Raw genomic sequence first — 53,776 nt, forward strand, 5'->3', positions numbered from 1 at the left:
CCCGTCCAATGCGACCAGTCCGGCGAAGCGGACGGTCACCGTTCGAAGTTCCAGAGTCGCGGAGGAGCCGGACATGTCGCCTCACCTCGCCGATACGCCGACGTCGAGGCCGCCGGCGGGCGCGCGCTGCCGATCAGCGTGGACGTGGCCGACCCCGGCGCGGTGGACGAGGCGGCCGAGCGCGCCGAGAGGGAGCTCGGGCCGATCGCCGTGTGGGTCAACGTGGCGTTCTCCTCGGTGTTCGCGCCGTTCTGGGAGATCGAGCCGGAGGAGTTCAGGCGCACCACCGAGGTCACCTACCTCGGCTACGCCAACGGGACCCGGGCCGCGCTGCGGCGGATGATGCCGCGCGACCGCGGTGTGATCGTCCAGTGCGGGTCGGCGCTGGCCTACCGGGGCATCCCCCTCCAGAGCGCGTACTGCGGCTCCAAGCACGCCGTCCAGGGGCTGCACGACTCGCTGCGGGCGGAGCTGATGCACGAGCGCAGCGGCGTGAAGCTCACGATGGTGCAGATGCCCGCGGTCAACACGCCCCAGTTCGACTGGGTGCTGAACCGGATGCCGCGCCGCCCGCAGCCCGTCCCGCCCATCTACCAGCCGGAGATCGCGGCGGACGCGCTCGTCTACGCCGCCGAACATCCCCGGCGCCGGGAGTACTGGGTCGGAGGCAGCACGGTCGGCACGATCCTCGCCGACAAGTTCGCCACGGGGCTGCTGGACCGCTACCTGGCCCGGACGGGCTTCAAGTCCCAGCAGACCGAGAAGCGCACGCGTCCGGACCAGCCGGCGAACCTGTGGGAGCCGGCGGACGGGACCCCGGGCCGCGACCACGGCAGCCACGGGCGGTTCGACGAGCAGGCGCACGCGCGGAGCCCGCAGATGTGGGCGGGGCGCCACAAGTACCTGGTGGGCGCCGCGACGGCCGGCGCCGCCGCGGGCGCGGCGCGGCTCCTGCGGCGATGACGCACGACCGACGACGAAGGAGAGAGCGATGGCGCAGCAAGTGGCCGACTACGTCCTCCAGCGGCTGACCGAGTGGGGCGTGAAGCGCGTCTACGGGTACCCGGGCGACGGCATCAACGGGCTGCTCGGCGCGTTCGACCGCGCGGAGGGCGAGCCGGAGTTCATCCAGACGCGGCACGAGGAGATGGCCGCGTTCATGGCCTGCGGGCACGCGAAGTTCACCGGCGAGGTCGGCGTCTGCGCGGCGACGTCCGGGCCGGGCGCGATCCACCTGCTGAACGGCCTGTACGACGCGAAGCTCGACCACCAGCCGGTCGTGGCGATCGTCGGGCAGCAGAAGCGCCTGGCGCAGGGCGCGCACTACCAGCAGGAGGTCAACCTGGAGAACCTGTTCTCCGACGTCTCGGAGTTCTGCCAGATCGTCATGCATCCCGGCCAGATGCGGCACGTCATCGACCGGGCGTTCAAGACGGCCCTGACCACCCGCGGCGTCTCGACGATCATCATCCCCGAGGACGTCCAGGAGGCCGGCGCGGTGCCGTCGCCGCCCAAGGAGCACGGCTCGGTGTACTCCAGCGTGGGCTGGAGCAGGCCCCGCGTCCTGCCCGACCCCGAGGAGCTGCGCAAGGCCGCCGGCGTCCTCAACGAGGGCGCGAAGGTCGCGATGCTGATCGGCCAGGGCGCCGCCGGCGCCGAGGCCGAGGTGATCGAGACGGCCGAGCTGCTCGGCGCGGGCATCGCCAAGGCGCTGCTCGGCCGCGAGGTGGTCCCGGACGACCTGCCGTTCGTCACCGGCCCCATCGGCCTGCTCGGCTCCAAGGCCAGCGACGAGATGATGATGAACTGCGACGTGCTGTTCATGATCGGCACGAGCTTCCCGTACGCCGAGTGGCTGCCGGACGAGGGCAGTTGCAGGGGCGTCGAGATCGACATCGACGGGAGCATGATCGGCATCCGCTACCCGATGGACGCGCACGTCGTCGGGGACGCCAGGGAGACGCTGCGGGAGCTGATCCCGCTGCTGCGCCGCAAGGAGGACCGCTCCTGGCGCGAGGAGATCGAGGAGAACGTCCGCGCCTGGAACACGGTCATGGAGAAGCGGGCGGGGCAGAGCTTCGAGGGGAAGGTCAACCCGCAGGCCGTCGCGCACGAGCTGTCGCCGCTGCTGCCGGACGGCGCGATCCTCACCGCCGACTCCGGCTCGGCCACCAACTGGTGGGCCCGCCACATCAAGCTCCGCGACGGGATGAGGGCCTCCCTGTCGGGCACCCTCGCCACGATGGGCCCCGGCGTCCCGTACGCCATCGCGGCCCGGTTCGCCTACCCCGACCGCCCGGTGATCTGCTTCGTGGGCGACGGCGCGTTCCAGATGAACGGCATGAACGAGATGCTGACCGTGAAGCGGTACGCCGACCGGATGGCCGGCCCGGCGCCGCTGATCTTCGCCGTGTTCAACAACCAGGACCTCAACCAGGTCACCTGGGAGCAGCGCGCGATGGGCGGCGACCCGAAGTACGAGGGCTCGCAGAGCATCCCCGACTTCCCGTACTCCGAGTACGCCGAGCTCTGCGGGCTCAAGGGCGTCTACTGCGACGACCCCGGGAAGGTCGCCGACGCCTGGCGCGAGGCCCTGGCGAGCGACCGTCCCGTCGTCCTGGAGTTCGTCGTCGACAACGAGATCGCCCCGATCCCGCCGCACATCATGAAGGACCAGGCCAAGAAGGCCGTCAAGGCGGGCCTCAGGGACCCGCAGAAGCTCGGCATCGCGGCCCGCGGCTTCCGGCAGAAGCTCACCGACATGTACGAGAACATGCCGGGCCGGAAGCATGACTGACCGGCGTCCGGAGCGGAGCGCCAGGCGGAGGACGACGGTCAGTCCCCTCCGGGGGTGTGGGGGTCGCCCCCCACAATGACTAGCAGGCGGGAAGGGGGACGGTCAGAGTTCGGCTTCGGCGTAGTCCTCGGGGGAGAACTCGATCCGGGGCTGGGACCGCTCCAGGAGGTCGAACGCCTCGGGGACCGAGCTCGTCCAGCCGACGGCGTCCCAGATCTTGGGGCGGGCGAAGCCCTGCTCGGTGAGGCCCGTCATCAGCTCGCGCAGCGGCTCGTAGACGCCGGTCGGGTCGAGGATGACGATGGGCTTGTCGTGCATGGACAGGACGCGGGCCGTCCACACCTCGAACAGCTCCTCCAGCGTGCCGATGCCGCCGGGCAGGACGAGGAACGCGTCGCTGCGCCGGTCCATCTCGCCCTTGCGGGCCCGCATGTCCGGGGTGACGATCAGCTCGTCGTTGTCCTCGTCGGAGATCTCGACGCTGACCAGCCCCTCGGGGATCACGCCGACCGTGCGGGCGCCGCCGGCCCGCGCGGCGCGGGCGACGGCGCCCATGCACGAGACCTGGGCGCCGCCGCTGACGAGGCTGTGGCCGCGCCGGGCCAGCTCGGCGCCGGCCTCCGCGGCGAGGTCGACGTAACGACGGTCGATCTTGCCGCTGGACGAGCAGAACACGCAGACGGCGAGGGGTTTCCGGGAAGTCACCCGGCCAATCTAACGGCTCGGGTCCGGGGAGGCTCGCCGATTATCCGGCGCCGGGGTCATGCCGTGGAGAGGTCGCGGCGGCGGAAGCCGAGGAGGCCGAGGGCGGACAGGACGGCCGCGATCGCCAGCAGCCAGAGCAGCGGCGCGGCGGTGACGTCGTGCCCCGGCAGTTTCGGGACGTGGGTGAACGGCGAGACGTCCAGGGCCCACTGGCTCAGGTCGAGCCCGGCTCCGAACAGCGTCACGACCGCGAAGGCCCCGACCGCGGCCCAGGCGCCGCCGGTGAACCTCGGCGCGAGGCCGAACAGCGCGAGCGCGAGCGCCCCGACCAGCCACACGGCGGGTAGCTGCGCGAGCGCGGCGAGCAGGACGCGCGGGACCTCGCGGCCGGGGTCGCCGGTGTCGACGCCGTGCGCCAGCCCGGCGGCCAGGCCCGCGACGCCGAGCCCCGCGACCGGGCCGAGCAGCGCGAAGGCCAGGTGGCCGGACGCCCACCGCAGCCGCCCGACGGGGGTGGCGAGCACCGGCTCGGCGCGCTGGCCCGTCTCCTCGGTGCGCAGCCGCAGCGTGGCCGAGACCGCGTAGGCGGCGGCGATCAGGCCGAGCATGCTCATGATCGAGGCGAAGTAGGCGTCGGTGATCCCGCCCTGCCCGCCGAGCCGGGTGAAGATCTTCTCCAGCTCGGGGTTGTCCTTGACCATGTCGCCGACGCCGCCCGCCACCGCGCCGTACACGACGCCGAGCGCGGCGAACCCGGCGAGCCAGCCGTAGAGGGCGCGGCTCTGGAGCCGCCAGCCGAGGCCGAGGGGCCCCGAGAGCGGGCGCGACGCGTCCGCAGGGCCGAGCCTGGGCGGCAGCACGCCCGCGCCCACGTCCCGGCGCGCCGACAGCAGGCCCGCGGCGGCGACCAGGGCGGCCGTGAGCGCGGCGATCGGCAGGAGCGTCCACCAGCGCTCCCCGCCGTAGGCGCGCAGGCGGTTCTCCCATCCGAGCGGGGACAGCCAGCCCAGCCACGACAGCCCGTTGCCGGCGCCGCCGACGTCGGCGGCCATCCGGACCACGAACGCGGCGCCGACGGCGGCGATCGCCATGCCCCTGGCGGCGCCCGCGCCCTCGCTGAGCTGGGCGGTGACGCCCGCGAGGGCGGCGAAGACGCATCCCGCGGCGGCCAGTTGCAGGCCGAACGCCAGCGAGCCCGCGAACGGCAGGCCCTGCGCCGTCATGCCCGCGGTCAGCAGGGCGGCGAGGACGAGGTTCGCCGCCATGGTCACGGCCAGCGCCGCGGCCAGGCCGGCGCCGCGCCCGGTGACGGTGGCGCCGAGCAGCTCGCGGCGGCCCGCCTCCTCCTCGGTCCGGGTGTGCCGGACGACGGTGAGCACGCTGATCAGCGCCACGATCACCGGGATGAACCCGGAGCGCTGGGCGATGATCGCGCCGAGGCTCGTGTCGTACAGCGGCCCGTACAGGGCGAGGAACGTCGGGTTGTTCCCCGTGGTCTGCGCGTACTTGAGGCGCTCGGCGGCCGTCGGGTAGAGGCTGTCGGTGGCCGCCACGAAGTTGATCGGGATCAGCGCCAGCACGATCACCCAGGACGGCAGCAGGAACCGGTCGCGGCGCAGGATCAGCCTGATCAGCCCGCCGGTCCCGGTGAGCGACCGCAGGGGCGTGGCGCGGGACGGCGCGGCCGCCCGCGCTTCGCGGACCGCCGCGCTCATCGCGCGGCCTCCGATGCGAGCTCGTCCTTGTAGTGGCGCAGGAACAGCTCCTCCAGGGTCGGCGGGCGGCTGCTCAGGCTCCGCACGCCGACCTCGGTGAGCTGCCGCAGCGCCGCGTCCAGTTCGGGGGTGTCCACCTCGAAGCGGATCTTGTTGCCGTCGATGCGGACGTCGTGCGCGCCGGGCAGCGGCAGGCCGTCCGGCGGCGAGGCCAGCTCCGCGTCGATGGACGTCCGGGTCAGGTGCCGCAGCTCGTCCAGCGTCCCCGACTCCACCGCGACGCCCTTGCGGATGATCGTCACCCGGTCGCAGAGCGCCTCGACCTCGGACAGGATGTGGCTGGACAGCAGCACGGTGCGGCCGTCGCGGCGCTCCTCCCGGACGCACTCCTGGAACACCTCCTCCATGAGGGGGTCCAGCCCGGAGGTGGGCTCGTCGAGCAGCAGCAGCTCGGCGTCGGAGGCGAGCGCGGCGATGAGACCGACCTTCTGCCGGTTGCCCTTGGAGTAGGCGCGGCCCTTCTTGCGCGGGTCGAGCTCGAACCGGTCGAGCAGCTCGGCCTTGCGGCGCGCGTTCACGCCGCCGCGCATCCGGCCGAGCAGGTCGATCACCTCGCCGCCGGACAGGTTCGGCCACAGCGTCACGTCGCCGGGGACGTAGGCGAGCCGGCGGTGCAGTTCGGTCGCGTCCCGCCACGGGTCGCCGCCGAGCAGGCGGGCGGTGCCGCCGTCGGCGCGCAGCAGGCCGAGCAGGATGCGGATGGTGGTGGACTTCCCGGCGCCGTTCGGGCCGAGGAAGCCGTGCACCTCTCCGGGCCGGACGGTCAGGTCCAGGCCGTCCAGCGCGCGGGTCCGGCCGAACTTCTTGACCAGGCCGGAGAGGGCTATGGGGGGCGTGTTCGTGGTCACCGGTCCTCCTCGTCGAGGGGTCGCCCGCCGGGGGCGGGCAGGTTCTTCAGGGCGGCGCGCGTCTGCGCCACCAGCTCGGGCGACAGGAGCCGGTCGTCGAGGACGTCCAGCATCGCCAGCGCCATGCGGGGGTAGCCGTCGCCCAGGAGGACGTCGCCGCCGAGGGCCCTGGACATGTGCTGGTGCAGGACGATCACGCCGAAGCTCATGCCGGTCAGGACGGTCGCGTAGCCGTGCAGGTCGTCGGTGTTCGGCGCGGCCATGCCGGGCGCGCCGCGTTCGAGCATCTCCTCGCTGAACGCGATCGCCTCGGCGAAGAGCACGGACGCGGCGGCCGACCCGTCGGTCAGGGCGCGGGCCAGGTAGCGCTGGACCGGCAGGGCCGTCCGCATGGCGATCGCGAGGAAGCTCGGGCTCGCCATCCCGCCGTTCAGGGCCTCCTGCTTGGTCTCGCGGATCACCTCGATCACGTGCTCGTCGCACGCGGCGCGCAGCGCCTCCTTGGTGCCGTAGTGGTGCTGGACGAGGGCGGGCGACACGCCGGCGGCCTTCGCGATGCCCCGGATCGTGGCGCCCTTCACGCCGTGCTCGGCGAACTCCAGCAGGGCCGCGTCCCTGATCCGGGCGCGCCCGGTCAGGTCGTCGGCCCGCTCCCGCGTCGCCATCCCCACCCCCCTGTACGCATGTTCAGTAGCCTGTACACTTGTACACTGTACTCACGTACAGGCCACCGTCAACCCGTGGGGGACGGGTGGTGCCGGCGGTCCGGGCCGAAGGGGCTCAACCGCCTCCGGGCAGCTGGCCGAGCGTCACCTGGACCTGCTTCTTCGAGCCGTCCGGCTTCTGGATCTCGACCTTCACCGTCTGGCCGGGCCTGAGGTTCGCGAGGACGGTGGTCAGCGCCGTCTGGTCGGGCGTCGCGGTGCCGTTCACCCCGAGGATCAGGTCGCCCGGCCGGATCCCCGCCTTGGCGGCCCCGCCGCCCTTCTGCACCTCCACGACGGCGACCGCCGTCCGCCGTCCGGTCTGCGGGTCGACGATCGTGCGCACCGCCACGCCGAGCGCGGCCCGGCCGGAGTTCGACACCTTCCCCGACTCGATGAGCTGCGGGACGATCCGCTTGACCGTGTCGCTCGGCGTCGCGAACCCGATGCCGGGCGCCGCGGCGCCGATCTGCGGGTCGGAGGCCGCCGCGGTCGGGATGCCGATCACCTGGCCGTCCAGCGTGACCAGGGCGCCGCCGCTGTTGCCCGGGTTGATGTCCGCGCTCGTCTGGATGGCGTCGGCGATGGTCGAGCCCTGGAAGGCCCCCTCGCCCTTGGTCGACACCGTCCGGTGCAGCGCGGAGACGATCCCGTTCGTCACGCTTCCGGAGAGGCCGAGCGGGTTGCCCATCGCCAGCACGATCTGCCCGACCTGCGCCGTGCTCGACTCGCCCCACGACGCCGGTTTCAGCGACGCGCCGGCGACCTTGACGACGGCCAGGTCGTCGGCGGCGAACTCGCCGACCAGGGAGGCGTTCATCGGGGAGCCGCCGCCGGACGAGGTGACCTGGATCTTCTTCGCCCCCGCGACCACGTGCGCGTTGGTGACGATGTCGCCCTGGGCGTCGAACACGACGCCCGACCCCTCCCCCTGGTCGGTCTGGATCTTCACCACCGACGGCAGGACGGCGTCCACGACCTTCACGTACTGCTGCTGCAGGTCCGACCCGGACTCCGGCACCGGCGCCGACGTCCGGACCGACGCCGGTCCCGGGTTCCCGGCCCGCCCGGCGTTCTCGGACCCCCCGCTGCACCCGGCGAGCGCCATTCCCCCCGCCATCGCCCCCGCCAGCGCCGCCGCGCACGCCTTCGCTCTCGCGCTCCTGTCCACGCTCCACCTCCAGAGGGCACCGTTCCCGCCCTCCGCGCGGCGGGCGCCGCGCCGCGCGCGATTTTGCGACGTCATGCCGCAGGCCGGGGCCGCAGATGATCTTTCGGGGGCGTCGGGCGCTCCCGGCCGCCCGCCGCAGGGGCCCGGCCGGTTTCCCGTGACCGGAGCCGGGTAGCCGTCCGGCCATGGCGGGCGCGAGCGGGCACCGGGGCGTCCCCCACCCCGCCGACCTGCGGATCGAGGCGTGGGGGCCGACGCGGGAGCGCTGCGTCGCCGAGGCGGTGGCCGGGCTCGTGGAGTCGTTCGCCGACGTCTCCGGGGTCCGCCCGTCCGGCGGCGTCCGGGTGGACGTGCCGCCGGGCCCGGACGCGGACCTGCTCGTCGCCGTCCTGGACGAGGTGATCTACCGCCTGGAGGTCGACGGCGCCGTGGTCCTGGACGCCGCGCTCGCGGGGGCGCCGGACGGCGGGCTCACCGCCCGGCTGGCGACCGGGGACGCGGCGGAGGCGGTGGGGACGGGCGCCGTGCCGAAGGCGGTGTCGCTGCACGACCTGCGGTTCGGCCGCGACGCCCGCGGCTGGTCCTGCGCCGTGACGATCGACGTGTGACGGGCGCCGCGCCGGGCGCCCGCCGCGCGCCGCGCCCGGCCGGTCAGCCCTTCACGACGCCCAGCGGCACGAGGCGGGCGACCTTGCGGCAGAGCCCCGCCCCCTCGCCGGCCTCGACCACGGCGGACACGTCCTTGTAGGCGTCCGGCGCCTCCTCGACCAGACCGCGCCACGACGACGGACGCACCGCGATGCCCCGCTCCTCCAGCGCCGCCCGCAATCGCCTCCCGTCGACGCCGCGCGCGGCCTGGTGGCGGCTCTGCACCCGTCCCGCGCCGTGGCACGTGGACGCGAACGCGGGCCCGCCCGGCACGCCCGTGAGGACGTAGGAGGACGTTCCCATGGTCCCGGGGATCAGCACCGGCTGGCCGGCCGCGCGCAGGTCGGGAGGCAGCTCGGGGTGGCCGGGCGGCAGCGCGCGGGTGGCCCCCTTGCGGTGCACGCACAGCCGCCGCCGCTCGCCGTCCACCACGTGCTCCTCGATCTTGGCCAGGTTGTGCGAGACGTCGTAGACGAGGTCGAGCCGGGCGCCCGCGACCCGCCGGAACACCCGGCGCGCCGCCTGGGCGAGCAGCTGCCGGTTGGCGCGGCCGTAGTTGGCCGCCGCCGCCATCGCGCCCAGGTAGGCGCGGCCCTCGGCGGAGTCGACCGGGGCGCAGGCGAGCTGCCGGTCCGGGACCTCGATCCCGTGCCGCGGCATCGCCGCCTCCATCGCCCGGACGTGGTCGGTGCAGATCTGGTGGCCGAGCCCGCGCGACCCGCAGTGGATCATGACGCAGACCTGTCCCGGCCGCAGCCCGAACGCCCCGGCCACGTCCGCGTCGTAGATCTCCGCGACCCGCTGCACCTCCAGGAAGTGGTTGCCCGAGCCGAGGCTGCCGACCTGCCGGGCGCCGCGCTCCACCGCGCGCTCGCCCACCTGGCCGGGGTCGGCGTCGGCGACCGCTCCCGCGTCCTCGCAGCGGCGCAGGTCGCGCTCGTCCCCGTGGCCCCGCTCGACCGCGTACCGCGCTCCCCCGGTGAGGATGCCGGTCAGCTCCCGCCGTCCCGGCAGGCTCCACACCGCGCCCTTGCCCATGCCGCGCGGGATGACGGGGTCGAGGCCGTCCATCAGGTCCCGCAGGACGGGGGAGAGGCCGGAGGCGTCGACGTCCGCCGCCAGCAGCCGGACGCCGCACGAGATGTCGAACCCGACGCCGCCGGGCGAGACCACGCCGCCCTCCGCCGGGTCGGTCGCCGCCACGCCGCCGATCGGGAAGCCGTATCCCAGGTGGATGTCCGGCATCGCGTAGGAGGCCTCCACCACCCCCGGGAGCGCGGCGACGTGGGCGACCTGCCCGATCGCGTTCTCGGCGGGCGCGAGCAGTTCCCGCGACGCGAACACCACGCCGGGCACGCGCATGGCGCCGGTCGGCTCGATCCGGAACCGGTAGGGGCCGTCCTCGACCAGGTCGGCGTTCACAAGGCGGGGCTACCCGCGGCTCCGCCCCTCATGCGCAGTTCACAGGCCCCCGGCACGCCGGCGGTCGAGGAGTTCACGCGTGTCATGCGGGTAGCGTGCGAATCATGCTCGCCGAACCCGCGCCCGCGCTGAGCGACCTCGCGCTCGGGCTGGTCGTGGTGGCGCTCGCGGTCCGGCTGGGACGGTTCCCCGCGCCGCATCGGCACTGGCGCACGGCCTTCTGGTGGGCCGGGAGCGCGGCGCTCGCGGGGTCCGTCCACCACGGGCTGATCAAGTACTCGGCGCGGTGGTCGGGGCCGAGCTGGGCCATGATCAGCGCCATGGTCGTCGTCGCGGTGTCCTACCTGCTGGCGGCCACCGTCGCGGAGGTGCTCGGCCCGCACCACGGCAGGACGTTCTGGCTGCTGCGCTCGGTCGGGATCGGCGCCTACGCCGTCCTCGCGGTGACCGGGCACGCCGGGGTCGGCGCCCTGCTCGCCTGCGAGGGCCTGACGATGGCGTGCATCCTCGCGCTCTGGGGCCGGGCGGCCCGGCGCCGCCACCCGATGGCCGGCCCGGTGCTCGTCGCGCTGGTCGCCAGCGGGGCGGCCGCCGCGACCAAGGCGATCGACCCGAGCGTCACCCGCGGCGTCGCACTGGACCCGACCTCGGTCTACCACCTCGCCCAGATCGTCGGCATGGTCCTGCTCTACCTGGCGGTCAGCAACCCGCGCCGCCCGGATCCCGAGCCCCGCGCCCTCCTCGGATAGCCGCGGGCCCGTCCGCTACCACGGAGCCCGCCGGGCGCGCGGCGCCGGGCGGGCAGGAGTGTCCGCGGTGGAACATTCCCCTAACGGAGGTGTCTTCCTTCTGTGCTGAAGAGCGCCCTTTCGGACACGGACGGTCACCGTTAGCTTTCAACCCGTGATCCCGAGCCACCGTCCCCGTGGAGGAAAGCGTTCATGACGGCCATCGCCAGCGTCTACCAGCACGACGTCGCCACCTACTGGAACACCGAGCGCAACCCGGTCAACCTGCGGCTCGGCGACGTGTCGGGGATCTACCACCACCACTACGGCATCGGCGAGGTGGACTGGTCGGTCCTGGAGACCCCGGAAGACGCCCGCGAGGAGGCGGTCATCGCCGAGCTGCACCGGCTGGAGAACGCCCAGGCCCGGTTCCTGCTCGAACACCTCGGCGACATCCGGCCCGACCACCGCCTGATGGACGCGGGCTCCGGCCGCGGCGGCTCCAGCATCATGGCCAACGCCGCTTTCGGCTGCCAGGTCGACGGGGTGTCGATCTCCCAGGCCCAGGTGGACTTCGCCAACGGGCAGGCCGCCGAGCGCGGCGTGTCCGACAAGGTCCGGTTCCACTTCAAGAACATGCTCGACACGGGTTTCGAGGCGGGCGCCTTCCAGGCGATCTGGAACAACGAGTCGACCATGTACACCGTGCTGGACGACCTGTTCGCGGCGCACTCCCGGCTGCTGGCCCGCGGCGGCCGGTACGTCACCATCACCGGCTGCTACAACGACGTCTACGGGCTGCCGTCCCGGGCGGTGTCGACCATCAACGCCCACTACGTGTGCGACATCCACCCGCGCAGCGCCTACTTCCGCGCCATGGCGGCCAACCGGCTCGTCCCCGTCACCGTGGTCGACCTGACCGCCGACACCATCCCGTACTGGGAGCTGCGCGAGAAGTCGTCGGTGGCGACCGGCATCGAGAGCGCCTTCCTGGAGGCTTACCGCGACGGCAGCTTCCAGTACCTGCTCATCGCCGCCGACCGCATCTGAACCCGTTGACCCGGACCGGTCGCCTTCGGGCGGAGGCAGGTGAGCAGACCATGGAAACGAGGCACCACGGGTGCAGCGGCCGGCGCGCGCCGTACGGCTCGGCCGCGGAACCCCGGCCGGCGCGGCCGTCCGGGCCGGGCACCGAGGCGGCGGCCCTGCCGTCGCTGATCGCCGCGGCGCGTCCCAGCCGGGAGGTCCCCTACGGCGACCTCCTGGCCGGGAGGCATCCGCGTCCGGTCGGCGGCGGCGGGCCCGGCTACGTCGAGCGCGACTGGGGCGACGGCTCGCACTCTCCGCTCTACTGCCCTCTGCCCGAGCGCGCCGACGACGCCCTCGCCGCCGAGGTCGACGCCCGGCTGGCCGCCTGGGCGAGCGACCGCGGTTTCGACGAGCACGAGCTCGACGCGCTGGGCAAGGCGGCCTTCGGGCGCCTCGTCACCCTCGCCCACCCCGACACCGACGACCCGGACGCCCTGCTCGTCGCCGCGCAGCTGAACGCCGGATGGTGGGCGGCCGACGACTACTACGCCGACGACACCGCCCTCGGCGCCGTGCCCGCGCGGCTGCCGCAGCGCCTCACGCTGGTGATGTCGGCGATGGACCCGGTGCCGTCCGCCGGCGAGTTCACCCCGCCGCTGGACGAGGCCGTGGAGGGCGACGTCGTCCTGCGGATGCTCGGCTCGGCGGTCGGCCACCTGAAGCGCCACGCGTCCGCCGTGCAGGTCCAGCGGATCTGCTACTCCACCTTCGCCATGTTCGTGAGCTGGACGGCCTACGCGGCCTGGCGCGAGACCGGCGAGCACCCGCCCGCCTGGGAGTACCTGGCGGCGCGCCAGCACGACAGCTTCTACACCTCGATGACGCTCATCGACGTCGTCGGCGGCTACGAGGTCCCGGCCCACCTGTACTACGACCCGCGCGTCCGCCGCGCCGCCTTCCGGGCGGGGACGGCGAGCGTGATCGTCAACGACCTGCACTCGGTGGCCAAGGACGCCGCCGACGAGAACCCCGTCTGCAACCTGGTGCTGCTGATCGCCGCGGACCGGGGCTGCTCGGTGGAGGAGGCGACCGAGACCGCCGTGCGCCTGCACAACGACCTCGTCCGCGACTTCGAGGCCGGGCACCGGGAGCTCGCGGGCGTCCCGTCCCCCGAGCTGCAGCGGTTCCTGCGCGGGCTGCGGGCCTGGATGGGCGGCGGCTTCGAATGGCACGCCACCAACCCGCGCTACCGCGAAGGCGGCTGAATCCGCTGTTCCGGAGGTGTCCGGCGCCCGGCTTTACCGAACACCAGTGATCACCAGATCATGTTCGGTCGCACGGCCGGCGTTGACGGCATTACCACATCGAGTCAAGACGGAAGCCAAGAATCGTCCGATGTGGGAGCGTGATCCGGCACGGCCGTGCCGGCGCGCACCGGAAAAGGCCGCCTGCATTACTCTCTCTGCGTCGCTGTATCCGGGGATGAAGCGAGGCGCACGGTGGAATTCCGTATTCTGCGCAAGAGGCTGGGCATCCGGGCGGAGAGCGGAGAATCCATCGCCGTGCCCCACTCCGGCGCCCGCGGGCTGCTGGTGACGCTGCTGATCGAGGAGGGCCGCCCCGTCCCGGCCGACGTGCTCGTCGAGCGGCTCGCCTCCCCCTCCGGCGTGCCGGATCCGGCCGCGGCGCTCACCCGGGCCGTCGGCGCCGCGCGGCTCTCGCTCCCGCCCGGCCGGCTCGTCACCGAGAACGGCGGGTACCGGCTCGTCCTGGACGAGGACGACGAACTCGACCTGACCCGGTTCCGGTCGCTCGCCGCCCGCGCACGGCGGCTGCGCGCCTCCGACGCCGCCGCGGCGATCGCCGGCTACGAGCGCGCGCTGGGGCTGTGGGGCGGGGAGCCGCTGGGCGACCTGCCCGCCGCCGGCGCCATGGACGCGACCCGGCGGGCCCTCGTCGGCGAGCGCGGCCAGGTGCGCGAGGAGTTAGCCGAGGTGCGGCTCTCCCAGGGCCGGCACCGCGAACTCATCGGGCCCGCGCGCGGCTGGGTCGCGCAGGAGCCGGCGAACGAGCACCTGCGGAGCCTGCTGATGCTCGCGCTGCACCGGGCCGGGCGCAAGCACGAGGCGCTCCGCCTGTACGAGGAGGCGGAGGACCTGCCGACGCCGGGCGGGCCTGGGCCCGCCCTCCGGCGGACGGCCGGCCAGATCGGCCGCGACGACCCGGGGCTGGACTACCGGCCCCGCCCCGCGCTGGTGCCGCTGCCCGCGGACCTGGCCGCCGACCTGGCCATCGACACCCTCCAGGCCTCCCCCGCCCGCATCTACGACTACTTCCTCGGCGGCAAGGACAACTACGCCGTCGACCGCGCGGCCGCCGAGGAGATCATGAAGACGGTGCCCGACGCCCCCGCCGCGGCCCGCGCCAACCGCGACTTCCTGACCCGCGCCGTCCGCCACCTGGCGGCGCAGGCCGGCATCCGGCAGTTCATCGACGTCGGGACCGGCCTGCCCACGCAGGGCAACGTCCACGAGATCGCCCGCGACGCCGCTCCGGACGCCCGCGTGGTCTACGTCGACCACGACCCCGTGGTGCTCGCGCACGGCCGCGCCCTGCTGGAGGGCAGCCCCAGCGTCGCGGTCGTCGAGGGCGACCTGCGCCGCCCCGAGGAGCTGCTGGCCGACCCCCGGCTGAACGAGCTGATCGACTTCGGCGAGCCCGTCGGCCTGCTGCTGGTGGCCGTCCTGCACTTCGTGCACGACGATGACGACCCCGCCGGGCTCGTCGGGCGCCTCGCCCGCCGGCTGCCCTCCGGCAGCCACGTGGTGATCTCCCACGGCTACGACGGCGGCATGGACCCCGGCGACACCGAGCACTCCCGGGCCGTGTACCGCAGGTCGAAACTGCCGATCTACTCGCGCGGCCCCGAGGAGGTGGCCCGCTGCTTCGCCGGGCTGGAGATCCTCGACCCCGGCGTCGTGTGGGTCCCGCAGTGGGGCCGCCCGCGCCCCGCGGGGCCGGCGCCGGACCCGCGGTGGTGCCACTTCATCGGGGCCGTCGCCCGCAAGCCCTGACCGGTTCCCCCTCACCCCGCCCCGCAGGCGATCACGGTCGGCAGCTCGGCGAACCCGCGCACGTACGGCGAGTTGACCCGCCGGGCCCGGGGCTCGTCGATGTCGTAGTCGCCGGTGCGGGCCGCGAGCTCCTCCAGGGCGACCCGGGCCTGCAGCCGGGCCAGGTGCGCGCCGATGCAGTAGTGCCGCCCCGACCCGAAACTGATCTTGGCGTTGGTGTCGCGGTCCAGGTCGAAGCGGTCGGGATCGGCGAAGGCGCGCGGGTCGCGGTTCGCGGCACCGATCACCAGCAGCATGCGGGCCCCGGCCGGGACGGTCACGCCGTGCAGCGTGAACTCCGCGGTCACCGTCCGCCCGTCGGCCTGCGCCGGGGCCTCCAGCCGCAGCGTCTCCTCGATCCAGTCGCCGATCCGCCCGAACGCCCCGGACGGCCGGTCCAGATGCCGCCAGGCGCAGTGCCAGGCGTTCGAGATCAGGTGGGTGGCCGTCTCGTTCCCGGCCGCGATCAGGATGAACAGCACCCCCATGATCTCGGCCTCGGTCAGGTGGTCGTCGCCGTCGGCGGCGTCCAGCAGCGCCGACGCCAGGTCGTCGCGGCGCCGCGCCCGGCGCTCGGCGAGCAGACCGTGGAAGTAGCCCACCAGGGCCGAGAGCGCCCCGCGGCCCGCCTCGGTCACGTCCCGGACGCCCTGCTGGTGGTGGACGATCGCGTCGGCCAGCCGCCGCAGCTCGCCGCGGTCGGACTCCGGGACGCCGACCAGCTCGGAGATGACGTCCATCGGCAGCAGCGCCGCGTAGTCGGCCACGAGGTCCAGTTCCGCGCCGCCCGGGCCCGCGCCGTCCAGCGCCCGGTCCAGGTGGCCGCGCGCGATGCCGCGGACCCGTCGCTCGAGCGCGGCGACGCGGCGCGGGGTGAACGCCTTCGCCACGAGCCCGCGCATCCGGGTGTGCTCGGGCGGGTCCATCGCGAGGAACGACGCGTGCGTCCGCGCCTCCGGCCCCCACACCGACGGCTCCAGCAGGATCCCGTTCGCGCTGGAGAAGCGCCGGAAGTCCCGGAATGCCGCGGTCACGTCCGCGTGCCGCGACAGGACGAAGAAATCCTCCTCGTCATTTCTGTAGACCGGCGCGTCCTCCCTCAACTGCGCGTAGACCGGATACGGGTCCTGTTGAATTCCGAAGTCGTACAGGCTGTACCGCACACCCATCGCAGCCTCCTACCGCCATCGAAAGCCGCACGCCGGTCAGCATTCGCTTACGGCGTCCTTCCCCCCAACCCCAGCACATCGCGAAGGGCGCCATGTGACCGATTACGGCCATCCGGCGGTGGACCGTGCCACAATTCCCACGCTCGAATGGCCGCGTCACGACCGAAGGCGGCGGGACGCGGGCCGGGGCGGGCGGGGGCGCGGCGAGCGGTCAGCCGGCGGGCTTGTCGCGGAGGCGCCCGACCGGGTGGGGCCCGTCGGTCTCCAGGCGGTACTCGTCGCCGAACTTGGCGCGGTGCTCGTCGATGACGCGCTCCTGCGGCGGCCGCTCGGCGTTGATCTTGTCCTGGTACTCCTCGAAGCGGCGGTGCGCCTCCTGGACGTAGCCGGTGCCGAGGGTCGTGTAGTCGATCTGCGTGGCGAGCAGTTCGCGCACGTACTGCTTGTTCGGCTCGAAGGTGACCGGCTCGGGAAGCATGGGGGCGAGGATGCTCTCGGGGTCGCGGCCGTCGTGGCGGCGCATCAGGTCGCAGGCGATCCGCAGGTGCTCCAGCTCCATGTTCAGGTGCAGCTCCCAGATGTCCTTGACGCGCGGGTCGGACTCGGTCCGCATGAACGAGTAGTACAGGTAGCACTCGTTGTACTCGTGGTTGACGAGGCGCTCCCACCAGGTCTCCCCGGGGTCGACCAGCGACTCGTAGTGGGTGACGTGCTCCTCTTCGATGAGGCCGATGTCCTGGTAGAGCTGCCGCGCGATGGGCTCCATGTACATGGGGCCGACGTTCATGTAGAAGTTCATCGTCTGCTGCTCGGCCGCCATGATCGTCAGCGCGTGCAGCTTGGAGATCGGCGCGGCCGCCTCGCGGTCGTAGGGCTCGCGGACGTTGTCGAACGGGTGGCGGTGCTGGAGGTGGCCGGGCCGTCCCGGCATCACCTCGGTGAGCTGGTCGACGATCTTCTCGGCCCGGCGGTGCTCGATCATCTCGTACAGGTTGGCGTACCGGTACAGGTGGTCGAAGTCCTCCAGCAGCCCGAACTCGTAGGCCTGCTTCAGGTAGGGGTCGGGCTCCTGGCGGGCGACCCAGCCGGTCAGGTCGACCGCGACCTGCTCGTAGCTGATGGTGGTCTCCAGCACCGACGCCTGGCCGGGCAGCAGCCAGTTGACCACCTTCTGCTGCTGCTGCTCGATGTTGCGGACCTGGGCCAGCTGCTGCTTGACCTCCAGGTCGGGGCAGATGCGGTTGAAGTGGTGGCTGAACATAATCGCCTCCACCTCGATGCCGTTCATCGCGATGATGCGGCACTTGGTGTAGGGATCGGACTTGTCGGGGTCGACGGGCGCCACGTCCAGCTGCGCCCAGTTGCGCAGCTGGTCGTCCAGCGGGATGCCGCGGTGTTCGAGCGGGTTGAAGGCCACCAGGCTCGTCCCTTCCTGTGCGGGGCGGTTCGGGCTGACGCCCGGGGCGCGTACCCGAAGCGATCCGTCCCGCACCTCGCGGCACCGTCCGATTCCAAGATTGGTCCGGCGTTGACCGAAGCCCGGCGGGAAGAAGCCAGAGCCACCGGTATGGGGCCTCCCTCCCTGGGTACGGCCCGCCGCATCGCCCACCCACCGCGCCGTTCGGCGCTCCGCGCCAGGCCGCGGCCGAGCGAGAAAGCGAGAGAGGCCATGCGGACCACACCCGCCGACACCGGGACCACCGAGGACGTCGTCGACCTGCTGCGCGCGCAGCACGGCCGGATCAGGGACCTGTTCGACGAGGTCATGAACTCCGAGGGCGCCGAGCGCAGGGACGCCTTCCGGCAGCTGGTCAAGCTGCTGGCGATCCATGAGACCGCCGAGGAGGAGATCGTCCACCCCGTGGCCCGGCGCCTGCCCGGCGGCGACGGCATCGTGGACGACCGGCTGGCCGAGGAGCGCGAGGCCAAGGAGCTGCTCGCCGAGCTGGACGGTATGGACCCCGGCGATCCGCGCTTCCTCAAGTCGCTCGACAAGCTCCGCGTGGACGTGCTGACCCATGCCCGCGCCGAGGAGCGCTACGAGTTCGACCGGCTCAAGGACGAGCTGAGCCCCGCCCAGCTCAGGGGCTTCGCCGCCGCCGTCCGCGCGGCGGAGGCCACCGCGCCCACGCGCCCGCATCCCGGAGTGGAGTCCGCGACCAAGAACATGCTCGCCGGGCCGCTCGCCGCGGTGACCGACCGCGTCCGCGACATGATCCGCGCTGCCCGCGACAAGAGCTGACCCGGCCGTTCAGCGCGGCGGCCGGAGGTCCGTGCAGCCGTGCCGCTCGACGGCGCGCCCGGCGAAGGCGCGCAGTGCGGCCCGCAGGAACGACTTCGTCGGGGCGGCGTACTCGGTCGCGTCGACCAGGAACAGCGCCCGCGCGGTGTGCCCCGGGCAGCGTGCCGTGGCCCAGGCGCTGTGGGTGTCGAGGCCGGAATCGGCCTTCAGGCCGTAGCGGCCGCCATGCCCGCCGTCGTACCGGGTGGTCCGCAGCCTCTGCGCGTACGGGCCGTAGTTCGCCTGGAAGTGGTACGCCGCCGCGGAGAAGGCCACGGTCTTGCCGAGCACGCACTCCTCGACCGGCGCGCTCCCCCCGCCGTCCGTCCACTTGATCCAGTTGACCTCGCCCCGGTCCACGGCGGTGGCGACCGGGATGCCCGCGCAGGTGCCGCCGGCGTTCTCGGGGGCCGTCTCCCCGGTCGGCCTCGGCACGGGCGGCACCGGGCCGCCGGGTCTGGCGGCGCAGCCGTAGTGGCGGGCGGCCCGCACCGCGGTGGCGGTGACGAGCCGGGCCACCTGATGCGCCTTCGCGGGATCCGCGAGCGTCTCCTGTGAGGCCGCGGACACCAGGACGGACGCGGGCCGGTTGGCACAGGGCAACACCACGGCGGTGTTGCGCAGATCGGTGTAGCCCTCCCAGCCGCCGCCCAGCGCCACCGGCAGTTCGCCGGAGCCGCGGTGCAGCCGGGTGAAGAACGCTCCGGGAGCGCCGGTGTTGTCCAGCGTGTCGGCGACGTCGCCGATGGTGAGGCTGAGGTCGGCGACCGTGCACCGCTCCCATCGCAGGGCGTCGTCCGCGATGTGCTCGTCGCGTCCGAGACCGCTCGCCTCGTGGCCGGTGAGGACGGCGGACTCGGCCTCGGGGACGAGCCCCTGGCAGAAGCCGGCGAGCGCGTCCCGGTAGCGCCAGTCCCTGCCGGTGTCGCTGAGCCGGTACCAGGCGAACACGGCGACGGCGATCGCCACCAGCGGCACCACTCCGAACAGCCCCGCTCGCCGCAACCCCGGCATCCCGCTCCGCGCCCCGCTTCCGGTCGGCCGCAACACCCTCCGGCGCACGACACAAAGCCCTCTTCCTATCGGCACCGGCACCCGCCGTCAACAGTCCGCTGGGCGCGACGACCCCCGCTGAGTACCGCACCGGACGGACCTGAGTAGCCGCACGGATCGATCAAGCGTCCGGGGGGCTGTTCACTGAAGTCGTGACCACAGAGAACACCGCTGCCGTCTCCCGGAAGCGCTCGGGCTGGCGCGTGGCCGCGGCGATCGCGCTCGCCCTGCTGCTCCCCGCCACCGCGCTCGCCTGGATCTGCGTGCTCGCGACCCCCGAGTACGGCCGGTGCCTCACCTACGGGGAGCAGTGCGATCCGGCCTCCGGCATCCTCATGCCCATCGCGTGGTGGTCCTTCTGGGCCAGCGCCGCGGCCGGCGTCACCGCCCTGATCCTCCGCTCCTCCTGGACGGCGACCCGGCGAATCCACCCGATCCTGGTCACGGGACAGGTCGTGCTCGCGATCGTGACCCCGGCAGCCGTGATCGCCAGTGGATGAAGCCCGGACCGGCCGTGTCGTGTGACGCAGGTCACGGGAACCTGAATGTTCCGGCGAACAGTCCCCGCATGTGGAGATGAGTTTGCGTACCCGGGTTCACGCCGGGGATCCGGATGCGTTCAGAGAACTGTTCGACGAACAGGTGCGCTCGGTCTACAACCACGCCTTCCGCCTGACGGGGAACTGGGCGACGGCGGAGGACGTGGTGTCCCTGACCTTCCTGGAGTCATGGCGCCTTCGCGAGAGGGTCGACGTCGAGGCGGAGGGGTCGCTGCGTCCCTGGCTGCTGGGCATCGCCACCAACGTCGCCCGCAACGTGCGCCGCGCGGCCAGGCGGCACGACGGCGCGCTGGCGCGGCTTCCGAGGAGCGACACGGTCCCGGACTTCACCGACGAGGCCGCGGGCCGCATCGACGATCGCGAGCGGCTCGCCCTGATGCGCGCGGCGCTGGCGGCGCTGCGCGAGCCCGAGCGCGAGGTGCTGGCGCTGTGCGTCTGGTCGGGGCTCGGCTACGCCGAGGCCGCCGAAGCGCTCGGCGTGCCGGTCGGCACGGTGCGCTCCCGGCTGTCGCGCGCCCGCAGGAAGCTCGACGGCCTCACCACCGGAGGCGCCCGGCCGCCCGCAGAAGACCGGGAACCGCCTTCCGGCCACGGACAGCAAGAGGGTGACCGCGAGATCGCGGTCCGGTCCGCTCAGGAGAAGACCCGATGAATTCCACACCGATCCAGCCGAACCCGGACGAGCGTGAGGAGCTGGCCCGGCTGCTGCCGGTGCCGGCGGAGCGGGATCTGCCGGGCGACCGCCGCCAACGACTCCAGGAGTTCGTGATGAGCGAGATCCAGCAGGACCTTCGATCGGCCGAGCAGGCTCCGCGCCGCCCCTCCAGGCGGCGTCCCCTCCTCCTCGCCGCGGCGAGCACCGCGATCGCCGCGGCGGCCGCCGCGGTGGCGATCGGCGCCGTCGGCGCCGGAGGGGCCCGGAAGCCGGACGAGGGCCCGGGGGCGTCGGCCCCGTCCGGCCGGGAGGTCCTGCTCGTGGCCGCCACCACCGCGGCGAAGACGCCGGCGGGAGGCGGCGCGTACTGGTACGTCAGGACGGTGTCCACCGCTCGCGAGGGCGGCGCCCGTACCTCGCTGGAGAGCTGGACCGGGCGCGACGGCCGGGTCTGGTGGAAGGGAGAGAAGACGGGCGGCAAGGTGGTCCCGCTGACCCGTCCCGCCCCGTTCCGGCTCGGCGGCCCCGGCGTCACCCTCGCCCAGCTCCAGAGCCTTCCGAGCTCTCCCGGCGCGCTGAAGGCGCGGATCGCCGCCGACGTGGAGCGCGGCGGCATCGAGACCAGTGCCGGCCGCCCCGACGCCGCCGCGCGGGAGCGCTCCGTCTTCGACGGGCTGCTCTCCCTCGTCTCCCAGCTCCCGGCCCCGCCGAAGGTCCGCGCCGCCGCCTTCCGCGCGATCGCCGCCTATCCGAACGTCCAGGACCTCGGTGCGGTCAAGGGCGGGCAGGGCCTGTCGATCTCCTTCGGCGGAGGAGGGGACGCGCACCTGGTCGTCGATCCGAAGACGTCCCGCATCACCGACACCGACTTCTTCGTCTCGGCGGACGGCGCGCGGGTCACCGTCCCCGGCGGCGCCGCGATCACGGCCGAGTGGACGGACCGGGCGCCCAGGTAGCGCCCCCCGCACGCGGAGACCGTCTGGACCTGCATGATCGGGGGATCATGCAGGTCCACGGGACGGGGGCTACTCCCCGGCGGTCTCCGCGGCCTCGGCGGCGGCGCGGGACTCGATGATCTCCTGCTCGGCCCGGGTGTGGCCCTCGATGATGATCCGGACGACCTCCTCGGGGTCGTCGGTGAGGTGGATCAGGTCGATGTCCTGCGGCGAGATCTTGCCGGAGGTCAGCATCGACTCCTTGACCCAGTCGAGCAGGCCGCCCCAGAACCTCGTGCCGACCAGCACGATCGGGAACCGGGTGATCTTCTTGGTCTGGACGAGCGTGATCGCCTCGAACAGCTCGTCCAGCGTCCCGAAGCCGCCCGGCAGGACGACGAAGGCCTGCGAGTACTTCACGAACATCGTCTTGCGGACGAAGAAGTACCGGAACTCCAGGCCGATGTCGAGGTGGTCGTTCAGCTTCTGCTCGAACGGCAGCTCGATGCCGAGGCCGACCGACAGGCCCCCGTTCTCGTCGCAGCCCTTGTTGGCCGCCTCCATGATCCCCGGCCCGCCGCCGGTGATCACGGCGTAGCCGGCCTCGTGCAGGCGGGCGCCGATGTCGACCGCGAGCTCGTACTCGGGCGAGTCCGGCTTGGTGCGGGCGCTGCCGAAGACGCTGACGGCCTTCGGCAGCTCGGCGAGGAGGCCGAAGCCCTCGACGAACTCCGCCTGGATCCGCAGCACCCGCCACGGGTCGGCGTGCACCCAGTCGACCGGGCCGCGGCCGTCCAGGAGCCGCTGGTCGGTCGTGGTCGGGGGGACGGCCTTCCCCCGCAGCATGGCCGGCCCCTGCCGGCGCGAGCGGGAATTCACTTCCGATGTCATGAGGCCACGGTAATGGGACCCTCCAGCCACGTGCGCATTCGTTGCTCGCACTCGGCGATGAGAGGGATCTCGACGTACTCGTCCCGCGTGTGCGCGAGGGTCGGCTCGCCAGGGCCGTAGTTGACGGCCGGGACGCCGAGCTCGGCGAAGCGGGCGACGTCCGTCCAGCCGAGCTTCGCGCGGACCTCCGCGCCGCTCGCCGCGGCGAACGCGGCGGCGGCCGGGTGGTGCAACCCCGGGCGGGCGGCCGACGCGCCGTCGGTGACCGTCACCTGGAAGCCGGCGAAGGTTTCCCGCAGGTACGCCTCCGCGTCGGCGAGGGACTTGTCAGGCGCGAACCGATAATTCACGGTGACGACGCACTCGTCCGGGATGACGTTCCCGGCGACGCCTCCCGAGATGAACACAGCGTTCAGGCCCTCGTGGTACTCCAGCCCGTCCACGACCGGGCGGGACGGCTCGTAGGCGCGCAGGACGTCCAGGATCGCCCCCGCCGAGTGGATCGCGTTCGACCCCATCCAGGCGCGCGCGCTGTGCGCCCGCTCCCCCGTCGCGGTGACCTCGACGCGCATCGTGCCCTGGCAGCCGCCCTCGATCAGCCCGCCGGTCGGCTCCATCAGCACCGCGAAGTCGCCCGCGAGCAGCTCCGGCCGTGCCTGCGCGAGGTGCCGGAGCCCGTTGCGCGCGGCCTCGACCTCCTCGCAGTCGTAGAAGACGTAGGTGACGTCGCGGCTGGGCCGGGCGACGGTCGCGGCGAGCCGCAGCGCGACCGCGACGCCGCTCTTCATGTCGGTGGTGCCGCAGCCGTAGAGCCGGTCGCCCTCCACGCGGGACGGGAGGTTGCCGTTCAGCGGGACGGTGTCGAGGTGCCCGGCCAGCACGACCCGTTCGGCCCGTCCGAGATCGGTGCGCGCGACGACGTTGTTGCCGACGCGCTCCACCGCCAGGTGCGGCAGCGCGCGCAGCGCCTCCTCGACGGCCCCGGCCAGGGGTTCCTCCCCGCCGCTCACCGACTCGATGTCGACGACCGCCGCCGTCAGGTCCGCGACGTCCGAGTACAGATCAAGCCCCATGGTCGAAGGTTATCTATCATCGCGTCCGTGGAGATGCCCGTACTGGAGTGCGCCGTCCATTGGGCGCGTCCCGCCGACGAACCCCGGATGCGCGACCTCCTCGACGACGGGGAGCGCGCCCGCTACGACCGGTTCATGCGCGCCGAGGACAAGGCCCGGTTCGTCACCGGGCGGTTCCTCGCGCGCACGGTCCTCGCCGAGGCCACCGGCCGGGCCCCGCGCGACCTGCGCTTCACCACCGACTGCCGCCTGTGCGGCGACGCGCACGGCAAGCCGCGCCTGCCCGGCAGCGGCCTGGACTTCTCGCTCTCCCACTCGGGGGACCGCGTCCTGCTCGTCGTCGTCGAGGGCGCCGAGGTCGGGGCGGACGTGGAGCAGGAGAGCGACCGCGACATCGACGGCCTCTCCCGGATGGTCCTCACCGCCGCCGAATCGGAGGCGCTGAAGGCCATGACCGACCGGAAGCGCGGTTTTCACGTCTACTGGAGCCGGAAGGAGGCCCTTCTGAAGGCCACCGGCCACGGCCTGGCCGCGCCGATGACCGCCATCCACGTGTCCGGCCCGGACGAGCCCCCCGAGGTGCTGGGCTGGGAGGGCGAGGCGGCCGTCTCGCCCGTCCGCCTCGCCGACCTGGACGCGGGCCCCGGCTACGCCGCCTCGGCCGCCGTCCTCACCGACCGCCCCCTCGACGTCGCCGAGTTCCCGCTCAGGTGTTGATGCCGTGGTCGCGGAGGATGTCGTTGAGGGACGCCTTGTCGTGGCGCTGCCCCTCCTCCAGCCGCTTGAGGATCAGCACCGCCGGGAGCCCGAACGTGCCTCCCTTGAACTCCTTGTAGCGGGTGCCGCCGACCGCGACGCACCAGTCGGGGATGCGCCCGCGGCTGATCTCCTCGCCCGTCTCCACGTCGATGACCGGCATGGACGCCGACAGGTTCGTCCCCGACCCGACGACGGCGCCGCGCCCCACCCGCGCGCCCTCGACGATCATGGACCGGCTGCCGATCATCGCCTCGTCCTCGATGACCACCGGCTTGGCGTTCGGGGGCTCCAGCACGCCGCCGATGCCGACGCCGCCCGACAGGTGGACGTTCTTGCCGACCTGCGCGCACGACCCCACGGTGGCCCACGTGTCGACCATCGTCCCGGAGTCGACGTAGGCGCCGATGTTGGTGAACGACGGCATCAGCACCACGCCCGGCGCCAGGTGGGCCCCCCACCGCGCGATGGCGCCCGGCACGACGCGCACGCCGTCCAGCCGCGTCTTCAGCGGGATGCGGTCGTGGTACCGGAAGTCGCCCACCTGCGAGCGCGCCATGCCGAGGACCTTGAAGCTCAGCAGGATCGCCCGCTTGGCCCGCTCGTCGACGACGACCTCGTCGGTCGCGGGATCGATCCGGGCGACGCGGGCCTCCCCCGCGTCGAGCTGGTCGACGGCGGCCACGATGGCCGCTCGGGCCTCGGCGTCGTCCGGCGTCAGCTCGGCGCGCCGCTCCCACAACTCGTCGATGCCGCCGGAGATCGGGCTGGTGAACGTTTCGGTCATGCCTCCTGAGCTTACTGGTGGCCATCTCCCAGTACTGTCTTCGCGTGGCTGTTTGGGCGAGGTTGAAGGCGCGCCCCGATGAGGGGGCGAGCGGCGGGCGCCGCCGGCGCGGCGTCCGCTGGGCCGCGGTCCTGTGCGTCGTCGTGCTGCTGGCGGGCGTGGGCGTCTACGTGGCGTTCCAGCGGATGCGCCCGTACCTGCACGGGTCCGGCTGCGAGGTGCGCACGAGCCTCGGCAAGATGCCGCTCGACCTGGAGCAGGGCGCGAACGCCGCCACCATCGCCGCCGTCGCGTTCCGCAAGCAGCTCCCCGAACGCGCCGTGGTGATCGCCTACGCGACCGCGATCCAGGAGTCGCACATCCACAACCTGCCGAACGGCGACCGCGACTCGGTGGGCATGTTCCAGCAGCGCCCGTCCCAGGGCTGGGGCACGCCGGACAAGCTCCGCGACCCCGTCCAGGCCACCAGCAAGTTCTTCGACGCCCTCGTCAAGGTCAAGGACTACCTCGACCGCGACCTGCACGACGCGGCGCAGAAGGTGCAGCGCAGCGCCGACGGCCGCGCCTACGCCCAGCACGAGCCCGACGGCAAGCTCCTCGCGACCGCCTTCACCGGCCGCGAGCCCGCCACGGCCCGCTGCTGGTACCCGCCCGACAAGAAGACGACGTCCCGCCGCCCCGAGGCGCTCCTGGAGATGCGCCGCGCCTTCGGCAGCCGCCTGAAGGTCGGCGGCCCCGGCCCCCTCAAGGCGGGCTCCCCGTCCGACCCGAAGTCGTGGAACTCGATCCAGGTCACGAACCCCCGCTCGGGCTGGGCCGTCGCGAGCTGGGCCGTCACCCACGCCCAGGCCTACGGCCTGACCGAGGTCCGCTACGCGGGCAAGCACTGGCAGTCCAAGGCCGGCCACGACGGCTGGACGGACGACAAGCAGGCCGCCCAGACCACCGTCATCGTCCAGTAGCTCGGGGGCCGCTATTCCAGCCAGGCCCCGTCGCGCATGATGACTCGGCCGCGCAGCTCCGGCTCGCCGCGCCAGGCGCGCACGACCTTCGGCACTACGCGCACATACAGATAGGGGTCCTTCTCCGCGCGCGGGTCCCATCCGAATTTGGCGGCGAAGGCCTCCGCCGCGTCTTCGGGCACGTTCCGGTCCGGGAAGCACTCTGCCTCGCCCTGGAGAAGCACCACGTCGAAGGTGTCCGGCAGCCCTAGCCGCACGCGGGGCTCCTCGCGGACGTTCCGAGCAGTCGCGGAACCGGCACCGGTGCACAACCACACCGCTTCGCCGTCCCATATGAACCACAGCGGCACCTGGTGCGGGCCGTGATCAGGGTGTGCCGTCGACACCCACACATCCCGCTCGCTGACGAGCCGCTCCAGGGTGTCGCGCCTACGTTCCGCCACCTGGCGGCCGACTATGCCCGTGGTCCGCATGAGCGCCGACCTTAGCCAGCAGACTCAAGGCGCGCATGAGGCGAGAGACCTACTCCCAGCGACCGAGAAACCCTCAGCCTCAGTCTTGTCGGCCTATCGCGGGCGTATCGAAAAGCGCATACGCCGCCGCAACAGTCCTTCGTCTTCGGTGGGGGCACGGACCACAGCGGTTCGTGCCGGGGGCCGTTTCCCCGGCTTCGGAAGGCGAACACGAAAAGGAAACGCGTGGTGTCGCACAAGAACGTCCGCCCGCTGCTGAAGGCCGGTCTCGCCGCCGGTCTCGCCATGACGATGGCGGCACAGGCCGCGCCCGCCACCGCCGCCCCGGCGCAGGCCGGGAACGTGCAGAAGGCGATGGAGGAACTGGCCGGGACTCCCGGGGTCGTGGGGGCCGTCGGCGGGGCCTACCTCGACGGGAAGGCCGTCGGGCAGGGCAGCGGGGGCTCGCGCCTGCTGGACGGAGAGGGCGGACAGATTCCGGCGAACGCCCGCTTCCGGATCTGGTCGCAGACCAAGCAGATGGTGGCCACCGTGGTGCTGCAACTGGTCGAGGAGGGCCGGCTGGGCGTGGACGACAAGCTCGGCGACCTGCTGCCGGAGGTGGCGGAGAAGGATCTGGTGGAGCGGGCCGACGAGATCACGGTCCGGCAGATGATCCGGCACACCTCCGGCATCCCCGACTGGTACGCCGGAAAGCCGAAGCCGGACGGGAGCGAGGGAGACGACCCCGCGTTCGACGTGTTCGACTTCACGACCCCCTACCAGCCGCTCGATCTGGTGAGGTGGAGCCGCGCCCGGCCCCGGACCGGGGAACCGGGCGAGAAGTGGACCTACTCCAACACCAACTACACCCTCCTCGGCATGATCATCGAAAGGGCGACCGGCCACGACCTGGGCACCGAGCTGCACGATCACCTGTTCGGCCCGCTTGGGATGACCAAGTCCTACCTCATGGTCGCGCCGCCGGACGGCGTCGTGGGGCCGCACGGCCACGGCTACTATCCCGACGCCGAGGGGAGGCTGCGCGACGTGGACCGGTTCAACGCCGGCTACACCGGCGGGGCCGGCGGGGTGGTCTCCACCGCGCGCGACGTCAGCGTCTTCCAACGGGCGTTCAACCAGGGCAGGCTGCTGCCGCCGGAACTCCAGCGAGTCCTGACCGACCGGCTGCCCGGCGACTCGCGCCTCCAGGGCAAGCGCCGGAGCAGTTGCGTCGACGATTTCTACATCGTGGGCGGGCTGGCCCCCGGCTCCATCGCCTTGACCTTCTACTCAGAAGACGGCCGCCGCCAGTTCGCGATGTCGCTCACCCTGAGCGCCAAGCCCAGCGCCGTGGAGTTCGACGCGGGCAAGGCCGTGGAGGCCGCCTTCTGCCCGTCGAAGCCGTCATGATGACCGCGTGGCCCCCTTCCCAGTTCGGAACGCCAAGCCTGAACAGGCCGTGCCCGCCGGTCGGATGGGCTACGACCTCGACGCGGGGCGGCTGCTGCTTCACACCGTCCAACCGGTCGAGGCGTTGGAGACCCTGCTCACGACGGGCACACTGAGGCCGGACCCGAAGCTGGCTGAGGAAGCGTTCGCGGACGCCTACGCCTGGATCTACCGCATGATGGCGGCCCGCCTACCGACCAGCGGAGACGGTGCACTGTGGTTCTGGGCACGCACCCATCGCAAGCATCTGGTCGAAGCCTGTCGCCACTCGCGCGGCCAGGTGCTGCTCACCTGCCGGGTCCCGCGCGACCGGGTGCTCCTCTCCCACTTCGACGAGTGGCATCTGGTCCTGAACAGGGGCCTGGGGATGCCGAGGCGCCCTGGCGAGTCCGAGGACGACGCGTTCGCCCGCTGGGAGGAGACGTACGACGAGTTCGACGCCCGCCTCCGCGCGACAGGTATGCGCGACACCCCGATCCGGGAGTGGCCCACCGACCTGCGGAACGAGATCGAGAAGTCCTGGGAATGCATCCTCGACCGAGGCAACTACGGCCCGTTCGAATGCTGGCAGGGCACCGCCCACGCCCTGAACGCCGACGAAGTGCTGGAAGCCGTCCGGATCACCTGACCGCCCGAATCCGCCGAGCGGCAGCGAGACGACCCACGGGGCACACAAGGTCTCGGGGGTTGAAGGCGCTTCGAGAGGCGCAGGCTAGTCTTCGGCGCCATGACCGAGCAGCAGGAACAGCGCACCGTCGAGGCCAAGTTCGAGATCACCGACTTCGACGAGAGCGTGTACGAGGAGCCTTCCGAGGGGCCCAAGATGACCCGGGTCACGATCCGCAAGCGGTACCAGGGCGTGATCGACGGTACGGGCGTCGCGGAGGTGTTGACCGCCCAGGGAGAGGCGGGCGGCGGTTACGTGGCGTCCGAGCGGATCGAGGGGACGCTCGACGGGCGACAGGGCACGTTCGTCATCCAGCATTTCGGGCTCGCCGACGGGGACGAGCAAAGCAGCCACGGCAGCATCGTCCCCAACTCCGGAACCGGAGGCCTGGCCGGCATCTCCGGCCAGGCCATGGAACGTGAGTTCCAGGTGCTCACCCTCGCTTACACCCTGTAATTTCGCGGCGCACTCCAACTGGCGTACTAGGTTCGCCGGGCGTGGTCGGGGCAGAGCGTCTTGATCCACGCCTGGCCGGTCTCACTGCCCGGCTCGCCGCACACCTCGCAGGTGCGACGCGACTCTTCCCGGGCGGCCCCGAGAATCGCACTGACCCGGCTGCCGAGTTCCCGGTCGATGCCCAACTCCCCAGTGACGGGGTCGACGTACCCGCCCAGGTTGACGTCCAGCATCCCGTACTTCTCCTTGACCTGGGCCACCTGGTAGTTCGGCAGCACAGCGAGGAGTTCGGCGTGGGTCCGCATCAGGATGTCGCGCCACCCGGGCCCGACAAAGTCGAGGTACTCGGGAATCTGCCGGTCGGCCACGTTCGTCATGGATCCGATTCTGCCCCTAGTGCACCGCCGAGGCCCTCCCATTTTCAGCTCATTAGGGGCGTAGCGCCAAGCGCACCGCCCGGCATCTGCGGTCCCCGTTACCGGATGTCGTGGCCGGGGTTGGTCTCGTCGTACCGGTGCCGCGCCTCAGCGATGACGTCGCGATGAGTGAGGGACCAGTCGGCGAGTGCTTTGACCAGGTGGGTCAGGCTGGTCCCCGTCTCCGTCAGGCGGTAGTCGACCTGGGCCGGGACGGTCGGGTACACGGTGCGGAGAACGAGTCCGTCACGCTCCAGCCTGCGCACCGTGAGGGTGAGCATTCGCTGGGAGATGCCGTCGATCGCGCGCTGGAGCTCCCGGAAGCGCCGCGGCCCGCCCGCGAGTTCAACGACCACCAGTACCGACCACTTGTCCCCGATGCGGTCCAGGACATCGCGGATCCCGCAGTCCGGGTGGTCCGCCCGCCCGCAGGGATCGAGGGCCGCCGATGCGGCGGTTACCCCGGTGTGCGTGGGTGACATGAGACTGCCTCCTTGTGGCCGACGCGCGGGCAAATCAAGATCAAGCGTAGTTACCGAAGAGAACCACTACGGAAGTCGGGGACTGACATGATCTTGGTGACCGGAGCGAGCGGGAACCTCGGCTCGGCGACGCTCGCGGCGCTCAACGCCCGCGGCGCGAGCGCGACAGGCGGCAGCCGCACGCCCAAAGACGGGATGCGGCGCCTCGATTTCGACGACCCCACCGGCATGGACCTGGCCGGCATATCGACCCTGGTGCTGATCTCCGCCGGCTATGCCGAGGACGACCAGGTCATCGGGCGCCACAAGGCCGTCCTCGACGCCGCCGTCCGTGACGGCGTCCGGCACGTCATCTACACGAGCCTGACCGGCGCCGGCGACCACCTCGCTTTCGCACTGGCGCACCGCGCGACCGAAAGGCTCGTGCGCGCCTGCGGCCTGCCGTGGACGATCCTGCGCAACGGCCTGTACGCCGAACTCTTCGGCGGTCTGCTGATGTGGGCCGACGACGGGGTGGAGTCCGTGTTCGGCGACGGTGCTCTGGCCGCGGTCTCCCGCGCGGACCTCGCCGAGGCCGCGGCGATCGTCGCTGAGGATCCGGCACGGCACAGCGGGCGCACCTACGACCTGACCGGCACGCCGATCACGACAGCGCAGGTGGCCGAACGACTCGGAGTCCCCTACCGCGCCATCGGCCTGGACGATTACCGGCGCCTACTCCTGAACGAGATGCTGGGCTTGCTGCCGTTCCAGCCGCCCATGCTCGTCTCGATCGCGACAAGCATCCGGCACGGCTTCCTCGACGGCACCAGCCCCGACCTCGCCCACGTCCTCGGCCGCCCCATCCGAGACCCACTCGCTACAGCCGTCGCAGCCGCCTCCACCACAAAACCGGCAGCACCCCAATAACACCGACCAGCACGGCAACGAGATGAGTCCTCCCAGCAATCACCCTGGGAGGACTCACACGCGTCCCCACCCAGACCCCCACCAGAAGGCCACCTCACCAGCGGCGCACACCAACCCGGCGACAGGAACCCGCCACCTGAAAGCGCTATTCAATCCTGGCGAAAACGGCACCGAGCTTGTCCCAGCCAGCCTCTTCGACTCGCTCCAGCCTCCAGGTCTGGTTCCCGATGAGAAAGGTGTCTCCAGGACGGAGGATCAAGTCGCGCTCGCTATCGTCCTTGACGAACAGAGCAATCTCTGGAGGGCGCTCCTCAGTCCCCTTGCGCGCACCGACCAGACCGATTTTCATCTCGTTCTCGATGTAGGTCTGCGTACCCTGCTTCAGGCCGATTTCCTCGATCGCCATCGTCACTCCAGCACAGTAGTACACCGGATTCGACTCCTCACCCAGCCGCGGACACCAACCCGGCGACAGAAACCCAGCGTCTGGAGGCGCTATTCAATCCTGGCGAAAACGGCGCCGAGCCTTTCCCCCCCGGCCTCTTCGACTCGCTCAAGCCTCCAAGTCTGATCTCCGATCAGAAATGCATCTCCAGGATGAAGGGTCAACTCACGCTCACCGTCGTCCGTGACGGAGACGAGAACCTCCGGCGGCCTGTCGCCCTCCCCCTTGTACGCACTCATCAATCCAATTTCCAGCTCCTCATCGACATAGGTTTGCGTGCCCTGCTTCAGGCTAATTTTCTCGACCGCCATTCTCACTCCATCGTGGTGTAGCGCTGCCGCATGTTGGCTTTGAGTTCTTTGATCGTCATCGGATGGGGATGCGTTTTGTTCCAGGGGTTGTGCAGGTGGAACTTCCCCTGACTGTCGACCTTGGTGACCTCGTAGACGTGTTTCGCAATAAGCCTTTTCGGAAGGTGAGTCTCACCCTTGCTCAACTCACGGGTTCCAACGATTACAGGCCTGCCTTGGGAGAGATGGCCGGAGATCTCGTCCTGGAGGCGACGTTCCGCACTTCGCCCTTGATTGTCATAGCCGGTAGGAAATGCCGCCGCCTTGGCCGGGCGGCCTGTAATTATAGTGAGCAGTTCGGCGCGTTCCGCCGGGCCGGTGCCCTGGTTCAATCGCACGTAACCGGTCGGCGCGTCTCCGGAATTTCCCCGCTCTTTCCAGAATCTGTTCGCCCGGTCCCTGCGCTCAGGACTCCACATCTGATCCAAGCCAGCGATCGCCTTCTCCATAATCGGCGCCCAGGCCGCTTTTGCCGACGTAATCGCAGCGAATGCGGGCATATGCGGGCGATCATTCTTGATCGGCAGATCAGGCGTCACCGTGAGCGTGATCGATTTTCCAGTCGGTTCGTAGCGCTGCCTGGACTTCGAATATTCTGCCTGGTGAAAGCGAACTTCGTAGTTGCCGTCTTCGGTTTCTCGCACACAGTTCCGGATGACCTCAGGATATTTCTCTGCGATCGCCCCCAGGGGGGCAATGATGCCACAATCGCCAAGGATTCCCTGTTTTGCCTGCTCCCGGGAAAGTTCACCGTTGAACAGCGGTATACGGCTACCGTCAGCACGCTCTAGTGGCGTGCCATAACGGTCAGGAACATACTCCGGCCTCTCCCTGGGGTCCTGGAAGTTCGGGCGATCGACCGTACCCTCGAGTTCTTTCGACTCAGCAGTTCGATCCAGCTTGGCGGCGAACTGCTTCAGCCGATCCGATATTCCACGCTCGAGGACATCATCGTCGAACTCGGCCGCGCTCCTGTCGTCGTCGGCTGATTCTTCACCGGAGATCCTCCCGTCCGGATCGTCTGCCGCGTCGTCCGAGCCGTTGGAGGTCTTCAGACCGTCCGTCCCACTGGTCGAATCCACACTGAGGTGGTCACCGAGCAGCCCTCTCAGCTCACTCGGCTGATCTGGGGAGCCCGGGTTGTCGGCCGGCAGGGTGTGCGGCCGTTTTGAGGAAGCGGGGTCGTCGTGCGTCTCGGCCTTCTCGCCAACTCTCTCGGTTTGCGCGTCAGTCGGCTTGCCGTCACGCTCGCCCTGCGAGTCGTCGCTGCCCAGCCCCGCGTCAGGCTGCTCGCTTTCGGCGCCTTCCCCACCCTCAGTGCGCTCGTCGTCTCCTCTGCCCTCGTCCCGCTCGGCCTGCTCGTCGTGCTCGGCCTGCTCGGCCTGCTCGGGTTGCTCGGGTTGCTCGGGTTGCTCGGGTTGCTCGGGTTGTTCGGCGGGCTTGGAGCTGTCTGCTTCTACGTCCTGTTCGGCTGCATCGTCTTCCCGGTCAGGGGTCTCGGGGCCGGTCGGCTTGTCCTTCTCGTCACCGGTGGGGGCGAGCTTGTCGCGTGTTTCCGTCCCCTTGGCACCGCTGTCTTTGGCCGCTGCCGTCTCGTTCTCCTGCGGTGCGGGTTCGCGGGCGCGGGCGAGGCTTTCTCGGCGGGACGGGTAGCCGGGAGCGCCAGGGTTGTCCGGTGGGGGCCCGGGAGGCTTGTCGGACGGCTTGGGCCGGTCGGTGTTCTCGACCTTGGCATCGGTCCTGGTGGGATGCTCCAAGCCCACGCTGCGCCCCTTCCACAAGACGAACCCACACCGGCCCGCGTCGACCCCATGCGAGCCTGGGTGGCCGATGCCGAGCGGGGCCTTCGGCCGGTCACACCGTCGTCTATGAAAGCGTGAATGCTCAGGGATTGCACGCTTCGTTGATCAGTGAGTCGTTCTCCTGTTTCGATGCCGCGGCTCGGACACCCTCACCACCGCCTCATCGTCGACCTCGCGAGATCAACGCTGCCGGATGGACTCATCGCACACCCGACAGCTCGCGGGCACGTGTCCAGCGAGGAGGGCGGTCTCGGGAGGCGCGGGCAAGCTGCCCCGGTCTCCCCTGTGCGGAGTCGACCGCGCTTCGTTGGATTGTCATTCGTTTACCGTTGCATTTGCTCCATGTTCCTTACGCCCTCCCTTCTCTTTGCCTTTAGTCGGTTCGGGTCGACTTGTGCTGGTGCTTTGGGAGGCATATATCGGCTCGTGGCCTGGTGGATTGGTTGGGGGGCGTCTGGGCGGGAAATCGTGGACGCATGGAGATACCGCGGACGTTGGTGCTGACCGGGCACTTTCCACCGGAGCCCGGCGGTGTGCAGACGTTCACGTGGGAGTTGACTCGCCGGCTGCCCGAAGACCGGCTGCTCGTCGTGGCGCCCGCCTGGCCCGGGGCCGCGGAGTTCGACGCCGAGCTCGGGTTCCCCGTCGTCCGGCGGCGCGGGTACCTGCTGTTCCGGGGGCTGCGGCGGCTCGTGGTGCGGCACCGGGTCGAGGCGGGGTGGATCACGGCGGCGGCGCCGTTCGGGATGTACGCGCCGCTGGTGCGGGCGGCCGGGGTGCGGTGGCTGGTCGGGTCCGCGCACGGGCAGGAGCTGGGGTGGTTCCGGGCTCCCCCGACGCGGGCGGCGCTGCGGGCGGCGGCGCGGTCGTTCGACGTCCTCACCCATCTCAGCACGACGACGCTGCCGGAGCTGCGGGACGCCGTCGGCGACCGGACGCGGCTGGCGCGGCTCGCCGGGGCCGTGGACACCGTGCGGTTCCGGCCGGGGCTGGACGGGACGGCGGTCCGCCGCCGGCACGGCCTCGGCGGCGGGCCGGTGGTGCTCAGCGTCGCGCGGCTCGTCCGGCGCAAGGGGCACGACATGCTGGTCCGCGCGTGGGCGGACGTGGTGCGCCGGTGCCCCGACGCGCGGCTGGTGATCGTCGGGGACGGTCCGATGCGGCGCAGGCTCACCGAGATGGCGGACCGGGAGGCGCCCGGGACGGTCACGGTGGCCGGGCCCGTTCCCGCGGCGGAGCTGCCGCGCTACTACGCGGCCGCCGACGTGTTCGCGCTGCCGTGCCGCGACGACCGGGCGGGGCTTCAGACCGAGGGGCTGGGCCTGTCGGTGCTGGAGGCGTCCGCGTCGGGGCTGCCCGTGGTGGTGGGCCGGTCGGGCGGCAGCCCCGAGTCCCTGATCGACGGCCGGACGGGGGTCCTGGTCGACGCCACCGGGCCGGACGAGATCGCCCTGGCCCTGCACCGCATGCTCGGCTCCCCCGCGCGCGCCGCCGCGATGGGGGCGGCCGGACGGCGGTGGACGTGCGAGCGGTGGAGCTGGGACGCCGCCGCGGGGCGGCTCGCCGCCCTGCTGAAGGGCTCCGTCCTCGACGCGCCGCCGAAGCACGACACACCGGGGATGGAGCCCGCATGGGACTCAGGGAGCAGCTGAACAAGCGCGACTTCCGGCGGCTCATCATCGGCCAGACGGTGTCCTCGTTCGGCGACTGGATGGGCACGCTGGCGCTGATGTACTTCGTGCTGGAGCTCAGCGACTCCACGACGGCGGTCGGGGGCGTCCTGGTGCTGCGGCTGCTCCCGTCCGCGCTGGGCGCGCCGGTGGCGGCGCGGGTGGTGACGCGCTGGCGGCGGCGGAGCGTGCTGATGTGGTCGACCCTGGTCCAGACGGGCATGGCGCTGGCGCTGCCGATCGTGCCGTGGCTGGGGTGGGTGTACTTCTGGGCCTTCATGATCGAGGTGGCGGGCCTGATCTTCCTGCCGGCCCGGGACGCGTCCATCCCGTTCCTCATCGAGGACGAGGAGAACCGGCACGACACCGGCACGCTGGAGATCGCCAACGGGATCACGATGGCGACCTCGTACGGGATGATCCCGGTGGGCGCGGGGGCGTTCGGGCTGATCCTCTACTTCTCGCAGCACATCGGCCTGGGCACCCATCTGCGCTACCTGGTGGTTTTCTGGCTGGACGCCCTGACGTACCTCGCCTGCTACCTCGCCATCCGCTCGATCCCCGATCTCGGTCCGGGGCCGGCCGAGCGGCTGGAGGTGGAGCGGAGCGAGCAGGAGGCGTCGCCCCGCGGACTCCTCGCGGCGCTGCGGCTGCCCGTGGTGCGCGGCGTCCTGCCGGGGGTGGCGGTGGTGTCGCTCGGGCTGGGCGCGCTGTTCTCGCTGGGCGTGGTGTTCGTGCGGAACGTCCTGACCGCGGGGCCGCTGGAGTTCGGGACGCTGGTGGTGCTGTTCGGGGTGGGCGCGCTCGTCGGGCTGCTGATCATTCACCGCAAGGTGCGGAACCTGGAGGTGCAGATCCGGGTCGGGACGGCCGTGCAGGGCGTGGTGATCTTCATGATGGCGCTGCTGGGGACGGTGACGTGGGCGTTCATCGGGGCCGTGCTGTTCGGCGCGGCGGCGACCAGCGCCCTGGTCGGCGGGATCACCTACCTGCAGGAGGCGCTGAGCGGCGTCAACCGGAACCTCGCCCTCACCGCCTTCCACGCCGTCCTGCGGTTCGGCCTGGCGCTGGCCGCGCTGCTCGCCGGGGCCGCGTCCGACCTTCTGCGGAAGGCCGGCGTGTCGCCGCTCGGTCTGTCGCCGTCCCAGTTCGCCCTGGCCATGTCCGGCCTCATCGTCCTGTTCGGGGCGACACTGATCCGCGTCCCCGGCGCGAAGGACATCGCCTCTAGGTGACGGGGACGGGGCCGGCCTTCTTCTCCGGCTCCGGCGCGGACGCCTCCCCTCGGCTGTTGGCGGCGCGGAGGGCGACGACGGCCGCGGCGGCCAGGAAGAGGGAGCCGGCCAGCAGCGCCCGGGAGAACCCGCCGGTGAGCGCCTCGGGCACGGGCCTGCGGTCGGCCAGCAGGTCGTCGGTGCGGGCGGTGGCGACCGCGGAGAAGATCGCCAGGCCGAGGGCGCCGCCGATCTGCTGGGAGGCGTTGAGCAGCGCCGCCGCGAGCCCGGCCCGGTCCGGCGGGACGTTGGCGTTGGCCGCGGTGGTGACGGCCACGAACGTGAAGCCGAGCCCGAACGAGGTGACCATCAGGCCGGGCAGCAGGTCGGTGAGGTAGTGGCCGTCCACCGGGATGCGCGACAGCAGGTAGGTGCCGGCGGCCGCGAGCAGCAGCCCGGCGATCATCACCGGGCGGGTCCCGGCGCGTCCGATGAGCGGGGCGGACGCTCCCGCGGCGACCGCCACGCCCGCGCAGAGCGGCAGGTAGGCCGAGCCGGTCTCCAGGGGCGAGTAGCCGAGGACGTTCACCATGTACAGGCTGAGGAAGAAGAACATCGACAGGAACCCGGCGACCGCGACGAGCTGGGTGACGTCCGCGGCGGCCAGCCCCCGGATCCGGAAGATCGACAGTGGCAGCAGCGGGTCGCGGCTGCGCTGCTCGTTGAGCAGGAACGCCGCCAGGAGCGCGGCGGCTCCGGCCAGACCGCCGATCGTGCGGCCCGCGTCCCAGCCGACCTCCGGGGCCTTGACCAGGGTGAACACCAGAAGCAGCATGCCGCCGGTGACGAGGACGGTGCCGAGCGCGTCGAAGCCGGCGAGCCGGGTGGTGCGCCGGTCGCCCTCGACGAGCAGGAACAGCCCGGCGATGACGATCGCGCAGACCGGGACGTTCACGAGCATCACCCAGCGCCAGCCGGGCCCGTCGGTGAGCAGCCCCCCGAACAGGACCCCGGCCGCCGAGGCGCCGCCGCCGACGCCGCCCCACACGCCGAGCGCCTTCCCGCGGTCGCCGCCCTCCTTGAAGGTGGTCGTCAGGATCGACAGCGTGCCCGGCAGCATCAGCGCCGCGCCCGCGCCCTGGGCGAGCCGCGCCGCGATGAGCGTCCCGGACGTGGCGGCGAGCCCGCCCGCGACCGAGGACAGCGAGAACAGCGCGGTGCCCGCGACCACGATCCGGCGGCGTCCGAGCAGGTCGGCGAGCCGCCCGCCGAGCAGCATGAACCCGCCGTAGGTCAGCAGGTAGCCGGACGGCACCCACTGCAGGTCCTGGACGGAGAAGTCCAGGTCGGCGCGGATCGCGGGCAGCGCCACGTTGACGATCGAGGCGTCGATGAAGTCCAGGAACGCGATGGCGCACAGCAGGGTCAGGGTGAGCTTGCCGCGTCCCGTCGCGAGGAAGGACGGAGGGGATTCGGTCATGGGAGGTCTCCGGTCGGTGGGCCCGCGCCGGGCGCGGGGCGCCAGGGTCCCCTGGCTGATTCGTTCCGCGACCCATGAGCGGATGGGAGGGCGGGTGTGTGACGCGGCGGGACGCGAATGAGGTCCAGGTCACATTCCGGCCGCGGATGTCACGATCGGGGGTCCGGTCTCGCTCTGAGGGGGGAGCGCACAGGAGGTCGAGCCATGTCCGAAGGCATCGCGGACGACACCGCCACGCGGGTGTTCGCCGATCATCGGGAGCTGCTGTTCTCGGTGGTGTACAACATGCTCGGAAGCGTCGCCGACACCGAGGACGTCCTGCAGGACGCGTGGCTGGCGTGGGCGTCGCGCGGCGGCGCCGCGGGCGAGGTCGAGAATCCGCGCGCCTACCTCGTGCGGATCGCGGTCAACACGGCGCTGTCGCGGCAGGCCGCGATCAGCCGCCGGCGCGAGACGTACGTGGGGCCGTGGCTGCCCGAGCCGCTGGTGGCGCGCGCCGACGTGGACGACGCCGCCGAGCGCACCGAGGCGGTCTCGATGGCGCTGCTGGTCGTCCTGGAGACGCTCACGCCGCTGGAACGGGCGGTGTTCGTCCTGCACGAGGTCTTCGGCTACGCCCACACCGAGATTGCGCCGATCCTCGACCGCAGCCCGGCGGCGATCAGGCAGCTCGCGCACCGCGCCCGGGAGCACGTGCACGCCCGCCGCCCGCGCTACCAGGCCGACCCGAAGGTGCAGCGGCAGGCGACGGAGCGGTTCCTGCAGGCCGCCCTCGGCGCCGACCTGGAGGCGCTGATGGAGATCCTCGCGCCGGACGTGACGCTGTGGACGGACGGCGGCGGCAAGTCCAGGGCCACGGCGGCGCTGCGTCCCATCCAGGGGGCCGGCAAGGTGGCGCGCGCCATCGCCGGGACGGCCGCCCGGAGGCCCATGGATCTGGACGTCGTCTACCGCACCGTCAACGGCGACCCGTCCGCGGTGCTGTTCGACCAGGACGCGCCGTTCGCGGTCATGGTCCTCGACCTGGACGAGGACGGCCACCGCGTCCGCGGCGTCTACGCCGTCACCAACCCCGACAAGCTGACCCACATCGATGAGGACCAGCAGGGCGAGGGGGACGGCTGACGGGCGCGTCGTGAGACGGCGTCACGCGCCCTCACGTGCAATACCTACTAAGACAGTCGGAATAGTTGACTTAACGCGTGGGGTCGTGGTTCGCTGATGCCTGGGTCCGAAGGGGTTCTGCGGTTGTCCCGCGTACCGGGCCCGGCGCGGGGTGGCGCCGGGCCCGCCTCCGCGTCAGGAGTGCGGCAGGACGCACATCGCGTCGAGGCCGAGGACGCGGTTGAGGCGGCCGAAGGCCAGCCACGAGCCGATGCACATGCTCAGCTCCACGATCTCCGCCTGGGTGTAGCAGGCGGACATCCGGGTCCAGAACTCCTCGTCCAGGCCGTGGTGGTCGAGGATGTAGCGCTCGGCGTACTCGGCGGCGAGGCGGGTGCGGTCGTCGAAGGCGCCCGTGGTGCGCCATTCGGTCACCGCGTCGGCGAACCCCTCCTCGACCTTCTCGCCGTCGCGCTCCGTCCGCCAGTCGAGGCAGAACAGGCAGCCGTTGAGCTGGGCGACGCGGAGCCGGGCGGCCTCGAACTCGCGGAGCCCGAGCGTGGTGTGCGCGTAGACGGCGAGGGAGAGGTTCGAGGCGGCGGGGCCGATGCCCGGCACCATCTCGCCCCACACGTACTGGATCGGGTCCTTGCCCTCGGGGATCTCGATTTTCACGGGCCTGCCCTTCTGCTGACGCCTCTCATGGCGCCGTCCTGCCGAGTTTGCCCACGGCGGGACGGACGGGAACGTCGAGCGCGTCGTAGAGGCCCGGTTCGGCGTCCACGAGCCAGTCGATGGCGTTCACCAGGCGCCCGGCTGCCGTGGCGTTCCCTCCGGCGGCGCGGTTGCCGTGCTCGTCGGTTGCCTCGACCGTGACCTCGATGCGCGGGACGCCCTCGATGACCACGCGGTGCGCGCCGTCGCCGTCCGGGGGCATCGGCCAGTCCGGCGCGCACGACGGGTGGATGCGCGTGACGTGCTCGACGACGATGCGGGGCTCGCCCGCCACGATGCCCTGGACCTCGAAGCGCACCGCTCCCTGCGTTCCCTTCTCGAACTCGCCCATGGACGCGGTGGTGATCGTGGCGTCGAGCGGGCGGCGGTCCACGGTCTCGCGGATCTCGTCCAGCTCGGCGCCGAGCGCGCGGGCCATCAGCCGGACCTGGCCGCCCCACACCATGGTCGGGACGGTCGCGGCGAGCATCGGGGGCTCGTAGTCCATCGGCTGGCCCATGCCGACCAGGTACCGGACGGAGTCGGGCTGGTCGTAGGTCGAGTAGTCGAAGATCTCCTGGCAGCGGACCACGTCGATCGTGCCGCCGAGGCCGCTGACCAGCAGCGGCAGCACGTCGTTGCCCCACCCGGGGTCGACGCCGGAGGCGAACAGGGAGCCGCCGCCCTCGGCGATCGCGTCCAGCACCTCCGCGCGCGTCTCGGGCGGCGCCCCGCGCTGGTCGTAGAGGGCGTAGAGGGCGGGGGTGACGACGACCGCCCCCGCGCGGATCGCCCTGAGGACGTCGGCGAGCGCGTCGTCGGGCCGGACGTCGCCCGACGCGGCGTAGACGACGGCCTGCGGGCGGGCGGCGAGCACGCCCTCGGCGTCGGCGGTGGCCGCGACGCCGAGGTCGCGGCCGAGGCCGGCGAGGTCGCCCGCGTCCCGCCCCACCTTGGCGGGATCGTGGACGATCACGCCGGTCAGCCGGAGCGCCGGATGCGCCTCGACGGAGCGGACGGCCAGCCGTCCCATGTTGCCGGTACCCCAGACGACCACGGAGATCATGCGCGGAATGTACCAGCTGCCAAGCAAGCACTTGGTAGTCCACATGTGGACACGAGAAAGTTTCGGTCAGCTCGTGACGCGCCTCATCTTTCGATATAGAACACGTTCTAATCTCACGAGTGAGGGAGGTCACATGCGTGACTCCACCCCGTCCCTTAGCGTGTCCCGTCGCGGCTTCATCGTTGGAACTGGTTCTATCGTCGGACTGGGCATGCTCGGCCGGACCGGCGCCTCGGCGGCCCCCGTCCCGGCGCCCATCCCCAACGGCGCCCGCGTCCCCGTCCTGGTCATCGGCACCGGGTACGGCGGCTCGGTCGCCGCGCTGCGCCTCGCCCAGGCGGGCGTCGACGTCCACATGGTCGAGATGGGCATGACCTGGGACACCCCGGGCTCGGACGGCAAGATCTTCTCGGGCATGAGGTCCCCCGACTACCGCGCCTACTGGCTCCGGACACGGACCAAGCAGCCGCTCAGCAACTTCCTCGGCTTCCCGATCGACAAGGACGTCCCGAAGTACACCGGGATCCTGGACGCCGAGGACTTCGGCGGCATCCTCGTCTACCAGGGCCGGGGCGTCGGCGGCGGCTCCCTCGTCAACGGCGGGATGGCGGTCACGCCGAAGCGGTCGCGGTTCAGCGCCATCCTGCCCTCCGTGAACGCCGACGAGATGTACAACGTCTACTACCCGCGCGCCAACTCCGGGCTGGGCGTCAACGAGATCGACCGGGCGTGGTTCGACACCACCGACTGCTACCAGTACGCGCGGGTCGGGCGGAAGCACGCCCAGCGCTCGGGGTTCGAGTTCGTCTACGTCCCGAACGTCTACGACTTCAACTACATGAAGCAGGAGGCCGCCGGCGCCGTGCCGCAGTCGGCGCTCAACGCCGAGATCCTCTACGGCAACAACTACGGCAAGAAGTCACTCCAGAAGACCTACCTGGCGCAGGCCAAGGCCACGGGCCGGGTCGCCATCTCGGCGCAGCACCGGGTGACGTCGGTGTCGCCCGCGTCCGGCGGCGGGTACACGGTCGCCATCGACCAGATCGACACGAGCGGGAACGTCGTGGCGACCAAGACGGTGACCGCCGCGCGGGTGTTCTTCGCCGCCGGCAGCGTCGGCACCAGCAAGCTTCTGGTCAAGCTCAAGGCGACCGGCGCGCTGCCCAACCTGAACGGCGAGATCGGGAAGGGCTGGGGCGACAACGGCAACGTCATGGTCGGCCGCGCCAACCACCTGTGGGACCCGACCGGCAGCCTCCAGTCGGGCATGCCGACGGGCGGCATCGACAACTGGGACGCCGGCGGCGCGTTCGCCGAGGTCGCGCCCCTGCCGACCGGGATCGAGACGTACGCCTCGTTCTACCTGTCGATCACCAACACCCCGCACCGGGCCGAGTTCTCGTGGAACGGCTCCGCCGGACGGGTCGACCTCAACTGGCAGACCGCCTGGAAGCAGTCCAGCATCGACATGGCCAAGTCGATCTTCGACAAGATCAACAGCAAGGAGGGGACGATCTACCGGACCGACCTCTTCGGCACCTACAAGATCTGGGGCGACCACCTCACCTACCACCCGCTCGGCGGCGCCGTCCTGAACAAGGCCACCGACAACTACGGCCGCCTGCACGGCCACCCCGGCCTCTACGCCATCGACGGCTCGCTCATCCCGGGCAACACCAGCGTGAACCCCTTCGTCACCATCACCGCCCTCGCCGAGCGGAACATCGAGAAGATCATCGCCACCGACCTGTGATGATCCACCGGGATCCGGCCACGGGCGCGTGTGGCCGGACCCCCGCTACGGGCAGGCGGGGAACAGCCGCCGCGTCCCCGTCCCGGCCGCGTAGGCGGCGGGATCGCTGAACCGGCAGCCGTAGTCCGGACGCGCCACCGCCGAAGGCCGCGTGGTCACGTCGCCCGCGGGCCGCGCGCCCCCGCCGACCCAGCGGACGAGATCGTCCCAGGCCGCGCCGGCCTCCGCGTTCGAGAACTCGCAGTGCTGGCTCGTGCGGATGGCCCGCTGGACGAGCAGGCCCGACCGGTGGTTCCGCGCGACGTCCCTCGCGTAGATCTGCTCCATGGAGAACGGGACGAACAGGTCCCCCAGCCCGTGCAGGCTCAGGACCGGGACGTCCGGACGCCCGCTGATGCGCGGAACCTGGGAGAGGCGGTTCGACAGCCGCGCCGGCAGGTTCTCGACGCGCACCCGCTGGACCGTCCCGTTCACGTCCACCGGCTCGTTCGGCTCGTACCGGGTGAACTGATTGGTCCCGACCTGACCTGGGTTCTCGGCGAGGGTGGCGTCCGGGTCGGAGGGCTCGGCCAGGGTGAACGGGAAGTCCTTCCAGAGCGCGAACGACGGCACGGCGCCGGGACGCGTCCCGCCCGTCCGGTCGATGACGATCGAGCGGAACTGCTTCCCGCGCTCGTTCGTGGTGTCCGGCCCGCCCGGCCGCAGCGCGGTCAGCCCGAGCGCCGCCTCGATCCTCGGCACGGTCGCCGTCAAGTACTGCGCGGTGACCGGGTACTCCCGAACTCCGGCCAGGTCCTGAGCGACGAGGTTGTAGTCGAGCAAATAGTCGAACAATTCCTGGTCGCCGAGGACTCCGCACATGGGAAGCGCGCCGTCGTAATACCCGGGGAACTGCTCCAGCGAGCGCCCGATGATGTGCCCGCCCATGGAGACACCGGTGATGAAGCGCTGCTTGGGACGTCCCACTTCACGGGCGAACAATTCGGCCACGTCGCGGGTGCTCAGCACGCCTGCGCGGACGTCGTACCCGTTGTCGTAATAGGACGACGCGGCCCACGCGTACCCCTGGTCGAGAAGGCGTTGCCGCAGGCCGTACTGGGGTGGCTCCACCGTCAGCACGTGGCCCTTGCCTGCGTAGCCGTGGGCCCAGAGCACCAGCCTGCCGTTCCACTGCGGCGGCACTTCGATGTCATAGGCCGCGTGGCGGTGGACGCCCTGGAGCACCCGTGACGGTTTCCCGTGCACCTGGAGGGGCGGGAGCGGCGGGTTGGCGATGGTGTAGCCGGGAAGCGGCTGGTCGCCGGGGACGCGATCGGCGCGGGCCGTCCCCGCCGGGGCGAGTGCCGCGAGCACGAGAGCGGAGAGAACGGCGAGGGGGCGGAGGCGCATGGTGCGCATTACATACCGCCCGGTCGGTCAGCGGAATGGCGCGACCGGATCCGGCCTCGCAGGCGGCCTCATGACCAGGGACGCGGCCTTTCCTGAAGGAGAGGACGGGCATCCGCTGGGGGCGGCGACCCGGGCGGGAGACCGGCTCATCGCCGCGCCGCGCCGTACAGCGATCCCGCGAGCAGCGTGACGCCCGACAGGGCACCGCTGACGAACGGGATCCACTCCACGGACGACACCGCGGCCATGATCATTCCGGCCGCTCCGAGAGCGGACAGCACGACCCCCGGCACCGCGATGGCGCCCCTCTTCCACACCCGTGCCAGCACGACGAAGTGCAGACCGACGATCAACGCGATCCAGGCGACATTGATCTCCTGCGGCGCGTCCAGCGCCCTCAGCACCGCGATCCCGCCGAAGATCAACGCGAACTCCGCGACCACCACGAGCCCGAACCGCGGCCCGAACCACCCCGGCCGCCCGTCGCCGCGCCCCGCCCCTTCCCGGCCCGTCGCCCCGCGCCGGTCCCCGCGGAAGCCGACCACCACCACCGCGAGCAGGCAGACCACCGCCAGGATCCGCATCGCGATCCCGGCGCCCTCCGGCAGGGGATCTCCCGTGTTGGCGAGCACGAAAGCCGTACCGAACCCGGAACCGATCAGCAGACCAAGCAATTGCGGCGACACGCCGATGATCATACGCGGACGCGCCTGTAGGGGCCTCTACCAGGAGGAACCCTGCACTTCGCCCTGGGCAGAGACACTCGACCGGAGATGGGGAACGGACGCCCCGGCAGCAGTCCCATGGCCGACGCTCGGCCATCCGGCAGGGAGGTCCGTTTTGAGCGCCGCTGAGGGACCTCCGACTTCGCGTGACCGCCATGCGGAACGCGTTGCGCTTCGCGGCGTGCTGCGAACGGTCCCTTCCGTAACACGCCTAGGGCACCAACCAGCGCAACGAAAAGGGAATTTCCCATGAAACGCGCCTACTCACTCGCCTGCCTCTTCGCGGGCGTCTACGGCGGCCTCCTCAGCCACTTTCTCGGCAGCTTCGCCGGGATGCTCCTCGGCATGGTCGGCTGCGCCGTGCCCCCGCAAACCGCTCCCGGAAAGCCGGGTTCGGCGGAACGCCGAAAGAGCGCCCGCGTCCCGCGGGCCGACGCGAGCCTCATCCTCCTCGGCGATCGCCTCGCGCGGAGCGCGTCCCGACCCCCGCCCGCCCTCGTCCGATGGTGCGGCCGTTCGTAGATCTCGACCCGAACCCTTCACCCGGGAGTCCTCCATCGACGAGTCCAACCGCCCCAGCACCTGGCGCGACGAGGGGTATCGCCCCGACTCGGCGGAATGGCCCCGACTCTGGTCCCGGCTCCAGCTCGGGCAACCCCTGGTCGGGACCGTCGTCTGGGTCCCGCGACCGGGCGCGATCGGGATCGGCATCGACCTCGGCCTGCCCGTGGGCGGCTTCGTCGACGTCCTGCATCTGCCTCTGGACAGCGCGCGGTGGCCCGCCAAAGGCACCACCACCGACTTCACGATCTGGTGGATGGACGAGCGGCCCCAGATCAGGCTGATGCCCGCCGACCCGCGCTACCGCCGCGAAGACTTCGACGACTGGGTCCGGCAGCAGAACACCGTGGCGGCGAGGACCTTCCTCGCGGGCGGCGCCGGTCCGGCAAGCGGCACATCTTAGATCTTGACCGGACAAAGGTGATTAGCCATCACCTTGCTTTCGCCGAACCTCTCACTTGGGGGCTCTCCCTCAATCACTCCGGTCGTGGCCTTCCGTGCAGGTGACACGAACGCGCACACCGAAACAGAATGCCATTCGAATGATCTTCGCCTTGCGTGGGCCAGAGGGCTCCGGACGGTGTATTGCGAGACCTGATAAAACGAGACGGCCAGGAGGCCACGATGGACAGCTTTGTCGAATTCAACAACGGGCTCGATGAGGTCCAGAACACGTTCGACCGCCTCGCCGCGGAACTCGACGGGCTCGGCGCAGAGGTCGACCCCTTCGACCGGATCAAGCTGCAGTTCGAGCTCAACAAGGCCCGGCTCGACGTCCTCAAGACGCGGCAGGAGACGACGAAGACCGAGGTCGGCGTCCTCACGACCGACTTCAACCAGATGAAGAGCGAGCAGCACAAGCGGATCGGCTACCGCGACACGCTGATCTACACCGCCTTCGCGGTGGTGGCCGGCGCCGCCTACGCCATCACGCAGGGAGCCTCCCTGCTGGTGCTGCTGGGGCTGATCCCGGCGGTTCTCTCGCTCGGATGGATCTACCTGGCGAACGACACCAAGGTGGGCGAGATCGGCCAGTTCATCCGGTCCGAGCTCGCGCCGCGCATGAAGCTGCTGCTGCCCGAGGGGGCGACCCCCTTCGGGTGGGAGTCGTGGCACCGGGGCCTCCCCGGCCGCCTGACCGGCAAGATCGGTCACCTCGCGGTGACACTGACGATCTTCTGCGTCTTCCCGGTGACCGCCTTCACCATCGTCATCGGGAACCTCTCCACCCTTCCCTCCTGGGTCCTCCCGGTGGGGGGAGTGGAAGCCATCGCCACCCTGTGCATCGGGTGGCTGTTCCTCCGCGCGAACCTGGGGCGGAGGACGCCACAGACCGTCGCCGCGAACACCGGCGAGGGGGCACTCGCGTCCGACTGAGGCAGCGCCTCGGCAGGAACGCACCCACACCCGAAGGGCCCGGCACACCCGGGCCCTTCGAGCTGCCCGGGCAAAGCGGCTGCCGCGCGAAGAATCTCGGTCAGCGGTGGAGGTCGAGGTCGCTGCGCTTCGCGCGGGCCAGCAGCTCGGCGAACGCCTCACGCCCGAACGCCAGGCGCTCCCCGTCCGGATCCCTGGAGTCCCGCACCCACACCCGACCGCCCAGCTCCGCCAACTCCACGCAGGCATCGTCATTGCCGCCCCCGCTGTGGGAACTCTTACGCCAGCCGTTCATTCGTACTTCCTCAGCGTCTGGTCCATCAGCTCTCGCGAGCCTGGTCGAGGTAGGGCAAGTGCCCCGATCTGATCGAAACGTACTTCGAGAAGGGCGGACTCGTCACCGGCTTCGATCAGACGACCGGCGACCTGCGCGACGGCGTAGGAGACATCGCGGCCATTGATCGTCATCACCTGGAAGTGCCCGTCATGCCCTGGGTGCCACCCCGAAGTACGTGGGACGACGCGGATGCAGACGCGGTCGGTGTCTGAGAGCTCGATGAGGTAGCGCAACTGCTCCGCCATGACGTCGCGACCGCCCACGACGTTGTCGAGTACTTCTTGGTCGATGAGAATCCAGAGGTAGGGCGGCTGATTTCGCCTCAGTACCTCCTGGCGCTTCATTCGAGCTTTGGCCTCTGCTTCGACTTCGTCCACGCGACCGGCGGCTTTGAGGAGGGCCTCCGCATACGCCTTGGTCTGCGCCAGGGCCGGAACGGTCTTGCCGTGGTACATCTTGATCACATCGGCGGCCGCCTCGTACACGAGGTACTGCTTGAACCAGTCCGGATCGTGTCCACCGCAAGCGAACATGTGCAGCCGTTCGAAGTGGCCACCCGTGTTCCATGCCTGGTCAAGGCGCTTCAGGTATGTATCGCGCGGCCGGAGGCGTCCGGCTTCCCAGTTGGATACGGTCGCCCGGGTCACGTGGACGATCATGGCTGTCTGAGCCAGGGAGAGACCCCGCTGCGTGCGATAAAACCACAGGTCGAAAGCCAGCCAGGCCCACAGCGAGGACGCCGGGTCGATCGACTCTCGAACACTCATCACTCCCCCACAGGTGTATCGCGACCCCCGCTTATCACCTCAAGTTAGAACGTCGACACGAAGAGTGAGAGCACATTCCTCCAACTGGGGACGGCTCTCATGAACGATCTTGAATTCGTCACGTCGGCGCACGGGATTCCGGAGGTGCGCCTGACCGTGCTCGCCGTGCCGTCGAGCGTGGTGCTGGCTCGGGAGCTCGTCCGCTACACGCTGACGAACTGGGGTTTCGACCGTGAGGTGGTCGACGACGCGAGCCTCGTCATGAGCGAGATCGTGTCCAACGCCGTCGCGGCGGCGCACGGCCACCGGATCCGTCTCGGCTGCGCCCTCCGGGAGGGGGCGCCGCTGCTGGAGTGCTGGGACCCGTCCCCTGACCTGCCGGTCCGGTGCCCGCCGTCGCTCACGGCCGAGAACGGCCGCGGGCTCGCCATCGTCTCCGCTCTCGCCAAGGAGACCGGCACCCGCCCTTCCGCCACCGGCGAAGGAAAGATCGTCTGGGCCCTCATGCACGCCTGAAGCCGGTCGTCCAGCGGCAGGCAGGCCCCGGCTGATCAGAACGCACCACCCGGCCGGGCGTCATGAGACATGACCTTGAGGATCAGCGCGGCGATGTTCCAGGCGTCGTCGGCCCCGCTGTGGTGACGGCCCTCAAGCGGCAGCCCGGCATGGCTCAGAGCCGCGCTCATCCCGAGCTTGCGCCTAAGGCCGAAGCAGTCGGTGAAGGCCTGCTTGGCGTTGGTGTGCCGCGAACTGAACGGATAGGCGACCCGACCGGCCGAACACTGGCGCTCGAACTGCTTGCGGTCGTAGTCGCCCCAGCTCGCCCAGGCACGGGACCTCGACCGATGTTCCCGTTCCAGAAGAGCGCACGCCTCCCGGAACTCGACGCCGCCGTCGACCTCGTCCTGAGTAAGCCCCGTCAGCTCGGTGCAGAACGCGCTGACCCCAGACCGGACGGGACGGACCAGAATGCGGTGCTTGGCGACCCGGCTCCGCGCCTCCACGTCCACGACGCACAGCCCGATCTCGATGATCTCGCTGGCCTGCCCCGGCGGCGGCTGCCCGTCCCAACAGGTCGCCTCCACATCAACGACATTAAGAAACCGCCCAAACCGCTCCATGGCCAGGTGACGCTATAGCCACCACCCCTGCTTGACGACTTCTTTTGGTCCGCCCGGATAAACGCCCTTGGCCGAACGCCAACCGACCGGTCAGCTCGGAGAGCCCACGGAGCGTCCGATCATCGTGACTCCGGTCGTCCCCGCTCGTACCCGCCCCCCGGTGCAGTCGGCGCTCAGCGCCCGGATAGGCGCGGTGGCCCGCCGTGGCCCGTGCTTCTAGGAACGGGCCACGGCAGACCGGCCGATCAGCGAGACGGGCCGGCAGTGGAGTCGCCGGAGACCCGCCGCTTGTTGTCCAACTCGGTGACGTTGCCGCTCTTACGGGCCGTGGCGGGACGCGTCCTGCATGTGGCCTTGCCGCGGGCGCGGGTGATGCGCATGACCTCAGCCGCGCTGGTGGAGTCAGGAGCCTCCGCACGGCACCCACGAACGAGTAGCGGCCTTGGTGACACCGGCTCATCAGTCACCTCGTACACCGTGACGGCAGCCGCGGCCAGGCGCTCTGGAACACCTGATGGAACGCCGGTGGGAGGCGTGGTCGTCGGGGCTTTATTCGCTGGAAGCCGTGAGGCGGGGCCGGTAGCGTGAGCGGCATGGCACGAGGCATCTGGTCGCAGAAGGTTCGCAGCGCCCGCTGACGGCGGCGCCTTTCCTTCTCTGAATCCGCGTTCGCCGTCCCGGTCCTGCCGGGCGGTCGTCTGATTCTGCCCGGCTCCATGGCGAGCTGCGGAGCACCCTTTGAGCCTCACCCCCTTTTCCGAGAGCATGTCCCTGCCCGTCCCGGCGGGCGGCAGCGCGCACGTCCGCGTCCAGGACGTCGCGGTCACCCGCGGGTCGCGGCGGATCCTGCACGACGTGTCGGTCACCGTCTCGGCCCGGTCCCGGATCGCCGTCGTCGGCGAGAACGGGCGGGGGAAGACGACGCTGCTGCACGTCCTCGCCGGGCTGATCCCGCCCGACGAGGGCACCGTGCACCGCGCCGGCACGATCGGCCTCGTCCGCCAGGAGCTGGCGGCGCGCGACGGTGAGACCGTCGGCACGCTGACGTCCGCGGCGCTGGCCGCCCCGCTCGCGGCCCTCGCGGCGCTGGACGAGGCGACCGCGGCCGTGGCCGCCGGTGATCCGGCCGCCGGCGACCGCTACGCCACGGCGCTGGAGGCCGCCACCCGGCTCGACGCGTGGGACGCCGAGCGCCGCGTCGACGTCGCCCTCGACGCGCTCGGCGCGTGCACCGACCGCGACCGCCGGTTGTCGACGCTGTCGGTCGGGCAGCGGTACCGGGTCCGGCTGGCGTGCCTGCTCGCCGCCCGGCACGACGTGCTGCTGCTCGACGAGCCGACCAACCACCTCGACGCCGGCGGGCTGGACTTCCTGACCCGGCGGCTGCGCGAGCACGACGGCGGGCTCGCCGTCGTCAGCCACGACCGGGCGCTGCTGCGCGACGTCGCCGACCGGTTCCTCGACCTCGACCCGAGCCGCGACGGGAGGCCGCGGCTGTACGCGGGCGGCTACGACGCCTGGCAGGACGCACGGCGCGGCGAGCGCGAGCGCTGGGAACAGGACTTCGAGGAGCAGCGGGCCGAGCACCGGCGGCTGCGGGACGAGGTGTCCAAGGCCCGCGACAGGCTGTCCACCGGTTGGCGGCCGGACAAGGGCACCGGCAAGCACCAGCGCCAGTCCCGCGCGCCGGGCGTCGTGCAGGCCCTGAACCGGCGGCAGGACGCCCTTGAGGCGCACCGCATCGATGTGCCGGAGCCGCCGCCGGTCCTGCGATGGCCTGACCTGGGCGTCCGGTCGCGGGTGCCGCAGCTCCGGGCCCACGGCGTCACCGTCGACGGGCGGCTGCCCGGGCCGGTCGACCTCGCCCTGGACGGCGGCGACCGGCTGCTCGTCACCGGACCCAACGGCGCCGGGAAGTCCACATTGCTGGCGGTGTTGGCCGGTTCGCTCCAGCCCGCGGACGGACGCATCTGGAGAGCGAACGGCACCCGGGCCGCCCTGATCGCGCAGGAGACCACCGAGCACGACCCCGACCTCACGGCCCAAGAGGTGTACGACCGTCATGTGGGGCGGCTGGTGGCCCGCGCAGAGCTGCGCGACGCCGACGTCGTCCCGCTCGGGGCGCTCGGGCTCCTGGACTCCGCCGCGATGCGGACGCCGACCGCGCGGATGTCGCAGGGCCAGCAGCGGCGCCTCGACCTGGCCCACGCCCTGGCCGGGCGCCCCGGCCTGATCCTGCTCGACGAGCCGACCAACCACCTGTCGTCGGCGCTGGTCGACGAGCTGACCAGCGCCATCCGCGCCACCAGCGCCACCGTCGTCGTCGCCACCCACGACCGGCAACTCCTGAGAGACCTCGCCGACTGGCCGCGTCTCGACGTCGGACGGCCGATGAAGATGTAGCCGGTCAGGTCCAGCGGGCCAGGGCCGCTTCCAGGGGTTCGTAGCCGTCGTCCGCCCAGGCGATGTGGCCGTCGGGGCGGACGAGGACGGCGTCCACGTCCAGGTCTCCGCGCGGGTGCGGGACGCCGCCGTGGCGTGGCCGGTCGCCCAGTTCCAGGACGGCGTGCCGGCCCGAGCGCAGGACGGCCGGGTCGAGCCCTGGCATCGTGCGGCCGATGAGCGGATGCCGTCCGGGGAGCTCGTAGCGGATGTCGAGACCGGAGACCAGCCCGGCGAGGTGGCGGTTGGCCTCGGGGATCTTCAGGAGTTCGGCCAGGATGCCGCGCAGGGCGGCGACGTCCTCGTCAGGGATCAGCAGGACTCCCTGCGCGCGCGTGTTCGCCAGGACGGCGGCCCCGACCGGATGCCGTTCGGCGTGGTAGGTGTCCAGCACCGTGGGGTTGCCGCGCAGGTCGGCGGCCAGTTTCCAGCCGAGGTTGAAGGCGTCCTGGAGGCCGAGGTTGAGTCCCTGCCCGCCGGTCGGCGAGTGGACGTGGGCCGCGTCGCCCGCGAACAGCACGCGCCCGTGCCGGTAGCGCTCGACCTGCCGCGAGGCGTCGGTGAAGCGCGAGGCCCACCGGATCTCCCGCACGTCGGGGACGGCGCGGCGCACCTCGTCCAGGGTGACGGGCGTGCCGCGGTCGGCGGTCTGCTGCTCCGGTCCGGCGATCAGGGCCCGGTACAGGCCGTCCCCCAGCGGCAGGACGTTCGCGACGCCGTCCTCGGGACGGTCGAACGAGGGCAGCCGCCACCGGCCGGGCCGCTCCCGCGTGAGCGTGACGTCGGCGACGACGGCGGACACGCGGCCGTCGCGGCCCGGGAACGGCACGTCCAGCAGCGTGCGGACCGTGCTGCGACCGCCGTCGCACGCGACCAGGTACCGGCCGCGGAACTCCCGCCCGGCGCGGACGGTGACCCCGGCCTCGTCCTGCTCGACCCAGGTCACCTCGTGCCCGCGCAGGACCGGGACGTCCCGCTCGGCGAGGCGTCCTTCGAGATGCTCCTCGACCCGCGCCTGGGGGATGCCGATCTGCCGTTCGCCCCACGGCCCGTAGTCGAGCGGCAGACCGGCGAAGTGCCCGGCGGGGAGCGTGTCGGCGGCGCGCTCCAGCAGCGGTTCCAGCATGCCGCGCGAGTCGAGGATCTGCGCGGAGCGGGGCTGGAGGTTGAGCGCCCGGGACTGCCCGGTGCGTTCGGGCCGCCGCTCCAGCACCGCGACGCTCACCCCGGCCAGCGCCAGTTCGCAGGCCAGCATCAGCCCGGTCGGGCCCGCGCCCGCCACGATCACATCGGCGATCACGCGCGCAGGTCCTTCCGCTTGGTGTAGACGAGGTGGAACGCGAACAGCGGCACGGCGATCACCGGCCACACGAGGTTGAGCGCGAACGGAGCGACGTCCAGCGGCAGGACGAAGGCGCCGATCACGTGCAGCACCGCGTTCAGGACCGTGGCCGCGCCCCACACCGCGGTCAGCGTCCGCAGGCCCTGCCGGAACCCGGCGTCGTGGTCCCAGCGGGCCTCCCACTCCCGCAGCCCCTCGGGCCCGACCTTCGTCAGGACGAACGAGCGGAACACGACCATCAGCGCGGGACGCCCGTAGACCACCGAGGCCAGGAGCCACACGCCGGCCACGCCCACGAGCATCCAGATCCAGGAGTCGCGGACGAGCAGGGTGCGCGGGTTCCCGGTCAGCAGGGACAGGACGATCCCGAACACCATCAGGACCATCACGAACAGCGCCGGGTAGTCGACCACGCGCTTCCGGGCGAACCGGACCGCCACCACGATCACCGGCACGACCGACGAGGCGACCAGCGCCTGCCACAGGCTCGCGCCCGCCGCGCGCAGCCCGTACAGCACGGCCATCGGCACGACGAGATCGACCGCGATCGGGAGCAGCGGGGCCAGCCGTCCGGGGTCCTTCCGCGCGGCGGGGGCGCCGGCGGGCCGGGCGTGCGCCGCGGGTCTCACGACGCCTCCGCGCGGGTCGCCCGGTCGAACAGCTCCACGAGCTCGCGGGCGTACGCGGCGTGGTCGACGTCCGGCATGGTGGCGACGGCGTCGATCGCGGCGCGCAGGCTGACGGCCATCACGTGCGGATCGAACGCGCGGAACTCGCCCTCGGCCTGGCCCGCCCGGAAGAACTCCCGCGCCATCGCCGCGGGAGTGTCCGAGAACGCGACGCCCTCGCCCCCGCGCGTCCCGCCGATGATCTCGACGAGCGCGCGGATGTGCGCGGGGCGGTCGCGCATGAACGCCAGGTTCGCCTCGATGTAGGCGGCCAGGGTGTCCCGGCGGGTCGCCGCCGCGTCCAGCCGCGGCCGCATGAACGCGGCCGCGTCGCCCAGCGCCGTGTCGACCACAGCCTGGATCAGCTCGCTCTTGCCCTTGAAGTGGTACGAGATCAGCCGGGTGCTGCTGAGCCCGGCGTGCTCGGCGATCCGCCCGAACGAGGCCTGGCCGTACCCCGCCTCGGCGATGACCTCGATGGCCGCGGCCACGATCTGCGCTCGCCGCGCGACGGCGGCCGGGGAACGCGCCCCCTCATTTACTTGCATGAGTA

55 protein-coding genes are annotated in these 53,776 nt (G+C 71.6%); 26 read left to right on the plus strand and 29 right to left on the minus strand.

Annotation, left to right across the window (positions count from 1 at the left end; genetic code table 11):
• Window positions 1–963: SDR family oxidoreductase (locus ABWI04_RS11840; protein WP_353832385.1), on the plus strand; the 963-nt coding region annotated here is incomplete at its 5' end.
• 28 nt (window positions 964–991) lie between these two features.
• A complete protein-coding gene (locus ABWI04_RS11845) occupies window positions 992–2,797 on the plus strand; it encodes a thiamine pyrophosphate-requiring protein (RefSeq protein ID WP_353832386.1) in 1,806 nt (601 codons plus the stop codon).
• A 102-nt stretch (window positions 2,798–2,899) separates the two neighbouring features.
• Here ABWI04_RS11845 and ABWI04_RS11850 read toward each other — a convergent pair whose 3' ends face one another.
• The 5 genes from ABWI04_RS11850 to ABWI04_RS11870 all read right to left on the minus strand — a co-directional run bounded on the left by ABWI04_RS11850 (window position 2,900) and on the right by ABWI04_RS11870 (window position 8,000).
• Entirely contained in the window at window positions 2,900–3,502 is a 603-nt protein-coding gene (locus ABWI04_RS11850) for an LOG family protein (protein ID WP_345180012.1), read from the minus strand.
• Window positions 3,503–3,558: 56 nt separating this feature from the next.
• The gene (locus ABWI04_RS11855; RefSeq protein WP_353832387.1) at window positions 3,559–5,217 is read right to left on the minus strand and encodes an ABC transporter permease; all 1,659 of its coding nucleotides are present in this window, start codon (window positions 5,215–5,217) and stop codon (window positions 3,559–3,561) included.
• The gene (locus tag ABWI04_RS11860) at window positions 5,214–6,125 is read right to left on the minus strand and encodes an ABC transporter ATP-binding protein (protein WP_345180010.1); all 912 of its coding nucleotides are present in this window, start codon (window positions 6,123–6,125) and stop codon (window positions 5,214–5,216) included. The genes ABWI04_RS11855 and ABWI04_RS11860 overlap by 4 nt, the downstream gene beginning before the upstream one ends.
• Window positions 6,122–6,790, minus strand: a complete 669-nt coding sequence (locus ABWI04_RS11865; RefSeq protein WP_345180008.1) for a TetR/AcrR family transcriptional regulator — start codon at window positions 6,788–6,790, stop codon at window positions 6,122–6,124. The genes ABWI04_RS11860 and ABWI04_RS11865 overlap by 4 nt, the downstream gene beginning before the upstream one ends.
• Before the next feature lie 115 nt (window positions 6,791–6,905).
• Window positions 6,906–8,000, minus strand: coding sequence for a S1C family serine protease (locus ABWI04_RS11870; RefSeq protein ID WP_353832388.1), 1,095 nt, complete (start codon window positions 7,998–8,000; stop codon window positions 6,906–6,908).
• A 185-nt stretch (window positions 8,001–8,185) separates the two neighbouring features.
• Here ABWI04_RS11870 and ABWI04_RS11875 point away from each other — a divergent pair, with 185 nt between their 5' ends.
• Window positions 8,186–8,608 carry an archease gene (locus ABWI04_RS11875; protein ID WP_345180006.1) on the plus strand — a complete coding sequence of 141 codons (423 nt, stop codon included), beginning with the start codon at window positions 8,186–8,188 and terminating at the stop codon, window positions 8,606–8,608.
• A gap of 43 nt (window positions 8,609–8,651) precedes the next feature.
• Here the strand turns inward: ABWI04_RS11875 and ABWI04_RS11880 are convergent, their stop codons facing one another.
• A complete protein-coding gene (locus tag ABWI04_RS11880; RefSeq protein ID WP_353832389.1) occupies window positions 8,652–10,070 on the minus strand; it encodes an RtcB family protein in 1,419 nt (472 codons plus the stop codon).
• 104 nt (window positions 10,071–10,174) lie between these two features.
• Between ABWI04_RS11880 and ABWI04_RS11885 the strand changes: the two genes are divergently transcribed.
• The 4 genes from ABWI04_RS11885 (at window position 10,175) to ABWI04_RS11900 (ending at window position 14,901) form a co-directional block, all read left to right on the plus strand.
• The gene (locus ABWI04_RS11885; protein WP_353832390.1) at window positions 10,175–10,819 is read left to right on the plus strand and encodes a DUF6962 family protein; all 645 of its coding nucleotides are present in this window, start codon (window positions 10,175–10,177) and stop codon (window positions 10,817–10,819) included.
• Between the two features lie 192 nt (window positions 10,820–11,011).
• Window positions 11,012–11,848 carry a geranyl diphosphate 2-C-methyltransferase gene (locus tag ABWI04_RS11890; protein ID WP_179843744.1) on the plus strand — a complete coding sequence of 279 codons (837 nt, stop codon included), beginning with the start codon at window positions 11,012–11,014 and terminating at the stop codon, window positions 11,846–11,848.
• A 50-nt stretch (window positions 11,849–11,898) separates the two neighbouring features.
• Entirely contained in the window at window positions 11,899–13,092 is a 1,194-nt protein-coding gene (locus tag ABWI04_RS11895) for a family 2 encapsulin nanocompartment cargo protein terpene cyclase (RefSeq protein WP_353832391.1), read from the plus strand.
• 234 nt (window positions 13,093–13,326) lie between these two features.
• Window positions 13,327–14,901: an SAM-dependent methyltransferase gene (locus ABWI04_RS11900; RefSeq protein ID WP_353832392.1), complete on the plus strand. Its 1,575-nt coding sequence runs from the start codon at window positions 13,327–13,329 to the stop codon at window positions 14,899–14,901.
• Window positions 14,902–14,912: 11 nt separating this feature from the next.
• Here ABWI04_RS11900 and ABWI04_RS11905 read toward each other — a convergent pair whose 3' ends face one another.
• Both ABWI04_RS11905 and ABWI04_RS11910 read right to left on the minus strand, forming a co-directional pair.
• Complete coding sequence (locus ABWI04_RS11905) at window positions 14,913–16,109, minus strand: cytochrome P450 (RefSeq protein ID WP_353832393.1); 1,197 nt, start codon at window positions 16,107–16,109, stop codon at window positions 14,913–14,915.
• Window positions 16,110–16,320: 211 nt separating this feature from the next.
• Window positions 16,321–17,526, minus strand: coding sequence for a hypothetical protein (locus tag ABWI04_RS11910; protein ID WP_353832394.1), 1,206 nt, complete (start codon window positions 17,524–17,526; stop codon window positions 16,321–16,323).
• A gap of 252 nt (window positions 17,527–17,778) precedes the next feature.
• Here ABWI04_RS11910 and ABWI04_RS11915 point away from each other — a divergent pair, with 252 nt between their 5' ends.
• Entirely contained in the window at window positions 17,779–18,351 is a 573-nt protein-coding gene (locus tag ABWI04_RS11915; RefSeq protein ID WP_353832395.1) for a hemerythrin domain-containing protein, read from the plus strand.
• Between the two features lie 9 nt (window positions 18,352–18,360).
• Here ABWI04_RS11915 and ABWI04_RS11920 read toward each other — a convergent pair whose 3' ends face one another.
• The gene (locus ABWI04_RS11920) at window positions 18,361–19,404 is read right to left on the minus strand and encodes a hypothetical protein (protein WP_345179989.1); all 1,044 of its coding nucleotides are present in this window, start codon (window positions 19,402–19,404) and stop codon (window positions 18,361–18,363) included.
• Window positions 19,405–19,595: 191 nt separating this feature from the next.
• Between ABWI04_RS11920 and ABWI04_RS11925 the strand changes: the two genes are divergently transcribed.
• From ABWI04_RS11925 to ABWI04_RS11935, 3 genes are all read left to right on the plus strand, one after another.
• Window positions 19,596–19,943 carry a hypothetical protein gene (locus ABWI04_RS11925; protein WP_353832396.1) on the plus strand — a complete coding sequence of 116 codons (348 nt, stop codon included), beginning with the start codon at window positions 19,596–19,598 and terminating at the stop codon, window positions 19,941–19,943.
• A 76-nt stretch (window positions 19,944–20,019) separates the two neighbouring features.
• Window positions 20,020–20,655, plus strand: coding sequence for an RNA polymerase sigma factor (locus tag ABWI04_RS11930; protein WP_345179985.1), 636 nt, complete (start codon window positions 20,020–20,022; stop codon window positions 20,653–20,655).
• Window positions 20,652–21,614, plus strand: coding sequence for a CU044_5270 family protein (locus tag ABWI04_RS11935; RefSeq protein WP_353832397.1), 963 nt, complete (start codon window positions 20,652–20,654; stop codon window positions 21,612–21,614). Before ABWI04_RS11930 ends, ABWI04_RS11935 begins: the two co-directional genes overlap by 4 nt.
• A 69-nt stretch (window positions 21,615–21,683) precedes the next feature.
• Here the strand turns inward: ABWI04_RS11935 and ABWI04_RS11940 are convergent, their stop codons facing one another.
• Both ABWI04_RS11940 and dapE read right to left on the minus strand, forming a co-directional pair.
• The gene (locus ABWI04_RS11940; RefSeq protein WP_353832398.1) at window positions 21,684–22,484 is read right to left on the minus strand and encodes an LOG family protein; all 801 of its coding nucleotides are present in this window, start codon (window positions 22,482–22,484) and stop codon (window positions 21,684–21,686) included.
• Window positions 22,481–23,557, minus strand: coding sequence for a succinyl-diaminopimelate desuccinylase (dapE, locus tag ABWI04_RS11945; protein WP_345179979.1), 1,077 nt, complete (start codon window positions 23,555–23,557; stop codon window positions 22,481–22,483). Before dapE ends, ABWI04_RS11940 begins: the two co-directional genes overlap by 4 nt.
• A gap of 33 nt (window positions 23,558–23,590) precedes the next feature.
• Between dapE and ABWI04_RS11950 the strand changes: the two genes are divergently transcribed.
• Entirely contained in the window at window positions 23,591–24,274 is a 684-nt protein-coding gene (locus tag ABWI04_RS11950; RefSeq protein WP_345180042.1) for a 4'-phosphopantetheinyl transferase family protein, read from the plus strand.
• Here ABWI04_RS11950 and ABWI04_RS11955 read toward each other — a convergent pair.
• Complete coding sequence (locus ABWI04_RS11955) at window positions 24,264–25,100, minus strand: 2,3,4,5-tetrahydropyridine-2,6-dicarboxylate N-succinyltransferase (RefSeq protein ID WP_345179977.1); 837 nt, start codon at window positions 25,098–25,100, stop codon at window positions 24,264–24,266. The genes ABWI04_RS11950 and ABWI04_RS11955 overlap by 11 nt on opposite strands.
• Before the next feature lie 44 nt (window positions 25,101–25,144).
• Here ABWI04_RS11955 and ABWI04_RS11960 point away from each other — a divergent pair, with 44 nt between their 5' ends.
• Window positions 25,145–26,062 carry a hypothetical protein gene (locus ABWI04_RS11960; protein ID WP_353832399.1) on the plus strand — a complete coding sequence of 306 codons (918 nt, stop codon included), beginning with the start codon at window positions 25,145–25,147 and terminating at the stop codon, window positions 26,060–26,062.
• A gap of 11 nt (window positions 26,063–26,073) precedes the next feature.
• On the opposite strand, the gene ABWI04_RS11965 is transcribed toward ABWI04_RS11960, so the two are convergent.
• Window positions 26,074–26,535, minus strand: coding sequence for a pyridoxamine 5'-phosphate oxidase family protein (locus tag ABWI04_RS11965; RefSeq protein WP_353832400.1), 462 nt, complete (start codon window positions 26,533–26,535; stop codon window positions 26,074–26,076).
• Window positions 26,536–26,763: 228 nt separating this feature from the next.
• On the opposite strand from ABWI04_RS11965, the gene ABWI04_RS11970 reads away from it, so the two are divergent.
• The 3 genes from ABWI04_RS11970 to ABWI04_RS11980 all read left to right on the plus strand — a co-directional run bounded on the left by ABWI04_RS11970 (window position 26,764) and on the right by ABWI04_RS11980 (window position 29,089).
• Window positions 26,764–27,927 carry a serine hydrolase domain-containing protein gene (locus tag ABWI04_RS11970; protein ID WP_353832401.1) on the plus strand — a complete coding sequence of 388 codons (1,164 nt, stop codon included), beginning with the start codon at window positions 26,764–26,766 and terminating at the stop codon, window positions 27,925–27,927.
• A 49-nt stretch (window positions 27,928–27,976) separates the two neighbouring features.
• Window positions 27,977–28,594, plus strand: coding sequence for a DUF3841 domain-containing protein (locus ABWI04_RS11975; RefSeq protein WP_353832402.1), 618 nt, complete (start codon window positions 27,977–27,979; stop codon window positions 28,592–28,594).
• A gap of 99 nt (window positions 28,595–28,693) precedes the next feature.
• Window positions 28,694–29,089, plus strand: coding sequence for a DUF3224 domain-containing protein (locus ABWI04_RS11980; RefSeq protein ID WP_345179966.1), 396 nt, complete (start codon window positions 28,694–28,696; stop codon window positions 29,087–29,089).
• Between the two features lie 26 nt (window positions 29,090–29,115).
• Here ABWI04_RS11980 and ABWI04_RS11985 read toward each other — a convergent pair whose 3' ends face one another.
• Together ABWI04_RS11985 and ABWI04_RS11990 are read right to left on the minus strand one after the other, a co-directional pair.
• Window positions 29,116–29,466 (minus strand): hypothetical protein, encoded by a 351-nt coding sequence (locus tag ABWI04_RS11985; RefSeq protein WP_345179964.1) that lies wholly within the window; start codon window positions 29,464–29,466, stop codon window positions 29,116–29,118.
• 98 nt (window positions 29,467–29,564) lie between these two features.
• Window positions 29,565–29,987 carry a winged helix-turn-helix transcriptional regulator gene (locus tag ABWI04_RS11990; protein ID WP_353832403.1) on the minus strand — a complete coding sequence of 141 codons (423 nt, stop codon included), beginning with the start codon at window positions 29,985–29,987 and terminating at the stop codon, window positions 29,565–29,567.
• A gap of 87 nt (window positions 29,988–30,074) precedes the next feature.
• On the opposite strand from ABWI04_RS11990, the gene ABWI04_RS11995 reads away from it, so the two are divergent.
• A complete protein-coding gene (locus tag ABWI04_RS11995) occupies window positions 30,075–30,896 on the plus strand; it encodes an NAD(P)H-binding protein (protein ID WP_353832404.1) in 822 nt (273 codons plus the stop codon).
• A 145-nt stretch (window positions 30,897–31,041) separates the two neighbouring features.
• Here the strand turns inward: ABWI04_RS11995 and ABWI04_RS12000 are convergent, their stop codons facing one another.
• The 3 genes from ABWI04_RS12000 to ABWI04_RS12010 form a co-directional block, all read right to left on the minus strand.
• Entirely contained in the window at window positions 31,042–31,302 is a 261-nt protein-coding gene (locus tag ABWI04_RS12000; RefSeq protein ID WP_353832443.1) for a DUF6406 domain-containing protein, read from the minus strand.
• Between the two features lie 89 nt (window positions 31,303–31,391).
• Window positions 31,392–31,652, minus strand: coding sequence for a DUF6406 domain-containing protein (locus tag ABWI04_RS12005; RefSeq protein ID WP_353832405.1), 261 nt, complete (start codon window positions 31,650–31,652; stop codon window positions 31,392–31,394).
• A 2-nt stretch (window positions 31,653–31,654) separates the two neighbouring features.
• Window positions 31,655–33,454: a hypothetical protein gene (locus ABWI04_RS12010; RefSeq protein ID WP_353832406.1), complete on the minus strand. Its 1,800-nt coding sequence runs from the start codon at window positions 33,452–33,454 to the stop codon at window positions 31,655–31,657.
• Between the two features lie 515 nt (window positions 33,455–33,969).
• Here ABWI04_RS12010 and ABWI04_RS12015 point away from each other — a divergent pair.
• Both ABWI04_RS12015 and ABWI04_RS12020 read left to right on the plus strand, forming a co-directional pair.
• Window positions 33,970–35,145: a glycosyltransferase family 4 protein gene (locus ABWI04_RS12015; protein ID WP_353832407.1), complete on the plus strand. Its 1,176-nt coding sequence runs from the start codon at window positions 33,970–33,972 to the stop codon at window positions 35,143–35,145.
• Window positions 35,124–36,398: an MFS transporter gene (locus ABWI04_RS12020; RefSeq protein WP_353832408.1), complete on the plus strand. Its 1,275-nt coding sequence runs from the start codon at window positions 35,124–35,126 to the stop codon at window positions 36,396–36,398. The genes ABWI04_RS12015 and ABWI04_RS12020 overlap by 22 nt, the downstream gene beginning before the upstream one ends.
• Here ABWI04_RS12020 and ABWI04_RS12025 read toward each other — a convergent pair.
• Window positions 36,391–37,857 carry an MFS transporter gene (locus ABWI04_RS12025; RefSeq protein WP_353832409.1) on the minus strand — a complete coding sequence of 489 codons (1,467 nt, stop codon included), beginning with the start codon at window positions 37,855–37,857 and terminating at the stop codon, window positions 36,391–36,393. The genes ABWI04_RS12020 and ABWI04_RS12025 overlap by 8 nt on opposite strands.
• A gap of 204 nt (window positions 37,858–38,061) precedes the next feature.
• Between ABWI04_RS12025 and sigJ the strand changes: the two genes are divergently transcribed.
• On the plus strand, window positions 38,062–38,982 hold the full coding sequence (gene sigJ, locus ABWI04_RS12030; protein ID WP_353832410.1) for an RNA polymerase sigma factor SigJ: 921 nt from the start codon (window positions 38,062–38,064) through the stop codon (window positions 38,980–38,982).
• 174 nt (window positions 38,983–39,156) lie between these two features.
• Here the strand turns inward: sigJ and ABWI04_RS12035 are convergent, their stop codons facing one another.
• Window positions 39,157–39,636 carry a carboxymuconolactone decarboxylase family protein gene (locus tag ABWI04_RS12035; RefSeq protein ID WP_353832411.1) on the minus strand — a complete coding sequence of 160 codons (480 nt, stop codon included), beginning with the start codon at window positions 39,634–39,636 and terminating at the stop codon, window positions 39,157–39,159.
• Window positions 39,637–39,661: 25 nt separating this feature from the next.
• Window positions 39,662–40,741 carry an NAD(P)H-dependent amine dehydrogenase family protein gene (locus ABWI04_RS12040; RefSeq protein ID WP_353832412.1) on the minus strand — a complete coding sequence of 360 codons (1,080 nt, stop codon included), beginning with the start codon at window positions 40,739–40,741 and terminating at the stop codon, window positions 39,662–39,664.
• Window positions 40,742–40,952: 211 nt separating this feature from the next.
• On the opposite strand from ABWI04_RS12040, the gene ABWI04_RS12045 reads away from it, so the two are divergent.
• Entirely contained in the window at window positions 40,953–42,494 is a 1,542-nt protein-coding gene (locus ABWI04_RS12045) for a GMC oxidoreductase (RefSeq protein ID WP_353832413.1), read from the plus strand.
• A gap of 45 nt (window positions 42,495–42,539) precedes the next feature.
• On the opposite strand, the gene ABWI04_RS12050 is transcribed toward ABWI04_RS12045, so the two are convergent.
• Window positions 42,540–43,883, minus strand: a complete 1,344-nt coding sequence (locus ABWI04_RS12050) for a hypothetical protein (RefSeq protein ID WP_353832414.1) — start codon at window positions 43,881–43,883, stop codon at window positions 42,540–42,542.
• A gap of 146 nt (window positions 43,884–44,029) precedes the next feature.
• The gene (locus ABWI04_RS12055) at window positions 44,030–44,569 is read right to left on the minus strand and encodes a hypothetical protein (protein ID WP_353832415.1); all 540 of its coding nucleotides are present in this window, start codon (window positions 44,567–44,569) and stop codon (window positions 44,030–44,032) included.
• Between the two features lie 288 nt (window positions 44,570–44,857).
• Between ABWI04_RS12055 and ABWI04_RS12060 the strand changes: the two genes are divergently transcribed.
• From ABWI04_RS12060 to ABWI04_RS12070, 3 genes are all read left to right on the plus strand, one after another.
• Window positions 44,858–45,130: a hypothetical protein gene (locus tag ABWI04_RS12060; RefSeq protein ID WP_353832416.1), complete on the plus strand. Its 273-nt coding sequence runs from the start codon at window positions 44,858–44,860 to the stop codon at window positions 45,128–45,130.
• Window positions 45,131–45,335: 205 nt separating this feature from the next.
• Window positions 45,336–45,572, plus strand: coding sequence for a hypothetical protein (locus tag ABWI04_RS12065; protein WP_353832417.1), 237 nt, complete (start codon window positions 45,336–45,338; stop codon window positions 45,570–45,572).
• A 221-nt stretch (window positions 45,573–45,793) separates the two neighbouring features.
• Complete coding sequence (locus ABWI04_RS12070) at window positions 45,794–46,546, plus strand: hypothetical protein (protein WP_353832418.1); 753 nt, start codon at window positions 45,794–45,796, stop codon at window positions 46,544–46,546.
• Window positions 46,547–46,646: 100 nt separating this feature from the next.
• Here ABWI04_RS12070 and ABWI04_RS12075 read toward each other — a convergent pair whose 3' ends face one another.
• Window positions 46,647–46,841, minus strand: coding sequence for a DUF397 domain-containing protein (locus ABWI04_RS12075; RefSeq protein WP_353832419.1), 195 nt, complete (start codon window positions 46,839–46,841; stop codon window positions 46,647–46,649).
• Window positions 46,838–47,650: a helix-turn-helix domain-containing protein gene (locus ABWI04_RS12080; RefSeq protein ID WP_353832420.1), complete on the minus strand. Its 813-nt coding sequence runs from the start codon at window positions 47,648–47,650 to the stop codon at window positions 46,838–46,840. Before ABWI04_RS12080 ends, ABWI04_RS12075 begins: the two co-directional genes overlap by 4 nt.
• Before the next feature lie 99 nt (window positions 47,651–47,749).
• Between ABWI04_RS12080 and ABWI04_RS12085 the strand changes: the two genes are divergently transcribed.
• A complete protein-coding gene (locus ABWI04_RS12085) occupies window positions 47,750–48,166 on the plus strand; it encodes an ATP-binding protein (protein ID WP_353832421.1) in 417 nt (138 codons plus the stop codon).
• A 35-nt stretch (window positions 48,167–48,201) separates the two neighbouring features.
• Here the strand turns inward: ABWI04_RS12085 and ABWI04_RS12090 are convergent, their stop codons facing one another.
• Complete coding sequence (locus ABWI04_RS12090) at window positions 48,202–48,735, minus strand: 3'-5' exonuclease (protein ID WP_353832422.1); 534 nt, start codon at window positions 48,733–48,735, stop codon at window positions 48,202–48,204.
• An 801-nt stretch (window positions 48,736–49,536) separates the two neighbouring features.
• Here ABWI04_RS12090 and ABWI04_RS12095 point away from each other — a divergent pair.
• On the plus strand, window positions 49,537–51,174 hold the full coding sequence (locus tag ABWI04_RS12095) for an ABC-F family ATP-binding cassette domain-containing protein (RefSeq protein WP_353832423.1): 1,638 nt from the start codon (window positions 49,537–49,539) through the stop codon (window positions 51,172–51,174).
• Window positions 51,175–51,178: 4 nt separating this feature from the next.
• Here the strand turns inward: ABWI04_RS12095 and ABWI04_RS12100 are convergent, their stop codons facing one another.
• From ABWI04_RS12100 to ABWI04_RS12110, 3 genes are read right to left on the minus strand one after another with little or no spacing between them, the layout of a single operon-like run.
• A complete protein-coding gene (locus ABWI04_RS12100; protein WP_353832424.1) occupies window positions 51,179–52,513 on the minus strand; it encodes an FAD-dependent monooxygenase in 1,335 nt (444 codons plus the stop codon).
• Window positions 52,510–53,184, minus strand: a complete 675-nt coding sequence (locus tag ABWI04_RS12105) for a VC0807 family protein (RefSeq protein ID WP_353832425.1) — start codon at window positions 53,182–53,184, stop codon at window positions 52,510–52,512. The genes ABWI04_RS12100 and ABWI04_RS12105 overlap by 4 nt, the downstream gene beginning before the upstream one ends.
• On the minus strand, window positions 53,181–53,771 hold the full coding sequence (locus ABWI04_RS12110; protein WP_353832426.1) for a TetR/AcrR family transcriptional regulator: 591 nt from the start codon (window positions 53,769–53,771) through the stop codon (window positions 53,181–53,183). The genes ABWI04_RS12105 and ABWI04_RS12110 overlap by 4 nt, the downstream gene beginning before the upstream one ends.
• Window positions 53,772–53,776: the final 5 nt, after the last annotated feature.

This window comes from Actinomadura sp. NPDC000929 (assembly GCF_040492065.1).
GTDB classification, from domain to species: Bacteria; Actinomycetota; Actinomycetes; order Streptosporangiales; family Streptosporangiaceae; genus Spirillospora; species Spirillospora verrucosospora.

Excerpts from the sequence above, each read along its gene's own strand:
- ABWI04_RS11845 (WP_353832386.1), top strand. The coding sequence starts at position 992 with ATGGCGCAGCAAGTGGCCGACTACGTCCTCCAGCGGCTGACCGAGTGG.
- ABWI04_RS11855 (WP_353832387.1), bottom strand. The coding sequence starts at position 5,217 with ATGAGCGCGGCGGTCCGCGAAGCGCGGGCGGCCGCGCCGTCCCGCGCC.
- ABWI04_RS11865 (WP_345180008.1), bottom strand. The coding sequence starts at position 6,790 with ATGGCGACGCGGGAGCGGGCCGACGACCTGACCGGGCGCGCCCGGATC.
- ABWI04_RS11875 (WP_345180006.1), top strand. The coding sequence starts at position 8,186 with ATGGCGGGCGCGAGCGGGCACCGGGGCGTCCCCCACCCCGCCGACCTG.
- ABWI04_RS11885 (WP_353832390.1), top strand. The coding sequence starts at position 10,175 with ATGCTCGCCGAACCCGCGCCCGCGCTGAGCGACCTCGCGCTCGGGCTG.
- ABWI04_RS11890 (WP_179843744.1), top strand. The coding sequence starts at position 11,012 with ATGACGGCCATCGCCAGCGTCTACCAGCACGACGTCGCCACCTACTGG.
- ABWI04_RS11895 (WP_353832391.1), top strand. The coding sequence starts at position 11,899 with ATGGAAACGAGGCACCACGGGTGCAGCGGCCGGCGCGCGCCGTACGGC.
- ABWI04_RS11905 (WP_353832393.1), bottom strand. The coding sequence starts at position 16,109 with ATGGGTGTGCGGTACAGCCTGTACGACTTCGGAATTCAACAGGACCCG.
- ABWI04_RS11915 (WP_353832395.1), top strand. The coding sequence starts at position 17,779 with ATGCGGACCACACCCGCCGACACCGGGACCACCGAGGACGTCGTCGAC.
- ABWI04_RS11920 (WP_345179989.1), bottom strand. The coding sequence starts at position 19,404 with ATGCCGGGGTTGCGGCGAGCGGGGCTGTTCGGAGTGGTGCCGCTGGTG.
- ABWI04_RS11930 (WP_345179985.1), top strand. The coding sequence starts at position 20,020 with ATGAGTTTGCGTACCCGGGTTCACGCCGGGGATCCGGATGCGTTCAGA.
- ABWI04_RS11935 (WP_353832397.1), top strand. The coding sequence starts at position 20,652 with ATGAATTCCACACCGATCCAGCCGAACCCGGACGAGCGTGAGGAGCTG.
- ABWI04_RS11940 (WP_353832398.1), bottom strand. The coding sequence starts at position 22,484 with ATGACATCGGAAGTGAATTCCCGCTCGCGCCGGCAGGGGCCGGCCATG.
- dapE (WP_345179979.1), bottom strand. The coding sequence starts at position 23,557 with ATGGGGCTTGATCTGTACTCGGACGTCGCGGACCTGACGGCGGCGGTC.
- ABWI04_RS11950 (WP_345180042.1), top strand. The coding sequence starts at position 23,591 with ATGCCCGTACTGGAGTGCGCCGTCCATTGGGCGCGTCCCGCCGACGAA.
- ABWI04_RS11955 (WP_345179977.1), bottom strand. The coding sequence starts at position 25,100 with ATGACCGAAACGTTCACCAGCCCGATCTCCGGCGGCATCGACGAGTTG.
- ABWI04_RS11965 (WP_353832400.1), bottom strand. The coding sequence starts at position 26,535 with ATGCGGACCACGGGCATAGTCGGCCGCCAGGTGGCGGAACGTAGGCGC.
- ABWI04_RS11980 (WP_345179966.1), top strand. The coding sequence starts at position 28,694 with ATGACCGAGCAGCAGGAACAGCGCACCGTCGAGGCCAAGTTCGAGATC.
- ABWI04_RS11985 (WP_345179964.1), bottom strand. The coding sequence starts at position 29,466 with ATGACGAACGTGGCCGACCGGCAGATTCCCGAGTACCTCGACTTTGTC.
- ABWI04_RS11990 (WP_353832403.1), bottom strand. The coding sequence starts at position 29,987 with ATGTCACCCACGCACACCGGGGTAACCGCCGCATCGGCGGCCCTCGAT.
- ABWI04_RS11995 (WP_353832404.1), top strand. The coding sequence starts at position 30,075 with ATGATCTTGGTGACCGGAGCGAGCGGGAACCTCGGCTCGGCGACGCTC.
- ABWI04_RS12000 (WP_353832443.1), bottom strand. The coding sequence starts at position 31,302 with ATGGCGATCGAGGAAATCGGCCTGAAGCAGGGTACGCAGACCTACATC.
- ABWI04_RS12005 (WP_353832405.1), bottom strand. The coding sequence starts at position 31,652 with ATGGCGGTCGAGAAAATTAGCCTGAAGCAGGGCACGCAAACCTATGTC.
- ABWI04_RS12015 (WP_353832407.1), top strand. The coding sequence starts at position 33,970 with ATGGAGATACCGCGGACGTTGGTGCTGACCGGGCACTTTCCACCGGAG.
- ABWI04_RS12020 (WP_353832408.1), top strand. The coding sequence starts at position 35,124 with ATGGGACTCAGGGAGCAGCTGAACAAGCGCGACTTCCGGCGGCTCATC.
- ABWI04_RS12025 (WP_353832409.1), bottom strand. The coding sequence starts at position 37,857 with ATGACCGAATCCCCTCCGTCCTTCCTCGCGACGGGACGCGGCAAGCTC.
- sigJ (WP_353832410.1), top strand. The coding sequence starts at position 38,062 with ATGTCCGAAGGCATCGCGGACGACACCGCCACGCGGGTGTTCGCCGAT.
- ABWI04_RS12040 (WP_353832412.1), bottom strand. The coding sequence starts at position 40,741 with ATGATCTCCGTGGTCGTCTGGGGTACCGGCAACATGGGACGGCTGGCC.
- ABWI04_RS12045 (WP_353832413.1), top strand. The coding sequence starts at position 40,953 with ATGCTCGGCCGGACCGGCGCCTCGGCGGCCCCCGTCCCGGCGCCCATC.
- ABWI04_RS12050 (WP_353832414.1), bottom strand. The coding sequence starts at position 43,883 with ATGCGCCTCCGCCCCCTCGCCGTTCTCTCCGCTCTCGTGCTCGCGGCA.
- ABWI04_RS12060 (WP_353832416.1), top strand. The coding sequence starts at position 44,858 with ATGAAACGCGCCTACTCACTCGCCTGCCTCTTCGCGGGCGTCTACGGC.
- ABWI04_RS12070 (WP_353832418.1), top strand. The coding sequence starts at position 45,794 with ATGGACAGCTTTGTCGAATTCAACAACGGGCTCGATGAGGTCCAGAAC.
- ABWI04_RS12075 (WP_353832419.1), bottom strand. The coding sequence starts at position 46,841 with ATGAACGGCTGGCGTAAGAGTTCCCACAGCGGGGGCGGCAATGACGAT.
- ABWI04_RS12080 (WP_353832420.1), bottom strand. The coding sequence starts at position 47,650 with ATGAGTGTTCGAGAGTCGATCGACCCGGCGTCCTCGCTGTGGGCCTGG.
- ABWI04_RS12085 (WP_353832421.1), top strand. The coding sequence starts at position 47,750 with ATGAACGATCTTGAATTCGTCACGTCGGCGCACGGGATTCCGGAGGTG.
- ABWI04_RS12095 (WP_353832423.1), top strand. The coding sequence starts at position 49,537 with ATGTCCCTGCCCGTCCCGGCGGGCGGCAGCGCGCACGTCCGCGTCCAG.
- ABWI04_RS12110 (WP_353832426.1), bottom strand. The coding sequence starts at position 53,771 with ATGCAAGTAAATGAGGGGGCGCGTTCCCCGGCCGCCGTCGCGCGGCGA.